At 45.2% G+C, this 57,671-nt stretch carries 52 protein-coding genes; 18 read left to right on the top strand and 34 right to left on the bottom strand.

All coding sequences use genetic code 11. The annotated features are described in order from the left end of the window. Nucleotides 1-105 precede the first annotated feature (105 nt). Genes AC1DP6_RS12610 through AC1DP6_RS12625 form a run of 4 tightly spaced genes read left to right on the top strand, consistent with a single transcriptional unit; the run spans nt 106 to nt 6,960 of the window. Nucleotides 106-3,162 (top strand): SusC/RagA family TonB-linked outer membrane protein, encoded by a 3,057-nt coding sequence (locus AC1DP6_RS12610; RefSeq protein WP_477055138.1) that lies wholly within the window; start codon nt 106-108, stop codon nt 3,160-3,162. Nucleotides 3,163-3,173: 11 nt separating this feature from the next. Then, nucleotides 3,174-4,499, top strand: a complete 1,326-nt coding sequence (locus AC1DP6_RS12615) for a RagB/SusD family nutrient uptake outer membrane protein (protein WP_477055139.1) — start codon at nt 3,174-3,176, stop codon at nt 4,497-4,499. A gap of 33 nt (nt 4,500-4,532) precedes the next feature. Further along, entirely contained in the window at nt 4,533-5,768 is a 1,236-nt protein-coding gene (locus AC1DP6_RS12620; RefSeq protein ID WP_477055140.1) for a TlpA family protein disulfide reductase, read from the top strand. Between the two features lie 16 nt (nt 5,769-5,784). Continuing rightward, nucleotides 5,785-6,960 carry a redoxin family protein gene (locus AC1DP6_RS12625; protein WP_477055141.1) on the top strand — a complete coding sequence of 392 codons (1,176 nt, stop codon included), beginning with the start codon at nt 5,785-5,787 and terminating at the stop codon, nt 6,958-6,960. Nucleotides 6,961-7,027: 67 nt separating this feature from the next. On the opposite strand, the gene AC1DP6_RS12630 is transcribed toward AC1DP6_RS12625, so the two are convergent. Next, nucleotides 7,028-9,049 carry a hypothetical protein gene (locus tag AC1DP6_RS12630; RefSeq protein ID WP_477055142.1) on the bottom strand — a complete coding sequence of 674 codons (2,022 nt, stop codon included), beginning with the start codon at nt 9,047-9,049 and terminating at the stop codon, nt 7,028-7,030. Between the two features lie 192 nt (nt 9,050-9,241). On the opposite strand from AC1DP6_RS12630, the gene AC1DP6_RS12635 reads away from it, so the two are divergent. Further along, on the top strand, nt 9,242-9,658 hold the full coding sequence (locus tag AC1DP6_RS12635; protein ID WP_477055143.1) for a hypothetical protein: 417 nt from the start codon (nt 9,242-9,244) through the stop codon (nt 9,656-9,658). Nucleotides 9,659-9,826: 168 nt separating this feature from the next. Here the strand turns inward: AC1DP6_RS12635 and AC1DP6_RS12640 are convergent, their stop codons facing one another. From AC1DP6_RS12640 to AC1DP6_RS12660, 5 genes are all read right to left on the bottom strand, one after another. Next, entirely contained in the window at nt 9,827-10,960 is a 1,134-nt protein-coding gene (locus tag AC1DP6_RS12640) for a family 20 glycosylhydrolase (protein ID WP_477055144.1), read from the bottom strand. 2 nt (nt 10,961-10,962) lie between these two features. Further along, on the bottom strand, nt 10,963-12,243 hold the full coding sequence (locus AC1DP6_RS12645) for an IPT/TIG domain-containing protein (protein WP_477055145.1): 1,281 nt from the start codon (nt 12,241-12,243) through the stop codon (nt 10,963-10,965). Nucleotides 12,244-12,274: 31 nt separating this feature from the next. Continuing rightward, nucleotides 12,275-13,927, bottom strand: coding sequence for a RagB/SusD family nutrient uptake outer membrane protein (locus AC1DP6_RS12650; RefSeq protein ID WP_477055146.1), 1,653 nt, complete (start codon nt 13,925-13,927; stop codon nt 12,275-12,277). Nucleotides 13,928-13,948: 21 nt separating this feature from the next. Further along, nucleotides 13,949-17,209 (bottom strand): SusC/RagA family TonB-linked outer membrane protein, encoded by a 3,261-nt coding sequence (locus AC1DP6_RS12655; RefSeq protein WP_477055147.1) that lies wholly within the window; start codon nt 17,207-17,209, stop codon nt 13,949-13,951. A gap of 263 nt (nt 17,210-17,472) precedes the next feature. After that, nucleotides 17,473-18,489: a FecR family protein gene (locus tag AC1DP6_RS12660; RefSeq protein ID WP_477055148.1), complete on the bottom strand. Its 1,017-nt coding sequence runs from the start codon at nt 18,487-18,489 to the stop codon at nt 17,473-17,475. Nucleotides 18,490-18,650: 161 nt separating this feature from the next. Between AC1DP6_RS12660 and AC1DP6_RS12665 the strand changes: the two genes are divergently transcribed. After that, nucleotides 18,651-19,229, top strand: a complete 579-nt coding sequence (locus AC1DP6_RS12665) for an RNA polymerase sigma factor (RefSeq protein ID WP_477055149.1) — start codon at nt 18,651-18,653, stop codon at nt 19,227-19,229. A 50-nt stretch (nt 19,230-19,279) separates the two neighbouring features. Here the strand turns inward: AC1DP6_RS12665 and AC1DP6_RS12670 are convergent, their stop codons facing one another. From AC1DP6_RS12670 to AC1DP6_RS12705, 8 genes are all read right to left on the bottom strand, one after another. Continuing rightward, the gene (locus AC1DP6_RS12670; protein ID WP_477055150.1) at nt 19,280-20,152 is read right to left on the bottom strand and encodes an EamA family transporter; all 873 of its coding nucleotides are present in this window, start codon (nt 20,150-20,152) and stop codon (nt 19,280-19,282) included. A gap of 305 nt (nt 20,153-20,457) precedes the next feature. Beyond that, nucleotides 20,458-21,315, bottom strand: coding sequence for a hypothetical protein (locus AC1DP6_RS12675; protein WP_477055151.1), 858 nt, complete (start codon nt 21,313-21,315; stop codon nt 20,458-20,460). A gap of 141 nt (nt 21,316-21,456) precedes the next feature. Next, nucleotides 21,457-22,392 (bottom strand): NADP-dependent oxidoreductase, encoded by a 936-nt coding sequence (locus AC1DP6_RS12680; RefSeq protein ID WP_477055152.1) that lies wholly within the window; start codon nt 22,390-22,392, stop codon nt 21,457-21,459. Nucleotides 22,393-22,468: 76 nt separating this feature from the next. After that, on the bottom strand, nt 22,469-22,813 hold the full coding sequence (locus AC1DP6_RS12685; RefSeq protein ID WP_477025465.1) for a nuclear transport factor 2 family protein: 345 nt from the start codon (nt 22,811-22,813) through the stop codon (nt 22,469-22,471). 188 nt (nt 22,814-23,001) lie between these two features. Beyond that, nucleotides 23,002-24,228 carry a PepSY-associated TM helix domain-containing protein gene (locus AC1DP6_RS12690; RefSeq protein WP_477055153.1) on the bottom strand — a complete coding sequence of 409 codons (1,227 nt, stop codon included), beginning with the start codon at nt 24,226-24,228 and terminating at the stop codon, nt 23,002-23,004. 22 nt (nt 24,229-24,250) lie between these two features. Beyond that, the gene (locus tag AC1DP6_RS12695; protein ID WP_477055154.1) at nt 24,251-25,441 is read right to left on the bottom strand and encodes a DUF4374 domain-containing protein; all 1,191 of its coding nucleotides are present in this window, start codon (nt 25,439-25,441) and stop codon (nt 24,251-24,253) included. An 81-nt stretch (nt 25,442-25,522) separates the two neighbouring features. After that, nucleotides 25,523-27,895, bottom strand: a complete 2,373-nt coding sequence (locus AC1DP6_RS12700; RefSeq protein ID WP_477055155.1) for a TonB-dependent receptor — start codon at nt 27,893-27,895, stop codon at nt 25,523-25,525. A 353-nt stretch (nt 27,896-28,248) separates the two neighbouring features. Then, nucleotides 28,249-29,604: a TlpA family protein disulfide reductase gene (locus AC1DP6_RS12705; RefSeq protein ID WP_477055156.1), complete on the bottom strand. Its 1,356-nt coding sequence runs from the start codon at nt 29,602-29,604 to the stop codon at nt 28,249-28,251. A 213-nt stretch (nt 29,605-29,817) separates the two neighbouring features. On the opposite strand from AC1DP6_RS12705, the gene AC1DP6_RS12710 reads away from it, so the two are divergent. Next, nucleotides 29,818-31,536 carry an ATP-binding response regulator gene (locus AC1DP6_RS12710; protein ID WP_477055157.1) on the top strand — a complete coding sequence of 573 codons (1,719 nt, stop codon included), beginning with the start codon at nt 29,818-29,820 and terminating at the stop codon, nt 31,534-31,536. Nucleotides 31,537-31,542: 6 nt separating this feature from the next. On the opposite strand, the gene AC1DP6_RS12715 is transcribed toward AC1DP6_RS12710, so the two are convergent. The 3 genes from AC1DP6_RS12715 to uvrA all read right to left on the bottom strand — a co-directional run bounded on the left by AC1DP6_RS12715 (nt 31,543) and on the right by uvrA (nt 35,800). After that, nucleotides 31,543-32,400 carry a hypothetical protein gene (locus tag AC1DP6_RS12715; protein ID WP_477055158.1) on the bottom strand — a complete coding sequence of 286 codons (858 nt, stop codon included), beginning with the start codon at nt 32,398-32,400 and terminating at the stop codon, nt 31,543-31,545. Between the two features lie 29 nt (nt 32,401-32,429). Next, complete coding sequence (locus AC1DP6_RS12720; protein WP_477055159.1) at nt 32,430-33,155, bottom strand: metallophosphoesterase family protein; 726 nt, start codon at nt 33,153-33,155, stop codon at nt 32,430-32,432. Between the two features lie 107 nt (nt 33,156-33,262). Beyond that, on the bottom strand, nt 33,263-35,800 hold the full coding sequence (gene uvrA, locus AC1DP6_RS12725; protein WP_477055160.1) for an excinuclease ABC subunit UvrA: 2,538 nt from the start codon (nt 35,798-35,800) through the stop codon (nt 33,263-33,265). 122 nt (nt 35,801-35,922) lie between these two features. Here uvrA and AC1DP6_RS12730 point away from each other — a divergent pair, with 122 nt between their 5' ends. Together AC1DP6_RS12730 and AC1DP6_RS12735 are read left to right on the top strand one after the other, a co-directional pair. Next, complete coding sequence (locus AC1DP6_RS12730) at nt 35,923-36,636, top strand: 2OG-Fe(II) oxygenase (protein ID WP_477055161.1); 714 nt, start codon at nt 35,923-35,925, stop codon at nt 36,634-36,636. 9 nt (nt 36,637-36,645) lie between these two features. Next, nucleotides 36,646-36,900 carry an Ada metal-binding domain-containing protein gene (locus AC1DP6_RS12735; protein WP_477055162.1) on the top strand — a complete coding sequence of 85 codons (255 nt, stop codon included), beginning with the start codon at nt 36,646-36,648 and terminating at the stop codon, nt 36,898-36,900. Here AC1DP6_RS12735 and AC1DP6_RS12740 read toward each other — a convergent pair. Continuing rightward, nucleotides 36,880-37,302: a secondary thiamine-phosphate synthase enzyme YjbQ gene (locus tag AC1DP6_RS12740; protein WP_441574323.1), complete on the bottom strand. Its 423-nt coding sequence runs from the start codon at nt 37,300-37,302 to the stop codon at nt 36,880-36,882. The two genes, AC1DP6_RS12735 and AC1DP6_RS12740, sit on opposite strands and share 21 nt — an antisense overlap. 33 nt (nt 37,303-37,335) lie before the next feature. After that, on the bottom strand, nt 37,336-38,607 hold the full coding sequence (locus tag AC1DP6_RS12745; protein WP_477055163.1) for a PQQ-dependent sugar dehydrogenase: 1,272 nt from the start codon (nt 38,605-38,607) through the stop codon (nt 37,336-37,338). Nucleotides 38,608-38,795: 188 nt separating this feature from the next. Here AC1DP6_RS12745 and AC1DP6_RS12750 point away from each other — a divergent pair, with 188 nt between their 5' ends. Next, nucleotides 38,796-39,227: a response regulator gene (locus AC1DP6_RS12750; RefSeq protein WP_477055164.1), complete on the top strand. Its 432-nt coding sequence runs from the start codon at nt 38,796-38,798 to the stop codon at nt 39,225-39,227. A gap of 2 nt (nt 39,228-39,229) precedes the next feature. Here AC1DP6_RS12750 and AC1DP6_RS12755 read toward each other — a convergent pair whose 3' ends face one another. Next, nucleotides 39,230-40,213: a GlxA family transcriptional regulator gene (locus AC1DP6_RS12755; RefSeq protein WP_477055165.1), complete on the bottom strand. Its 984-nt coding sequence runs from the start codon at nt 40,211-40,213 to the stop codon at nt 39,230-39,232. Nucleotides 40,214-40,342: 129 nt separating this feature from the next. Between AC1DP6_RS12755 and AC1DP6_RS12760 the strand changes: the two genes are divergently transcribed. Beyond that, complete coding sequence (locus tag AC1DP6_RS12760; protein WP_477055166.1) at nt 40,343-40,741, top strand: DoxX family protein; 399 nt, start codon at nt 40,343-40,345, stop codon at nt 40,739-40,741. Nucleotides 40,742-40,743: 2 nt separating this feature from the next. Here AC1DP6_RS12760 and AC1DP6_RS12765 read toward each other — a convergent pair whose 3' ends face one another. The 5 genes from AC1DP6_RS12765 to AC1DP6_RS12785 form a co-directional block, all read right to left on the bottom strand. Then, a complete protein-coding gene (locus AC1DP6_RS12765) occupies nt 40,744-41,424 on the bottom strand; it encodes a class I SAM-dependent methyltransferase (RefSeq protein WP_477055167.1) in 681 nt (226 codons plus the stop codon). A 131-nt stretch (nt 41,425-41,555) separates the two neighbouring features. Beyond that, the gene (locus tag AC1DP6_RS12770; protein WP_477055168.1) at nt 41,556-42,821 is read right to left on the bottom strand and encodes an MFS transporter; all 1,266 of its coding nucleotides are present in this window, start codon (nt 42,819-42,821) and stop codon (nt 41,556-41,558) included. Between the two features lie 30 nt (nt 42,822-42,851). Further along, nucleotides 42,852-43,100: a hypothetical protein gene (locus AC1DP6_RS12775; protein ID WP_477025447.1), complete on the bottom strand. Its 249-nt coding sequence runs from the start codon at nt 43,098-43,100 to the stop codon at nt 42,852-42,854. A gap of 24 nt (nt 43,101-43,124) precedes the next feature. Beyond that, nucleotides 43,125-43,715 carry a TetR/AcrR family transcriptional regulator gene (locus AC1DP6_RS12780; protein ID WP_477055169.1) on the bottom strand — a complete coding sequence of 197 codons (591 nt, stop codon included), beginning with the start codon at nt 43,713-43,715 and terminating at the stop codon, nt 43,125-43,127. Nucleotides 43,716-43,878: 163 nt separating this feature from the next. Beyond that, entirely contained in the window at nt 43,879-44,655 is a 777-nt protein-coding gene (locus AC1DP6_RS12785; RefSeq protein ID WP_477055170.1) for an SDR family oxidoreductase, read from the bottom strand. 154 nt (nt 44,656-44,809) lie between these two features. On the opposite strand from AC1DP6_RS12785, the gene AC1DP6_RS12790 reads away from it, so the two are divergent. Further along, complete coding sequence (locus AC1DP6_RS12790) at nt 44,810-45,178, top strand: winged helix-turn-helix transcriptional regulator (RefSeq protein ID WP_441574333.1); 369 nt, start codon at nt 44,810-44,812, stop codon at nt 45,176-45,178. 13 nt (nt 45,179-45,191) lie between these two features. Here AC1DP6_RS12790 and AC1DP6_RS12795 read toward each other — a convergent pair whose 3' ends face one another. Both AC1DP6_RS12795 and AC1DP6_RS12800 read right to left on the bottom strand, forming a co-directional pair. Beyond that, entirely contained in the window at nt 45,192-45,965 is a 774-nt protein-coding gene (locus AC1DP6_RS12795) for an AraC family transcriptional regulator (protein WP_477055171.1), read from the bottom strand. Nucleotides 45,966-46,091: 126 nt separating this feature from the next. Then, the gene (locus tag AC1DP6_RS12800) at nt 46,092-46,958 is read right to left on the bottom strand and encodes an NAD(P)-dependent oxidoreductase (RefSeq protein WP_477055172.1); all 867 of its coding nucleotides are present in this window, start codon (nt 46,956-46,958) and stop codon (nt 46,092-46,094) included. Nucleotides 46,959-47,145: 187 nt separating this feature from the next. Between AC1DP6_RS12800 and AC1DP6_RS12805 the strand changes: the two genes are divergently transcribed. Beyond that, complete coding sequence (locus tag AC1DP6_RS12805; protein WP_477055173.1) at nt 47,146-47,517, top strand: winged helix-turn-helix transcriptional regulator; 372 nt, start codon at nt 47,146-47,148, stop codon at nt 47,515-47,517. Nucleotides 47,518-47,539: 22 nt separating this feature from the next. On the opposite strand, the gene nudK is transcribed toward AC1DP6_RS12805, so the two are convergent. Next, entirely contained in the window at nt 47,540-48,118 is a 579-nt protein-coding gene (gene nudK / locus AC1DP6_RS12810) for a GDP-mannose pyrophosphatase NudK (RefSeq protein ID WP_477055174.1), read from the bottom strand. A 58-nt stretch (nt 48,119-48,176) separates the two neighbouring features. Between nudK and AC1DP6_RS12815 the strand changes: the two genes are divergently transcribed. The 4 genes from AC1DP6_RS12815 to AC1DP6_RS12830 all read left to right on the top strand — a co-directional run bounded on the left by AC1DP6_RS12815 (nt 48,177) and on the right by AC1DP6_RS12830 (nt 50,886). After that, nucleotides 48,177-48,923 (top strand): DeoR/GlpR family DNA-binding transcription regulator, encoded by a 747-nt coding sequence (locus tag AC1DP6_RS12815; RefSeq protein ID WP_477055175.1) that lies wholly within the window; start codon nt 48,177-48,179, stop codon nt 48,921-48,923. A 42-nt stretch (nt 48,924-48,965) separates the two neighbouring features. Next, nucleotides 48,966-49,535, top strand: coding sequence for a Crp/Fnr family transcriptional regulator (locus AC1DP6_RS12820; RefSeq protein WP_477055176.1), 570 nt, complete (start codon nt 48,966-48,968; stop codon nt 49,533-49,535). A 126-nt stretch (nt 49,536-49,661) separates the two neighbouring features. Then, nucleotides 49,662-50,051 carry a RidA family protein gene (locus tag AC1DP6_RS12825; protein WP_477055177.1) on the top strand — a complete coding sequence of 130 codons (390 nt, stop codon included), beginning with the start codon at nt 49,662-49,664 and terminating at the stop codon, nt 50,049-50,051. Nucleotides 50,052-50,196: 145 nt separating this feature from the next. Next, entirely contained in the window at nt 50,197-50,886 is a 690-nt protein-coding gene (locus AC1DP6_RS12830) for a DUF4272 domain-containing protein (RefSeq protein ID WP_477055178.1), read from the top strand. A gap of 13 nt (nt 50,887-50,899) precedes the next feature. Here AC1DP6_RS12830 and AC1DP6_RS12835 read toward each other — a convergent pair whose 3' ends face one another. Continuing rightward, on the bottom strand, nt 50,900-51,064 hold the full coding sequence (locus AC1DP6_RS12835) for a hypothetical protein (protein ID WP_477055179.1): 165 nt from the start codon (nt 51,062-51,064) through the stop codon (nt 50,900-50,902). A gap of 16 nt (nt 51,065-51,080) precedes the next feature. On the opposite strand from AC1DP6_RS12835, the gene AC1DP6_RS12840 reads away from it, so the two are divergent. After that, nucleotides 51,081-51,389, top strand: coding sequence for a hypothetical protein (locus AC1DP6_RS12840; protein ID WP_477055180.1), 309 nt, complete (start codon nt 51,081-51,083; stop codon nt 51,387-51,389). On the opposite strand, the gene AC1DP6_RS12845 is transcribed toward AC1DP6_RS12840, so the two are convergent. The 5 genes from AC1DP6_RS12845 to AC1DP6_RS12865 all read right to left on the bottom strand — a co-directional run bounded on the left by AC1DP6_RS12845 (nt 51,356) and on the right by AC1DP6_RS12865 (nt 57,594). Next, nucleotides 51,356-52,153, bottom strand: a complete 798-nt coding sequence (locus AC1DP6_RS12845; protein ID WP_477055181.1) for an alpha/beta hydrolase — start codon at nt 52,151-52,153, stop codon at nt 51,356-51,358. The genes AC1DP6_RS12840 and AC1DP6_RS12845 overlap by 34 nt on opposite strands. Nucleotides 52,154-52,218: 65 nt before the next feature. Beyond that, nucleotides 52,219-53,142: a hypothetical protein gene (locus AC1DP6_RS12850; protein ID WP_477055182.1), complete on the bottom strand. Its 924-nt coding sequence runs from the start codon at nt 53,140-53,142 to the stop codon at nt 52,219-52,221. 326 nt (nt 53,143-53,468) lie between these two features. Next, nucleotides 53,469-55,421, bottom strand: coding sequence for a penicillin-binding protein 2 (mrdA, locus tag AC1DP6_RS12855; protein ID WP_477055183.1), 1,953 nt, complete (start codon nt 55,419-55,421; stop codon nt 53,469-53,471). Nucleotides 55,422-55,527: 106 nt separating this feature from the next. Beyond that, complete coding sequence (locus AC1DP6_RS12860; RefSeq protein ID WP_477055184.1) at nt 55,528-56,415, bottom strand: hypothetical protein; 888 nt, start codon at nt 56,413-56,415, stop codon at nt 55,528-55,530. A 63-nt stretch (nt 56,416-56,478) separates the two neighbouring features. After that, nucleotides 56,479-57,594: a glycoside hydrolase family 76 protein gene (locus tag AC1DP6_RS12865; protein ID WP_477055185.1), complete on the bottom strand. Its 1,116-nt coding sequence runs from the start codon at nt 57,592-57,594 to the stop codon at nt 56,479-56,481. Nucleotides 57,595-57,671: the final 77 nt, after the last annotated feature.

Below are 57,671 nucleotides of genomic sequence, written 5' to 3' on the forward strand. Positions count from 1 at the left end.
ACCGGGTACGTCCATTATCCGGAAGAAGTTATTAGGGGATAAGTACTTTGGATTTTCATTTTTGTTCGGGACAGTTCATATATCGTAAAATCAACCAACTATTGTATGAGAAAGTCATGTTTATTTATCCTCCTATGCATGTCCGGCATCTCCGCCTATGCACAGCAGGTTTTAAAGGGAACCGTGAAAGATGCGGTATCCCACCAGCCAGTTCCGGGAGCTACCGTAAAAGTAATAGGAGCTGCCAAAGGAGCTACGACCAATGACAAAGGGGAATTTGAGCTCAACGTGCCAGCCAACGCACAACTGCAGATTACCTCTATTGGCTTTGAAAATGTGGTAATAGCCGCCAGTCTGATCAAAGCGGGACCAATCATGATGCGCATCAAGGCCATCAGTCTGACCGATGCCGTAGTAGTGGGTTATGGCACCCTGCAAAAATCAAATGTCACTACCGCCATTTCTACGGTAAAAGCTGATGCCTTATCCCCGGAGAAAAACATTGCCAGCGATTTTGGAAAAGCGCTGACAGGCAGAGTAGCCGGTGTATTTGTGGCGTCCAAAGACGGAGGTCCCGGCGGCACACCTAATATCCTTATCCGTGGCGCACAATCGATCAACGCGACCAGTACCAATCCCCTCATTGTAATCGACGGACTGATTGTTGAAGGCAATACGATCTCTATTAATAACATTAATCCGCAGGATATTGAATCCATTGAAGTCCTGAAAGATGCGGCATCAGCGGCTATATATGGCGCCAGGGGATCTACCGGTGTAATCATTGTTACTACTAAAAAAGGAAAGATGAACACCAGGCCTGCTTTAAATATTAACATGTATACCGGGATCAACAATGTACCTACCTCCCGGCATATGCTCAATACAGAACAGTATACTTCTGCTTTTAACGACGCCCGTAATAACCGCATAAGCGATATTGATGCACAACTGGCCGACCCGGGCAGCCTTACCCCTGCTAAAATCAGTCAGTTGAAAAATGAAAAAAACACGCTGCAAAGTCAGTTGAATGGGTTGCAGATGGCCGACCGCAGCACCGACTGGCTGGATCGTATCAAAAATAAAAACGCGCCTGTCAATAATATTCAAGCCAGCATGAGCGGCGGCGGTGATAAAAACAATTATTACATGTCACTCGGCCGGTATACCGAAGCAGCTACCATGGGCACCGGCAACTTCGAAAGATACACCGGCCGCCTGGATCTCACCCAGCAAGTCAACAACTGGTTGAAAGTAAACGGTAACATCAACATTACCCAGTCTGTCAGAAAAAATATCAGCAGCCCGTTAGTCACTGCTTTCAACGCCAGGCCTGACACCCCGGAAGACCCTGTACTCAATCCCGATGGATCACTGGGCTATTATGTAGGTCAGCAACAGCATCCGCTGGGAGTAATGATGGATAATAATAACAAAGATAAAAACAACGTATACCTCGGTAGTTTATCTGCAGATGTGAAACTGTTGAACGAATTATCCTTCCGTTCCTCTTTTAACGCTACCAAATTCAATGATCTCGCTACCACCTTCTACCCTGCTTCGGGCTACCTCGGTGCTTTTAACAAGGGTACCTTCAAAAATCTGGGGGTAGATAATTTCTCCTATAACTTCGATAACTACTTCACCTATACGAAAAGAGTCAGCCGACTGGGTATCAACGCTACCCTGGGGTATACCTTCTATAGCAACGAACTGAATAGCTTCGGCTATGATCTCAACGGCTTCCCTAAAATTGATGGTATTACCGGCGCCGCCGCTGGTGCCGCTTACGGCAGTACTTTCAATATTGGCAGCTACAATGTCAACAATAAAGAAGTATCCGACGCCTATTTCCTGCGTACCGGCTTTGACTGGGAAGGTAAATACCTGCTCAATGCCTCTATCCGCCGCGATGGTTCATCCAAGTTAAATGCCGATAACCGCTACAGTTGGTTCCCTTCCATTTCCGGTGGCTGGGATATCGCCCGCGAAAACTTCCTCGCCAACAACAGATTCATCAACCAGTTGAAACTCCGCAGCAGCTATGGTATCAGCGGCAACATCCGCCCGCTGGGATACTTTGATGCGCAAAACCTGCTCACAGCTACTTCTTATATGGGTAATTCCGCCCTGCAGCTTGGCACCACTATCGGTAATCCCAACATACGCTGGGAACGTACCAAACAAGTGGATGCAGGTATTGACGTTGCCCTGCTCAACAACAGGCTCACCTTCACGGCAGACTACTACAATAAAACCACCGATGGCTTAATGAGTAGTAATAACATTTCATATATCTATGGCGCTGCCAGTATTCCGGACAACATCGGCAGCATCCGCAACTATGGCGTAGACCTGGAACTGGYCCTCAGCAGCCGCCCCGGCACCGCCTTCTCGTGGAAAGTGGAAACCAATATGAACATCAACAGGAACTTATTGGTGTCATTAAAAGATTCTCTCACTACTTATGGTGCTTTCGTTTTTGGAGGTCCTATGACCAAAGCCAAAGTAGGACAATCACTCGGCTCTGTGCAGGTATATGAATCCATGGGCGTAGATCCGCAAACAGGCGACATGATCTATAAAGACCAGAATAAAGACGGTAAATGGGACAGCAATGATATGATCACCGTTCCTGTGGCATTGCCCAAATTCACCGGCGGTACCAATATCACCCTGTCTTACAAAAACTTTACGGTATCCGCTTTATTTAACTATGTGGTAGGCAACAAAGTATATGACTTCTATGAACAAACATTACGCAACTATGATATCGACTATTACGGTGTAATGCCTAACAAATTTGACATCATTAACAACCGCTGGAAACAAAAAGGAGATATTACGGATGTACCCAGAGCCATTGTAGGTCCACATGGCGCCAGCCAAACCAGCGACTGGAACTACAGGCCATCTACTCAATTTGTATATGACGCCTCCTATGTTCGTTTGCGTAACCTTTCCGTAAGCTATGAACTAACATCCTCCCTGCTGGATAAAGTGAAAGTTAAACGGGCACGCATTTACGCATCTGCACAAAATGTATTCACGATCACCAAATATATTGGATTTGATCCTGAAGCAGCCAGCAACACCGGCATTGTAAGTTCCAACACGCCTAATCCACGTGCGGCTGTTATTGGTATAGATCTTTCATTTTAATCCGCCAACACATGAAACAACATACTTTATTACATATCGCGGCTACCATCACCATCGGCTTATCTGCCTGCAGTAAGCAACTGGATGAAGTAGACCCTAATACCAGGATTGCTTTCTCTCAACTCAACAAAAACAACCTGCCCCTGGTGATCAATGGTGCCAAACTGGCCCTCACCAATAACAATGCATTTTACCTGTACTACGGATTGCAGGATGTTATGAGCGATGACTTTCAATCCCTGACTTTTCCTACCTATGAAGCAAACAACATTGCTTCCAATGATAACTCACTGGTAACGGCTTATAAACAGCCTTACCAATGCATCGCCAACGCCAATATGGCGATACAATATGCACAGCAGTTTTCCGGCGACAGCAGTATCAGCGCCACACTGGGCGAAGCCTACCTGTTACGTGCCTTTTCATACATGCTGCTCTCTGAATACTTCGGCGATGTAGTCATCATAAAAGGAGAGGAAGATCCGAAAAGTCGTCCTCCACGTAACCCGATAGCAGAAGTAAACCAGTTGATTGAAGCAGACCTTAAAAATGCCATCGATCAGTTACCGGCTTATACAAGCGCAGTGAGTGGTTCCAAACAGGGAGCACAATTATTACTCGCCAGATTTTATCTGAACCGGGGCAGAAACGATGAGGCACTAACCATGGCCAACGCTGTAATCAGCTCCGGCAAATTAAGCCTGCAATCCAATTTCGGAGATATTTTCAAGTCAACAGTGAACAGTCCCGAAGCCGTATATAAGATCAACGAAACCAGCACCAGTACATTTTATGGCATGCCGGCTTTATTCGGACAAGGCGGCAGCGGACAGGCCGGCAATGGCAATACATGGGCCGACAGCAACCTGGTGAAATCATATGAGCCAACAGATATCCGCCGCAGCTATTTCATTCGTACCAAAGGCGGTTCGATAGTAGATACGGTATACTTCCTGAGTAAATTCCCATCAGAGCTTACACCTTCGTATGTGGTATGCCGTTATAGTGAAGCTTTCCTGATTGTTGCTGAAGCAAATGCCCGTAAGGGAACTGTAGACGTGACTACTTACAATCAGCTGCGCACAGCCCGGAAAGCCAGTACAGTAAGCAATACAGACTTTGCTACACCTGCCGCTTTTCTCGCTGTCATTGAACAGGAAAGAAGAAGAGAATTCATAGGCGAAAGATTAAGATGGAGCGATATGCAGCGTTTTGGTAAAATGACCAACTGGCTGCAATCATTCGGGCAACCTGTTACACATGTACTGATGCCGATACCATCAAGGGAATTTTTCATTAATCCTGACCTGGCGCAAAACGCCGATTACAGTAAATAAAAACGGAAATCAATTATATTTAAACTAATAACGATGAAGAAAACAGTTTTAAAATTTTGCGCACCGCTGATGCTATTAGCAGCCCCCGCAGCCCTGATGGCACAACAAAACAAAATAGTGAAAGCCGTTACCGTAACCGGTAGCGTTGAATTCACCGACCCAAAACAGGAAGTCAATAAAGTATTTCTGTCGAAAGATAACCTGAAAGGAAAAGCAGAAGTAGTAGATTCCTGCGTGGTAGGCAAAGACAATACCTTTTCTTTTAAAATCAAACAAGACCATCAGGGCATCTATATCATCAATGCTATGAACTGGGACCGTGCTACCTTTTGGAGCGATGCAGATGTAAAAGTAGCCATGAGAGGATATGACACCGCCAGGTATAAGGTTAAAATACCACATTACAATTATGTAGACGGATCCTACGACAATAATTTCATCAATCTACGCGAACTGAACAACGAATTTAATTACCGCCGCATGGTAGATGAATACAATATGGAATATTATTCCAAAAAAGCAACGGATACTACCTGGTACGCCTATATGAAAAATACGAAGAAGTATAACCCGTTGAGCGAAGATTATAAAATGCGGGAGGAAGTACTCGTAAAGGCGTATGCAGATCGTCCGGTAATGGTGTATGCCATCCGTGGTATGGCAGGCACAGAAGCAGGCGAAAAATACGACAAGGCCATGAAGATGCTGGACCTGCTGATCGCCCGGTATCCCTGGTTAACAGAAGCCAAACAATTAAAGGAAACCATTATCACCAATAAGGCACAGGCCATGCGTTTGAAAAGCGGTCAGCCTATGCCATCCGTACAATATCCTGATGCCAACGGTAAACTGGCAGGACTGGAAAAATACAAAGGCAAATACCTGCTGGTGGATTTCTGGGCTAGCTGGTGTGGTCCATGCAGACAAGCCATTCCTAAAGTAAAGGAACTGTATGCCAGCTATAAAGACAAAGGATTTGAGGTAGTAAGCATTTCTATTGACACCGATAAAAATGCCTGGAAAAAAGCGATGAAAGAAGAAGACATGCCCTGGGAACAAATGTTGAGTGATAACAAAGACAAAACAATGGAACAGTTCCAGTTCTCTGGTATCCCTACCATGTATCTCGTGGATAGCGAGGGTAAAATCATGGAGCGCTTTACCGGATACAGCGATGAAGCAGCCGCTAAAATAAAGGAAAGTCTGAATAAAGGTACCAAGGCAGCACCAGCTAAACCGGCAGCATCCATTCCAATGACCAGTTTCTAAAGATCATACACCAACCATGAAAAAACACATCCTGATGATGGCCGGCAGCTTGCTGCTGGCCTCTTTTCACCCGGCAACCGCACAAAAGAGTTACAAGATAACGGCAAACATCAAGGGGCAGGGCGACTATCGCCTGAGCTTATCTTACGTAACGGCAGAAGGGCATAAAATGGATACGGTGATCGCCCGCAACGGCGATGAATTCACTTTTTCCGGCAATGTTAATGAACCCGTGATCGCCACTTTTGCTTCCCGTCATCCGGGATCCAGATTTGAATTCGTCAAAGGAGGCATGTTCATGCCTGCACCTAACCTGGAAATCATCCTCTCTGATAAAACAAACGTACAGATTTCCGGGAATGCCGATGAACTATTCAAAGCCACGGTAAAAGGAGACAAAGCCAACGAAGAACTCAATGCACTCCGGCAAAAAGAAATGCCACTGGTAGCACAAGCGTGGGAACTGCGCAAAAAAACAGCAGGTCTGCGTAAACCGGAAGACAGTACCGCCAAAAAAGCGGTGCTGGCAGAAATGAATGCCACCAACGAACAACTTACCGCGCTGCACAAAAAATTTGTGACAGATCATCCGAATTCATTTGTAAGCGTAATGCTGATGGCCAGAATGCAAAGTGATTACGAAGCGACAGCCTACGAACAGGCATTTAATAAATTGGGAAATACTTATAAAAACACCTATCTGGGTAAATACCTGGCTTCCCGGATATCCGGCGCTAAAGCCACCAGCGAAGGTGCTGCTGCGATTAATTTCACCAAAAAAGATAACCACGGAGAGTCGTTCACGTTATCTTCCCTCAAAGGAAAATATGTGTTACTCGACTTCTGGGGTAGCTGGTGCGGTCCATGCAGGGCGAGCCATCCTCACCTGAAGGAAGTATATGCCAGGTACAAAGACAAAGGCCTGGAAATTGTAGGCATTGCAGATGAAAAATCCAGTAATCTGAATGACGCAAAAGCGGCATGGCTAAAAGCTATACAGGATGATGGCATCAACTGGATCCAGGTGCTTAACAACTACGACAAAGCCACCACCGACCTGGCCATGTCCTATGGCATTACCGGCTTTCCTACCAAAATACTGCTGGATAAAAACGGTAAAGTATTATTCAAATTAGTAGGTGACGGCGGTGACGAACTGGATCAGAAATTAAAGGCCACACTGGGCTTATAAAAAACAGGGTGTACCAGATCACCGGTACACCCTTTTATCGTAAGCCCCCTCAGGCATTACCGTTATGTTATTTCACCGGCTTCRACTCCAGCACTTTCACCTGCAATGGCGCCAGTTCTATCGTGATGCTGGCTTCACTATCCATCGCTCCGGCTTTCACGTCTTCTATCACATTAAAAGCGGCAAACTTAGCCTTATAGTCCGCCGGCAATTCTAATACCTCTTTCAAACGGAACGTAATTTTTTGCGGTGCTGCAGATGGATTCCTCCAGGTAAGCGTGCCTTCTTTATGATTCCATGCCGCAAAGCCATACACTTCTTCCTTACCGGGATCACCGCCTATCCAGTGTATATCGGATAAAACATCGCGGTGCCTCTCAGACCACTTCATGCCTTTAGCCAGTACATTCCAGGCGGCAGTACTCATCAGGTGCGGATTAATATACAATTCCTGCATACCGGTACCGTTACCGAAAAACTCCCAGATGTCTTCCGCCAGGCCCGCATCATTGTTGTCAAAAGATGCCCCCAACCCATTTTCATTATTCACTACAATACCATGATACATCAGTGCATTGAGCGGATATAAGCGGGAACGTTGCACCACATTTTTATATACTTCCGCATCGCGGTAGTTGATCCATTGTTGTCTTTTAGTACCCACACCCTGTAAGCCCATATCTTCACCAGCGCGCCAGATGGCATCGCCATAATTGAGCCAGTAAGGAGAAGGCCAGGTACCTACCGTGAGGTTAAAAAACAGATCGGATTTTATTTTACGCAGATCTGTGATCACACGTAAAAAAGATTCCACATCCCTGGCATACTTCTCTCCTGCCCCGGCAGCGCCATTGCCGGCACCTACCCCATCAAATTTAAAACTGATCACACCCTGATTTTTTACAAATCCTTCCGTGAGCTTTTTAAAATAGTCGAAGTAGTGCGGATCAGCCAGGCTTAAACCGTTATCATTCGGTGTAAATGGCAACTGCAACGTTTTAATGCTGGCCAGGCGACTGATCTTTTCCTGATCATAACCACCCCAGGGTGATACCCATACTCCCATGGCCGATTGGTACTGACGTGCCAGCGCATCCATCTTCTTAAAACCATTGGGCAACTTACTGCTGAAATACCAAAGTCTATTATAATCATCCCAGCCACTATCCCATAAAAAGGCGCTAATCTTTGCTTTGCGCTTTACTACCAGGCTGTCGCCAAACATTTTAATCCGGTCCATGGCATTGGCCTCCGTAATTTCCCGGCCATCGTACCCTACATCATACCAGGAGTTATAATGTGGGAAAACACGATAAGGTACTGCCCTTACTTTTTCGAGGTAAGATAGAAAACCCCGGCGAAGTTGCTCCGCAGGCGTAATACCCCAGGCTACGCTGACGTCAAAGCCGTTACCCGAACGCAGTGTGGCAGATGCGGCCACGCCACTTCTGGTAGCAGTAGCACTCACCTCATTCTGCGCCATAGGGTGTTCCAGGGCAAAAAACAGGTTACCTGCCAATATCGGAGAGCCATCTACAACACCGGAAAGCACGGGTTGATACACAGCAGGAATATTGACCAGCGATAAATCCGTAATTGCATGCTTCGGATCCACGATATGAAAATGTTGCTGGATAAAGTTACAATCATCGTGCAGCGAAATACGCCAGGTGATCGTGATACCGTGTGCTTTATTGGTGAGCCCGAAAATCAGCTGCTTTCCCGGCAGGCAGTCAATTAACTTCACCGCATCCGGTACCACTGCAATAACGCCCGCATCGCGGGCGCTGATCGTAAAATCAGATGGCAGCAACACCGTGCCATCGTTTAATTTCAATGCAAATAAACTATTCTTATCAAAATCTATTGCTTTAGACAACAGCTTATCCCGGAAGGTAACATGACCAGACTGCTCACCTATCGACCCGAAGTTTACCTCCAGCACATCATTCTCTAACACGTATTTGCCGGGTAAAACGGTTGCTTTAGCGGGAGCTTTACCTGCATAAAATACCTGCGCGGGCAACGATTGCTGTATAGTTAGCAAAAAGAGTACGATCAGTATCCTACCGGTGAAAATGTTTTTCATAGAACGTCTGTTGAACAGAGGATAATGTTAGCTGATTTTAGTGAAAAATACTGACACAAACGATTGCGTGAATTAACCGGCAATAACCGGTTTTTAGTATAATTGTCCTGATACACCACTGCATTTGTCGCTTTCACCCCGTATACTCAAAATATATCCTTGGTACATTTACAGTACATTAAACCGTCTGCCATGGAACCATATACTTTAGAACGCGATGTGGAGGTATTTTATGTGAAAGCCTCCTCTTTTCCGCAAGGCATTAAACCCGCCTTTGAAAAGCTGGCTGCTTTACTGCCCGATATACAGGGCAGAAAACTATACGGTATCTCCCGGCYGGAAGGTGGCATTGAAATCATTTACAGGGCAGCTGTAGCCGCTCAATCACCCGGAGAGGGCGCAACCTATGGTCTCGATAGTTTTATTATCAGGAAGGGGGTTTATACGAGCGAAATCCTGTTGAATTATGAACAGGACCTGCCCAAAGTCAGCCAGACATTTGACAAGTTGCTGCAAACACCCGGTCTGGATCCCCAGGGCTGCTGCGTGGAAGACTATCTCAATGAAAAAGATGTACGCTGTATGGTGCCGTTAACTTTTAGCCATTAGCTTTTAGCTTTTAGCTTTTAGTAAATGCAGCGCAGATGATGTAATGTAAACCTGCGCAGCATTTGCTAAAAGTGTTTAGCGTATTTTTCCTCTTTTAATGACGATGGCGGGAGTAAAAAGGTGCTGAGTACACACCCAGCACCTGTATAGGATTAGAATAGTTGATATTTATAATTTCTCTTTCTTCCTGATTTCTGCAAACAATGCTTTAAACGTAGCTACATTATCCTGTGTGCCTTTGCGCACGCCTTTGCGGTTATAATACCCGTCAATAAACTCTTTTGTATTCACCCACATGGTTTCAAACACGCCGGGCATTCGTTCCGATAAGGTGCGTGAAAACTCCGCCATCAGCGCATTTTTGCGGGCGGCGTAAACCTGGTCCAGCTGTGCCAGCGCCACGGATGTTTTAGCACAGGCAGATGGCAGCACCTGGAATCCTTTGATCGCAAAGTAACCAGGCGTAGGTGGCGCATCTTCATACTTCCAGTCACAGATCATAATATCTTTCGGTATCATATCTATCGCCCTGGCGGTATTATTCATGCTCGCCTGCCAGGCCAGCAGGTTCGTTTCTTTTCCATCTATCAGGCGATCGCTCCACATCCACATCTGGCATTTTTTTTCCTTGAGATGTTGATGCAACGCATTTACATAGCCCGCAAACAGTTCCGCCGGATCTTTACCACCACAACGCGGACATTTATTATACCCGATGATCCAGGCTTCGTCCAAACCTACGTGAAAAGCATCGGCCCCACACACATCGATCAGTTCATCCATCAAAGGAAAAATGACTTTGAACAAATCCGGATGCAAAGGACAAAGACATTTGCTATAGAAGTCAAACATTCCACCATCTTTCCATGGCACCGGCGGATTATAATCCGGTGATTCATCGAACTGCGGATACTTTTTCAACAACGGCCCTATTTCCGTTTGCTCCGACTGATGTGCCAGCAGGTTCATGGTCGGAATAAACCGGATACCCGCTTCCTTACAGGCTTTCACAATCTGTTTCAGATCGGATTCCGAAATAGCATTCCGTTCTGCCAGTTCCGGATCAGATTTAAACTGGTATACATACTCAATCCTCAACGCCAGCGTATTCACCCCTTCTGCTACCAATGCTTCTTTGATGAAGCGACACAGCAATGGCACGTCCTGCGAAGCCGGTACACTAAGCAGCAGTCCTTTTACCGGAAGTACATTCCATTTAAACGGAGCCGGTTGCTGCGATTGAGCCATCACCGGCAGCCACAACAGCCACAAAACGGGCAGGATATGTTTTAATCTTTTCATTTTTACTCAGTGGTTACTTTACGGATACGATTATTGTTTCTGTCCAGCACATATACAACCCCGTTTTTGTCGATGGTAACACCAGTAGGTGCACTAAACATCGCGGCAGCGCCGGCGCCATCTGCAAATCCTGCGGTGCTGCCACCAATATACGTAGTCACATTCCACGTATTGGCGCTGATCATACGGATACATTGATTGCTGTTTACCACCGAACCATCTGAGGTGCCATTACCAGCTACATACAAATTGTTGGCGGCATCAACAGCAATCCCCCAGGGATAGTCGAAACGGGAAGCTGTGCCGGTGCCATTTACCAGGCCGGTTTGATTAGCAGTACCACCAACAATGGTCGGCGCCCAGGTGTCTGCTGCGAATTTTTTGATCACGGAACTCCCATTCTCTGTCACAAATAAATTGCCTTTATCATCTACGGCTACATCAGCGGGATAACTGAGGTCCTTGATAATCTCTTTGGCATCGCCTGCTGGTGTTACCTGGAAAATGCTGCCGGCAGCGCGGGCATTGGCGTAGTACATCGTTCCATTGCGTTTATCAATACCAATGCCCCAGGCTTCTCCCCACGCTATCAGTGATGTGGTACCATCCGGTGTAATTTTGCGGATGGTCCAGTCGGCCGGATCTGCCACGATTACATTGCCATCTTTATCTGTAACAATATCCAGTGGAAGAGAGAACTGCGCAGTGTTTCCTTTACCTTCCACATAGCCGCCGGCACCATTGCCTGCCAGTGTTGTCACCGTTCCATCAGGCGCTATTTTCCGTACACGATGATTGTCAGCATCTGCGACATATAAATTGCCATCGGCATCTACATCCATACCGCATCTTTTACCAAAATTAAAAGAGGAGAAAATGCCTTTGCCATCAGAAAAACCAGCTACACCATTACCTGCAACCGTACTTACTTTGTAGGAAGATATATATCCGAAGTCTTTGGTGGAGGTAGTCGTTTTCCCATTAATAGTCACTGTGATTTTACCACTACCCGCTTTTTCTGGTATCACGATCAGGATATGATCGCTGATAACCCCTTCTATCAATGCTTTCCTGCCGTTCACAGTTACACTTACACCAGTGGTATCTGTACTGAAATTGCTGCCGTAAATTAATACTYCCGTGCCCGCGGCACCTGTTTCCGGTGTAAATTTATCAATCACCACCGGGGCATTGTTGTCGTGTACAAAGCCCTTGTCTTTTTTACAGGCAGCGGCCGTGCATAACAGCATCACTATCTGCAAACGATATAATATAGTTTTCATCTGTTATTTTTTTAGTGAGACAGTTACGTTATTACCAACCCGGATTTTGTGTAAAGCCAGGGTTCTGACTGCTGACCTTATCCATTTCGCTTTGCGGAATAGGCAACCAGTAATTCCTGGCAGCATCAAACACTCTTTTCTCAATTACCGGATACGAATACGTAACGTTACCGCTACCGGAAAGAGCTACGCCGTGTACCTCTTTGTTATCCACTTGTGCAGCTATTTTCCAGCGGCGTACATCCCAGAAACGATGATCTTCCAGTGCCAGTTCTATTCTCCTTTCGTGACGGATCTTTGCACGCAGCGACGCCTGGTCACCACCACTGATAGATGGCATACCTACCCTGCCACGAATGGCATTGAGCGCATTGTATACATCCGCACCAGGACCTGCTGCTTCATTCTGCGCCTCTGCATAATTGAGATACAGTTCTGCAGTTCTGATCAACACCCATTTGCGATCGGTACCACCGGAGCCGGAAAATAAATCTACCGAAGGGAGCAGGTATTTACGTGGCCAGTAGTTGGTCGCTATCTGCCCGGAGCGTGGTGCATCAGCACCGTTAGGATCCAGTACTTTTCCTTTCCAGCTGCAACCAGGATATAAAATGGTAGCATAAAAGCGCGGATCCCTGCCTTCATAAGGTCTTTGCGCGCTGTAGCCGGAAGCAGGATCAGTAATGGGCAAACCCGTAGTCTTCATTTCATAGTCATCTACCAGCTCCTGTAAAGGTGTAATGTTTCCATAGCCATTGGCACTGCGGGGATTCATCTCCCGATCTATGCCGCCATCACCAAAAGCACCGGGCGCACCGCGACTCCAGATCACTTCTTTATTAAAATACTGTGTGAAAATATCGCTGTAGTTATCATACAACGTATAGCCGTTCATGACAGCAGTATCCAATGCAGCCCTGCAGGCTACCGCAGCTTCCTGCCAGCGGCCGGATTCATTACCAGGATTAAACAACGGGCTTGCATAAAACAAACGTACCCGTCCTTCCAGCGCCATGGCAATCATTTTAGAACCACGCCCCCAGTTAGAAGGGCGATCGTTATACGTTACCGGCAATAATGCAGCGGCTTCTTTCAGATCACTCAGGATACTGGCCGTCACTTCCGGAATGCTATTGCGCTTAAAGTAAATGCCGGATGGATCGTCGAATGGATTTTTTTCACTCAGCAACAACGGCACGCCACCCCAGGCACGCATCAGTTCAAAATAATAGTATCCGCGCAGTAACAACACTTCTCCTCTCAACCGGCTGCGACGTTGCGGATAGTTAGGGTCCTGTGGTATCATATCATAGTTGGTGAGGAATTTATTACAGGCGCGGATTTTTCCATAGAAACTGGTCCACAGGTCGGCCATTGGAAAATTAGCCGGACTCATAGATCCTGTATTGAAATTACCTGCGTCCGGATAGGAGGCAGAGTTATCACTCGCCTGGTTGGTTTCATCGGTAGCACTGCTCAAGCCCCATCCCGAACCGGGTTTAAACATATTAGGCAAACTCTGATAAATGGTATTTACAAAGCCCTCCGCATTTTCAATATTTGAAAATACTTCCTTTTCGGTGATCAGGTCACTGGGCTTTCTGTCGAGAAAATTTTTCCCGCAAGCAGTTACACACATCATCAGTACTGCCGTAATCCCTGTTTTTATTAAAGTATTTTTCATCATTATAATTTATCCCCGTGATTAAAGATTGATGGTAATACCAGCGTTAAACACCCGCATAATCGGATAAGGCTGCCAGCCCCAGCGGCCACCGGTATTGGATTCAGGATCTATGCCCAGGTCTTTTACATTATCCCAGGTGATCAGGTTCATGCCATTTACATAAATGCGGGCACTCTTTATCTTCACTCTTTTCAACAAATGAGCGGGCAAGCGGTAACCTATTTCTGCATTCTTCAATTTGATGTAATCTGTTTTCCTGATCCAGTAAGAAGAGCTGATAAAGTTGTTGGACATATTGCYTTCAGATAAATGCAGGGCCGGGAAAGTGGCATTGGCGGCATTCTCCGGTGTCCACCTACCCTCATGTATCGGACGATAGCTTTCCCGATAGTTGGCCGTCAGCTGTGAAGAAAAAATCTGGCGGCCACCAGCTGCACCCTGGAACAGTACACTCACATCTATCCCTTTATAGTCCATCCCGAAGGTGGCACCAAAGTAATTGGTAGGCACATTCAGCATAGGAAGCATCACCCGGTCTGCTTCATCTATTTTATTATCCCCGTTGATATCCTTGTATTTGACATCTCCCGGTATCAGCGGAGCAAATGTTTGTTTAGGGCTTTTATTGATTTCATCCTGACTCTGGAACAGTCCTTCCGCAATATATCCCAGGTCATAGCCAATCGGATGTCCTACCTTACTCTGGTATGGATAGGCCAACTTAGGTTCATCCTGTTCAAGGATTTTATTCTTTACGTACTGGTAGTTTACTTTTGCAAAAACACCTACCGGCCCTACATTAGTGTTCATGTTCAGTTCCGCTTCTATTCCCCTGTTCTGAATGCGGCCCATATTCCTGTTCAGCGAGGCGGTAATACCCATATATCCGGGAATAGTGCCGGCAGCTACCAGGATATCTTTACGCAGTTCATTAAAAAGATCTACTGAAAACTTCAGCTTATCTTTCATAAAGCCTGTCTCTATACCCAGGTTTGTTTTGGCCGCCTTCTCCCAGGTGATTGCAGTGTTACCCACCCTGTTTTCATAATATCCACCGGTACCGGAAGCCACACTACCAAAGGTAAATCCGCCACCACGGGCATAATCAGACACATATAACCAACGTTCTCCACCTACCTGATCATTACCCACATAACCATGAGAGAAACGCATTTTCAGGAAGCTGAATAACGATTGATCTTTCATGAAATTTTCATTGCTCAGCACCCAGGCAGCAGATAAGGCCGGGAAAAATCCATATCGTTTGCCGGGAGGAAAGTTTTCAGATCCATTGTAACCTGCATTGAATTCGAGGTAATACTTTGTGGCATAATTGTAAGCGATGCGGCCAACGAAGCCTTCATATACCCTTGGCAGATTACCTGACTGAGAGCGGTAGTTACGGTTAAAGAGGAACAATCCACTGAAAGCATGTTTCCCGAAATCCCGGTCATACATCAGTTTCAGATCATAGTAGTAATACCTTTCTCCGCTGGAAGCGCCGGAACGCTGTAAGCTGGTAGCCTTACGGTGTTGGGTATACGTACCTTCCCCACCGGGTACTGATTTATAGCGATAGGAATCAAATTCCTGATCCAGTGCAAAGTTGATATCCCCGTAGTTTTCAAAAGTAAAGAGTCCTTTTACTTTCAGACCTGGGGTAATGAAATCCAGTTTGCGGGTAAGTGCCACGCTGCCATTGGTACTATGCCAGTATGCATCCAGATAACCATTCCGGGTAATCAGGCCATATGGATTGTAGAAGTCTTCCCGCAATGTGCCGGATGCAATGCTGCCATTGGGATTCAGCCGGGGAGTAAGCCGGTTGGTCATCTGCGAAAGCACCACGAAGAAAAATTCATTGCTGCCCCTGTCGCCGGAAGGACTTGTTCTATTCTCCAGCCGCGAAGCCAGGTCCACCTGCAGGTCGGTATTTTTATCCAGCGTAATATCTACGTTGGAGCGGAAGTTGAAACGGTCGTATTTATACTTGACGCCGTAAATATTTTCATTAGCACGGTTGTAGATGGGCTCCTGCCGCAGGTAAGAGCCGGAAACAAAATATTTCACATATTTGGATCCTCCTCCGATATTAATATTAAGGGTTTTCTGAGGTGAATTTTTCCGGATCATTTCACTGTACCAATCTGTGTTGGGATAATCATACGGCTTCAGTCCTGTTTTATAATATTCCAGTTCCTGATCCGTGAACACCGCAGGCATGCCATCATTTTTAGCCGCTTCATTTTCCAGTACACCAGACTCATAGGAGCTCAGGAAGCGGGGGAAATTAGTAGGCTGCTGCAACGCATACTGCATGTTTACCTGGATATTGGGAGGACCATCTTTACCACGTTTGGTGGTGACCAACACAATACCATTCGCTCCCTGAATACCGTATAATGCAGTAGAAGAAGCATCTTTCAGGATAGACACTGATTCTATTTCATTAGGGTCCAGCTGACCAATGTTAGCGTCTCCCCTCGGTAAACCATCAATAACCACGAGTGGATTGGTAGCACCAGTGGTGCTGATACCACGGATGAACAACTGCGCATCGTCACTGCCGGGTCTGCCGGAATGCTGGGCTGTGATCAAACCGGGTAGTCGTCCTGCCAGGGCATTAGACAAATTGGCTACCGGGCTTTGTTTGAGTTCTTTGGTTTGTATACTGGATACCGCACCGGTAATACTTTGCCGGGTTTGCTTTTGTCCGTACCCCAATACCACTACTTCGTTCAAACCAGCCTCGGAGGGTTTCAGCCTGATGACAGGTAGTTGTGTATTGCCTTTTACCGGTACTTCTTTCGGCTCATATCCCAGGTAGGAAATGAGCAGTATGCCGTTTTCAGGGACCGTTATTTTAAAGTTGCCGTCTACATCTGTAGCGGTTCCTTTGCTGGTACCTTTCAACTGAATGCTGACCCCGGGCAGTTCCTGGCCATTTTCTGCCATTACCTTACCTGTTACCGTTATGTCGGCCGCGCTCTCGGAAATAGCTACCAGTCCTCCTTCCAGCATTTTGTAGCGGAAGCTTTTGGCCAACACCTTATCCAGGATCTCTGGCAGCGTAGCTTCTTTGAAATCGACATCCACCTTTTCATCTTTCGGAAAGGTTTTGTAATTGTACAGGAAGCGGTATTCGCTCTTGGTTTCTACCCACTCCAGCAGCTTATGCAAAGCTATCTGCCGGCTGTTAAGCGAAAACCTGCTTTGTGAATGCACATCAGCACGTACCTGTAGCATGAAAACAGTAATCAGGATGAGGCAAAGCTTCATACACAAGAATATTTTTCTCACTAAATAGTTGGAAAGGGCTGTTTTTAAACACAGCGTTTTTTTCATACATTTGAATTGAACGTTAGACATTTGAAACAATGAAAATCCCGCACGGACTACTTGTTTCGTTCCATGTTTGACATTTAAAGGGAAGTGTGGCGACACTTCCCTTCTTCTTTAGCGGAAGGCGTGTGGTTATACAGGTTCCGGTGGAACCGGGACAAAATTTTTCATCGTGTTACTGTTTTTTATGATCTGGTTGACTAATGATGTATGTAAACGGTATCCCCTTTTATGGTATAATTGAAATCTGCTGTTACCTGCAATGCAGTTAATGCTTCTGTGACGGTTTCCTTTTTAAAAGTTCCTTTAAACCTGTAGTCGGTCGGGAAGGTGTCTGTTAAGATGATTTTGCGATTGTACCAACGGCTCATCAGTCGCACCAGCTCGGGAAATGACTTATCTTTAAACTCCAGCCTGTCATCCATCCACACGAGTTCACTCACCTTCTGACTGCTGACATTCGGTGTCACTTTTTCCACGATGAGGAGTACATCTCCCCAGTCAACGATGCGGCCATTCACCGCCATTCCACTGGTTACCTGGGTTTTCTTTCTGAGGATAGCTTTTTCACCCGGCGCCAGCACCAGGCTGTTGCCATTGCGGCTAACGGCCACATGACCTTCTACCAGCGTGGTTTCTATGCTCCCGTCTCCTTCATATGCTTTTACATTAAACCGGGTACCCAGCACCTGCACATTCAGATCAGCGGTATGGATTACAAAAGGATGCTGGTCTTTTTTAGCGACTTCGAAAAAAGCTTCTCCTTCCAGGTACACTTCCCGGTGGCCACTACTAATGTTGGCAGGGTAAGTCAGGTGACTACTTACATTGAGCCATACCTGGGTGCCGTCTTCCAGCAATACCTTTTTCCGGACACCTTCTTTGGTATCCAGCGCCAACTGCCGGTCTGCACGGGGTAGCAACATCCATATACCGGCGCCTGCCAACAGCAGCACTGCCGCCGCCGCTACCTGCCACCAACGTTGTTTTATTTTAGCCACTGCCGCCGCGGCCGGCTCCTGCCATTCCCCCTCCTTCTTTAAACGATCGGTGATATCGTTATACATCTGGAGCAGGTCCGGCGGTGCATCACCACTGTCCGGCGTTTGAACTGCCCGGTAGTTTTCGTACCATGATTCCAGGGCCGTCCGTTCGTCTTCCGTACAATGCCCCTGCAGGTATTTTTCCAATAGCCCTATCAGTTGTTGATCACTCATTATTTTGGTTGTCTGCAGATATAGACACGGCACTTTATCCCAACCCTACCCCCTGCGCAAAATTTATTTTTCGTCCATTGTTGATGGAACCACCCATTTTTTTATATCTTATGCACTTTATGGCAGCCGGACACCTAACGATACCGGCATAAGTGGTAAGAATGACGGAGTATATTGCATTACAGGATGAACAATTGATAGCATTACTGGCAAACAATGACAACAAGGCTTTTGAAACCTTGTACCAGCGCCATGCTGCTGCACTATATCATCATGCATACAAAAAATTTCCCGTGCCTCACCTGCTGGAAGATATGTTGCAGGACATTTTTACTACGCTCTATAAAAAACGTGCTACGCTCACGGGCATAAAAAATTTCAGCGCCTATCTTCACGGCGCCCTGCGCAACCGGATACTCAATGAGCTCAGGAATTCGCTGCTGCATCAGCAACATCATCAACATCTCCCGATAGAAAAAATAGCAGAAACAGATAATACCTACGACTATAAACTGCTGGAAAAAAGATTTGCCCTCGCACTCGATAAATTAACGGAGCGCAGCCGGGAAGTGTTTTTACTCAGTCGCCGCGATCATCTCTCCAATAAAGAAATTGCAGCACGCTTAGGCATTTCTGTGAAAGCAGTGGAGAAACATATGGGGAAGTCTTTACAGGTAATGCGCAACGAATTCAAAGACTATGGTCTCCTGGTGGCGCTCTCTATAATTTTCTATCAGTAAAAAGGGCCGGCCCAAACAGTCTCCCTGTTTCAGCCAGCCCCATATTTTATCTATCGCCGGAAATTAGGCGCATTTAACAACAGCATCGATAGTAGCATCAACGCTACGCCCACCCATTGCCAGCCATTTACCGGTTCTTTCAGTATCATATGCGAGCATACAATGGCTACCGGCAATTCGGCCGTCATAATCACGGCACTGATACCAGCGCCCACTTTGGGAATCCCCTTTGCAAATAATAACGGCGGGATGATGGTGCCGAACAATCCCAGGAACAGTGCCCACTTCAACAGGCCCAGATCAAAATGTGTACTGGCGATCAGTGGGGCTGCATTCACCAGCAGGATGCCCATGGTGGATCCCGTCATAATCACCGCACTTTTTTGCAGTGGATGCAACTGCTTTCCTACCCTGCTGTTGGCCACCACATAAATGGCGTACAAAAAGGCGGAAGCACCGGCATAGAGCAATCCTTTCAGCGATACCGGCTGCGTACCGCCTGTAGCCAGTCCGCTGCCCAGCCAGGTACCCGTAAGAATTAATGCCGTCGTAATCAGCTGTAATAAAGAAGGCTTCTTGCCAAACAAACACCATTCCAGCAACAATCCCATCCAGGTAAACTGCATCAGTATCACAATGGCCACCGAAGCCGGAATATATGCCACAGACACGTAATACACGAAGCTGGTAAATCCGATACTGCCCCCGGTTAACAGCAACCAACCCCATTCCCGCGCGCTCAGGGCGGCTTTATTTTTCTGATACATCCATAACAGGATCCACAATACCACCATACCGGTGAAGGCTTGTGTACCGGAGATTTCAGCGGCAGTATAGCCTTCGCGATAAGCCAATTTTACAAAAGTAGAGAGTATACCGAAGCTGCACGCCCCGGCGAAAACCATTAATATATACCTGGTCATTATTTTCGTTTGTGTAGAAAAAGAATAAAGAGAAACGTAGGTGCACGAAAAAATAACCAGGTCAACAGACTTAGACAGATACAATGATTCAGCTGATTCCTGCAACAGGAACAGCGGCTAAGAAGAAGAAATGCTGGTTATTTTGCCTGCAAAACAACAACAGCTGGAGGAGGTGTACTGGAATATATGCGGTGCATGTGAGTTATATTATGGTTACAAGGTAGAAATATTTTTTTAAATACTCCTATACGGCATAAAAAAACGCCACCGCTTTTACAACGGTGGCGCATCATCCTTAAAAAATATTACTCAGGTAATTTTGCGTGCATCAACCTGCCTTCTGTTATCACCGAGGTATCCGCATCCGCTTTGGACCATACTTTACCGGAAAAAATGGCGTCGAATGTTTTATCGCCTATGGCGGTAATCGTAAATTCAATGGTAGAACCGGAACCAGGGGCAGTCCCATTGGCATCTACCTCGGTGCCATAATCTTTGTTACCATAATAGAACTTAAAGTAAGGCATCTTTATTTTCTGTCCCACAAATAAAGCGGGTTGTGATAATCCAGATTTTACTCTCAGCGCATTGTAACAAGAGAAAGCATAACTTTTATCTGCCTTTTGATACAACATAGACGTGACATAACTGAAGTCACTGTAATTAATCACATAATGATTAGCCTTAAAATACACGGTGGTAGCCAACTCCATGCAATTTATTTTATCATAGTGGGAAGAGAAAACATACTTTTTATCCGGGCTTTGAATGGATAATACCTTTTCATCCACATCAAAATTACCTGTTGGGCCGATATAATATTCAAACAGGTTTATATTACCTATTCCGGAAGGATTATCACGTATCAGGTTTTTATAACCGGCAGGTATAGTCGCCGTAATAACAGTGTCCGGTAGCCCTCCTGTTCGGGGTACCTGTACTTTAAAAGTAATGTCTGCGTCAATAACACCGTTGTAGATGGCACTTAAATAATGACCACTGTTACGGGCGCCTTTATCGACCTGGTTAATTTGTATTTCTACAGGTATTTTCTCGTTGGAATTAAGGCTATTATTTCTGCCTTTGGTGTCTTTTGCATCTTTTTTACATCCCATAGCCAATAGCAACAGGGATGACAGCATGAAGAAATTGAGGGTACGCATGGTTATAATAATAAGTGATTAAATCATAAGCAGCGTAAATGTAAAAGGTTCAGGGTATTCAGCAAGTCAAAAAATATATCAAGATAAATTAAAAACAACCGCGCTGCTGTCAGAGCAACTACCACAGCGCAGGTTGTCATTTTATAACAATATAATTACTTTACCAACGGTTCTTCCGGATTCAATCTGCAAATGTGCAGCAGCCATTTCTTCGAAGCCGAATATCCTGGAAACATGGGAAATCAACTGTCCTTGTTGTAAAAGATCCGCGAGTTTCGCCATATCTGCGCCACTGGATTTTACGGCCACAGGATAGCCATGGCAGCCCACTGCTTCCGCTTTTTCTGTAACGGCTTCTTTCAGACCGGAAGGCAGACTTACAATAGTAGCACCTTCTTTCATGACCAGCAACGAGCGATCAATGTTTTCACCGCCAAGCGTATCTACTACAAAATCAATATCTTTTGTGTGCTCTTCCAGTTGCCGGGTAGTATAGTCAATATGTTCATCAGCTCCCAAACCCAGTACCATGGATTTGTTGGCAGAAGAAGAAGTACCGATGACATATGCGCCCCAATGTTTAGCCAATTGCACGGCATAGTGTCCTACGCCACCGGCAGCTGCGTGTACCAATACTTTTTGTCCGGGTAAAATAGGCGTATAATACGTCATGCCCTGCCATGCAGTGAGTGCTGCCAGTGTAGCCGCGGCGGCGGCTTCATGCGAAATGTTGGCTGGCTTCAATACCAGGTGTTCAGCAGGAGCAGCTACATACTCGGCATACCCTCTGCCATGGCCCGGGAAATTGACCATCCCGAATACTTCATCATCTACCTTAAACAGAGGAGAAGCAGAAGCGGTGACGACACCGGAAATATCCCATCCCAATATCAGCGGATATTCATCTTTCAATCGTGCCCACTGTCCTTTACCAATGCGCGTTTTTACGTCTACCGGGTTAATACTGATGGCTTTTACTTTCACCAGCACTTCTCCTGCGGCAATAACAGGCAACGGTAGTTCAACGATCTGTAAATGATCCACGCTGCCAGGTTCCTTCAAAATAATAGCTTTCATTGTGCTCAATTTTAAAACAAATGTAACGCTGGCAAGCGGCTATTACCTGTATATTTATACGAAAATTCTGTACATTTCAGAGGAATGGTCTCGGATCGAAAATAACTTTCAGTGAACTCACCCTTCCCCCATCCAGGTGGTACCATGCGCAACCAAAAATGGTTTTACCGTCCATCGTCAGATCATAAAACAGACATACGTCTTCCTGGTCCACAAACACCTTCTGTACGGCATATTTCAGCTTCATCTTTTTCATATCATCGAAGTAGGCAGTGGCGCCCTGTCTTGATCCCATCACGCCTTCAAAAGTCATTTCCTCGTTGGCAAAACGCTTTGCTGCATCGAAATCTTCTTCATTGATGGCCTGTATCAGTGAAAGTACCACTTTCGCATTATCAGATACCTGGTTTATCTTTTCCATAATGAGCTATTTTTTATGATAACCGCGAAAAAATCATACCGTTATTTTTCTGCCGGATTCACCTGTTTCAGGGTACAAAATTCCGCAATAAGGGCATGCTACGGCGCATTTGTTACTCATTTCCGCATAAAAAAAGAGGCACATCCGCAGATGCACCCCTTCTCTTCAAATCTACGACAGATTATCTTTTATACGCTGGCAGTCTGCGCCACCTTTTTTGCAGCCGCCGGTGTTTTTTTCTTTCTTCCTTTGCCCCACCAGATAATAAACCCGGTAATGGGCAAAGTGGCGCCGATTAAGCTGGTAAAAAATGCCATGAACTTTCCGGGCAAACCAAGTATGCTGCCCACATGGATATCGTAGTTCATGCGTCTCAGTTTACCGGCAAAATCAGCTTCCTGATAAGACTGTTCATATAGTTTGTTGCCCGTAAGCGGCTCCAGTGTATGCTGATCATACAGGTAACGCTGATTGTTATAATACTGCCCCCGGGAAGGATATACAATCACGCTGATCGCCGCCTGTGCTTTGGTTGTATCCGGGAATCCCAGGTAAAAACCAGCTGCCTCCGGATGTTTGCCAACTACTGTTTTCCAGGAGATGTCCATCTTTTGCCCCAGGTTATCAAAATGCTTTTTCCCTGCCTGCAAAGAATCTGATTTCAACTCTACAAATTCAGGCATGGTTTTCCCGCCCGATGTTGCCCAGTACAGGCCTTTGCTCCACCATTCCAGTCCGTATACCATACCGGTAACGCCTATAGCAAAAAGCAGGAGCAGGGCATAAAATCCAAGTACATTATGCAGGTCATAGTTGATCCTTTTGGTACTTGCGCCCCATTTTATTTTAAAACTTTGATTACGGGTACTTTTATTCCATTTTTTAGGCCACCATAACACCAACCCGCTTATCAGCGTAATCACGCAGATAAGGGTGCTGTAATTGATAATAGGACGTCCTATTTTGTAAGGCAGCCAAAGAAAACGATGCCCGTTCAATACCCAGCGAAAAAAGCTGACATCCCCTTCTTTGCGGTCTACCTTGCTGATGACTGCTCCGGTATAAGGATTCAGTTTCAGGGTAGACCCACCCCGACGCCCGCCGATATTAGCTTCTACGGCCTTCCCTTCTTTGTATAATACATAGCCCACCTGTTTACCGGGATACACTTTATTCGCTACCGCCATGATCTGCGAAGGAGCAATCAATGCCTGCGATTGTACCGGAATATTGGTCTCCGGTTCCGTCAGGCTGGTAATTTCTTCATTGAATACATAGATGCAGCTGGTAATACAAATGATGACTACAATAATACCCGACACAAGGCCCAGCCACAAATGCAGCCAGGCAGATATGCGATAAAACAGTGACCGGGAATTGGATTTCTTCCCAGCTACTTTTTTTGAATTACTCATATTTTTCTACTTAAACGGGTTATTAATATTCCACTTTTGTAATCGCCGTAATCTTACCACCGTTCACTGTCAAACCACGTGTAGCCGTAGCCATAGCTATGTCTATTTTATAAACCCAACTTCCATTCGCCGTATTTAAACCGATATAACCGGTTTTGCCATCTTCAGAAGTGGTATTATTATTATAGGTGGCAGAAGTACTGGTAATCGCCGCCGGCGCACCTGTTATCCAGGTAAACGTTTTCTTTTCCACATCTGCCAGGGCCATTTTCAGATTGCCTTTCACTGCCCTGGCATCTTCATACATCATCAGTAAAAATTGATGGTGCCCCAGGTAAGCCTGTGAAGCAATATGATGACCACCGGATATTTCCTGCACATTGAAAAAATAGTTTTGATCAAATTCGGTGGTCCCTTTCAATATCCTCACAATAGCCGAAGGCCTGGTGGTGGTTACTTTCCCACTATTTGTTGCAGCCGCCTGTGAAAAACCATATACATCCCCCTCTTCAGTAACGCCTAATCCATCAGTGAAATAGGCTCCTAAGTAGCTGGTCCGGTTATCCCTGATTACTTTTTCCAGCTTCAGGTCGGGGTAAGAAAATACAGCCACCCAACTACTATCGGGATACGCCGTACCAAATGCGTCACTGCAGCATCCTTTGATACTCATGTAAGGAGCATATACCTTTTCTCCTACCTGGGTAGCCCAGGTGAAATGCGCCCTTTCCCCGTTTGCAGCCAGTTGCACAATATTTATATTGCCACGCCCCACAATCCTTGATTTCATGGCATCAATACGATACGTGCTGGCCACTTCATTGCCACTCCGCGGTACTTTTATGAGTAATAGCTCGTCGTTTACTTTAACAAATACCTGTACGGTTTCTGTCTGAAACTCTGTTGTTTTCACCATTTTACCGCTGGTAGTAAAGCGATAGGTAGTCACCGCTCCCGGGTTGCCCTGTCCATACAGGAGACTGAAAAATCTCCCCTTATGCGTCAGGTAGTAGCGGTAAGAGCCATCCTGCTCCATACCATTGCCTGCAGTGGTAATAGTACCGCCACCCAGACTATCCGTTGTCAGTAAAACATCCGCAATACCGCTGGTACCTATGGGTGTTGCTGTTATTACATATTTTGCCAGCCCCTGGAATTTTCCTTCTATAAAAGACTCATCCATCGTATCTTCTTTATCACATGATATTCCCATAAAAATGATACTGCAAAACAGGAATAAAAGCTTACTTATTTTTTTCATCACTATCCTTATTGAAATTGAAATGATTGATATTTATTTACTGATAAAGTACCGCAGCTTGGCATAAAATGCACGACCTGGTTTCTGTAAGGTGAAATTGTCATACAGTTTGTTATCCACCAGGTTTTTACACTCTACAGATACATTATACCGGCCATTAACCAGGCTATACACCATGTTTACGTCCTGGGAAAACTGTCTTGGAATTCCTAACTTCTCTTCTGCCTGGCTGGGCCAGGAGAGATAATATCCGTGCACATACAACAGGTTATAACCCAGCGTAAGTGTATTGCCTTTTTTCAATACATTTCTAAAGAAGAGAGACGCATCTGCATTACCAAAAAGAAAAGGCATATTAGGGATACGATCTCTGTACAGCGGACTTACATTCTTTTGTCCGTCTTCATACTCCGTATTGTTACGCAGGTTCTGGTAGGTCATGTTCACCCCGGCAGTAAATAGTTGTTTGAAAGAATATCTTACCTCTCCGTCTATTCCCATATTGGTCACTTTAGCCAGGTTACCATTTGTTTGCCTGGTCTGGTTAGGATTCAGCATAGGACGGATAAAGTCGCTGGCATCGCGGTACAGGAAATTAGCATCAAAGAGAAAACGGTGATCACCTTTAATATTCAACTGATAATTTACCCCGAAATTGAAATTGTTGCTGCTCTCAGGTTTCAGGTCTGTATTACCTTCCAGGTTGATCATATCACCATACAGTTCTTCCGTTTCAGGCAAACGATAACTTTTTTCATAAGAGGTTTTCAGTTGTAACACCGGCAGGATAAAGTAGGTGGTAGCCAAACCGTATCCCTGCTTACTAAATTTCGACTCCTGATTTCTATAGGCTACATCCCCCCAGTTACCACTTGGATTGTAGCTTTGCGAGAAGCTGTTGCGTTGTGAATAATTTTTCACAAATACGGAAGTATTCCACCTGGCATTGTAATCAAATTTATATCCCAGACCCAATACGTTCTTATTTACTTTTTTTGGTTGATCATACTTCTCATCCTGTGGAAATAATTCATCCTTTCCTTTGCGGCTGAAAGTACTGTATACATCATTGATGATAAAGGAATGGTGGTCATCTAAACGATAGCTCAGATTGGCGGTACCCAATCCATTGTTGTTACTGAATTTATACATGCTCCGTTCCCTTTCGGCACCATTATTAGGCACATGTTGCTTAAACCAGTTGTAGCGACGGTTTACCGTATCAATATTTTGTTCATGTCCCAGGTTATAGTTACCTGTCAGGCTAAAGTCCAATCCCTTTACAAAGATGTCTTTTACCTGGTATTTCACACTGGGCATCAGGATATCGCCTTTGCGGTGCCAGTCGCCAAATACACTGACCATTCTTGCGCCGGATTGTATTTCCGCGTAGTTCTGTCCCATGGTGATACCGAATAATAATTTATCGGCGTATTTCTTTCCCACTACCCCCACATTGGCAATGATAGTTTCATTATGATAAGTATCATGGAATCTTCTTACCCATTGACGGGGATAATATTCACCGGTAAGCAGATCGGCTACATTCACGCGTACACGATAATTGTTATCGGAGTAATTCTGGAAGGCATTTATCTGCACCGTAAAACCTGATTTGGCGGTATAACCTGCATTCAGGGTAGAGCGGTGTGTGTTAAAGGAGCCAAAGGAATAAGAAGCATCTACATAACTGCGTTTGCTATTACTGGTAACGATATTAATAGCGCCACCCAAAGCATCTGATCCCAGCCAGATAGGCACTACACCTTTGTATACCTCTACTCTTTCTGCCAGGTTGATAGGAATATTATTCAGCTGGAAAGAAGAACCAAAGTTATCCATAGGTACTCCATCCAGGAAAAACTTCACCTGCCGTCCGGTAAAACCATTCAGGGAGAAATTCATCCTGGAACCTAAGCCACCATCTTCGCGGACGCGGATGCCAGATACACGATCCAGTGCATGTGAGAGATCCAGGGTGGAGTTGTATAATTTCTTCGCATCAATGGCCGTTACGTTAAAGGCCTGCCGGTTTACTTCCTGGCTGGTAGAGCGACCTATCACGGATACGGTATTTATTTCACTGACAGCTAATGTCATGGTAAGTTGTAGTATTTTTTCTTCTCCTGCCTTCAGGTCCAGTGTCTGATCGGCTTTCTTAAATCCTACTGCAGAAATACTGAGGATATGTTTACCAGGATTCACTTTCTGTATGCGGAAAAATCCATCTACATTAGAGATAGCGTTGGCGTTATTGTTATGCAGTTTCACGGAAGCACCGGGAACAGGTGTACCGGCAGCATCTTTCAGATAACCACTAATGGTAGCCGTACTAACTGACTGGGCATAAGTAAAAAGGACAAGGGATAGCAATATGCTTGTCAGCAAAAGTTTTCTGATATACATTTTTAAACAGCTTTTTTTAAGTCTCCGGCAGGTATTGGCAATAGTTGATCAGGCGGCGTTTCCGCAACATCCGCTACTGGTTTCCTGTCTCATTTTAGTTCCGCAGTATGTGTATGAAAAGTATATCCTGGCAGCATGGTTCCAGGCGTTCACATACAGTATTGATTATAGGTATTGAATTTCTTTTGCAAAAGTACCCGAAAATTTAACAAACCATTTTCGACATCGGGAATTTTTAGGTTGCTGAATTTTTCCGCATTGCGTCAGGATTAAATTTCGGTTATGCGTATACGTTAGTAAGGGTTCGTCGTGGGCAAGACGAACCCTTATCATGATCCCTTGGTTATAAGTAGCTACAGCGCCAATTTCAGTGCTGCCGCTACCCTGTCAGTAGTTCCTGGCATAGCAATAATTTCTTTGGTTTTATTAAGAATAAAATAGGTGGGATATCCATGAATCACCAGCTTATCCAGGTAATTGCCTTCCCTGCCATTATACAGCGTCACCCATTGTGACATTCGCTGTTGTTTGTCCAGGAACGTTGTCATCTTTTCAAGTGTTTCATCTACTGCGATACTCACGATGGTCAGTTTTCCCTTACATTGCTCCATCCAGTCTGGAAAATTTCTCATACCTGCAATACAACCCGGACACCAGGAGCCCCAGAAGTCCACCAGGATGAGATCTGATCGAATATCTGCAAAGGATACGAGTGCTCCTTTTTCATTCTTTAATGACAAAATCGGAAATGGATCTCCCAATTTAATTTGATTATTGCGCAATATCACTTTTTTAAGTGCTTCCTTCGCATGCATATCTTTTAATACGGGTAATACCTTTGTCTGGATACCATCCGCGTACTTTTTCTTTTCCGCCGGTGCTTCCCCTGATCCGTATAACTGGCTGCAACCTGCCACTATAGCCCAGTCACGGAGGCAGTCATTTTTAAAATATCCAGCCTCCTGTACCACCCGATCCAAACTGCCCTCCTCATTGCGGAGTTGATACCTGCGATCCCTTAAATAATTTATTCTGGCACCAAGATATGCCTCCAACGTTTTCATATAAAATGGATTCCAGGTCCGGAGATCTACGTTATTGAAATAATTATTCTCGAAACCGGTTAATAAATTATTTTCCACCGGAATAAAAGTGATAAAGGACAATTTATAAACCGCCGCCATATAATGAATAAGATCATTGTATACGGGCTGCTGGTGAACCAGGTATTTCGCTTCCATGCGTCCAAATATCTTCAACATCGAATCAGCTGATAATTGACATTTGTACCTCCCGCTGCTACTATCTATAAATAAAGAAAGCCAGTTTTTCTCCAGATCCCTCAGCAGGTCTCCTAACTTTTCATTCACCGGAATACCTTTGATGTCTTTTACCACGAGCCCGTCCGCTAACTCATTAACAACATATTCTCCACCCTGCAATACATATATGTTAAGCGACTTGTTCTCTACCTGCAACTTTACCAAAGGAGCAAAGGCATCACTGATGCTTACCTGGAAATTTCCCATGGTATCTGTTTGCACCTGCGCAGCGGGAATAGCGGGGCCACTGAAATAATCGGCGTACCCAAATACAGTCAGCCATTTCTTCGGTGAGGTTTTAATCTGTCCCTTTATCACAACGGAAGCCTGTAATGCAGTACCAATAATGATTACAAAGATAAACAGGTATAAAAAAAGAACTTTCATGTATACTTTTTATTTCCGATATGAATGTACTGTTTATAACCCGGCTAAAAATGTGCGTTACTTGTTAAAATCTTCACCCGATAACTTTAAACTTCTCGCAAAACAACTATGTTGTTAACAAAGAATTTACACTTGATAATCTGCATTCTTCTACCTTGAATGCAAACAGGAAGGAAAACCTGCCCCTCTTTTGAATTTGAAAACCTGGAAACTATGAAAATAACCAATGTAATACCCAGGATGACCAGTCAGGATGCTGAAGCAAATGAAACGACCGGACGGATTATAAAGATTGTCAATTCTCTGGCCCTTGGTGCCAGTCTGCTTGCTTTTGTACTGGGCTGTTTACTCTATTATATGACCGGCTATAAAAGTATATTATATCCGGCCATGCTGGAAAGCGCCTTGTTTCTTTCCATATTGCTGATCACCCGGCACAGCCGGCCGGAATACGGGCAGCAGTTGATGTTCTTTTTACACAGTGTATCTATCTGGTACTTTGGCATCGTACTGGGACCAGCAGCACAGATCTACCTGTTTGCCCCGTTCCTTGCGTTTTGTGTATTCCTGGTATTTCACCGCCCACTGGCACAAATCATTGTATTAACCAGCAGCGCAGGCATGTTGCTGTTAATAGAAATGAATTACCGGCAAGGACTTATTACACCGCTGCCGCTGAATAAGGAAACCGAAGCGGGTCTTCGCTGGCTTGTCATTGCAGCCGCCACTTTCCTGAATGGCACTGCCCTCTATTATTTTACCAGGGAAAGCAGGTTTCAGAATAAGCAATTACAGCTTTTGGTGAATCAACTTGATAAAGCCAATCAGGCAATGAGAATATACGTGCGGGAAACCACCCACGAAATCAGATCTCCGCTGAATGTAGTCAACAGTATTCTGCAGAACTACATTGAAACAGCGGATAGGGGGAAACGAACCGTCCAGGTGGGAATAGCCCACCTGGAAGCGGTTCACTTTGCCTGCCAGGATATGCAGCTCGTGATGAGCAATGCCCTTGGCTGGTCAAAGATTGAGGCAGGGAAAGATGAGATCAGCAAATCGCCGTTCCTGTTCACCGACTGGATACTGCAACTCTGCGACACCTATGAATACCTCGCCAAAAGAAGATCTGTACATATTAATATTGCCTTCAGCGATAACCTGCCCGAATATATTCTGGCAGATAAATCAAAACTGCGTACCATCATCGTTAACTTACTCAGCAATGCTATCAAGTTTACTACTTTCCGCTCCATCATTACGGTGAGTGCCACTATGAAAAATAACCAGCTCGTTTTTTCTGTTACCGACCAGGGAGCAGGCATTTCAACAGAGAAAAAAGAACACATCTTTGATCCGTATGTCAGTGAACTCGGGCAACAAACAGAGTCCAGTGGGCTGGGACTACCCATCGCACGTCATATGGCACGCATGATGGGAGGTGATCTGTTTGTCAGTGACAACACCGATGGCGGCGGCAGCATCTTCACCCTCCACATGCCGGTAGAAGCCATTCCGCCACCACCTACCGCGAATGCGATCATCGATTATTCTCTCTTAAGTGGTTTAAAAGTACTGGTAGTGGATGACGATCATCTCAATCATCTCGCCTTCTCCCTCGCTTTGAAACGCATGGGCATAGAAGTGATCCTCGCTGATTCAGGTCCGCAAGGCTTCACCAAAGCCCGTCTCCATGAACCAGATGCCATTTTAATGGATATGATTATGCCGCATGTCAGCGGTATAGAAATGCTGGCACAATTTAAAGCCGACAGAACACTGCGGCAAATTCCGTTCATCCTGGTATCCGGCAATTGTTATAGTGAAGTACGGGAAGAAGTAATTGCTTCCGGCGCAGATGGCTTTTTAAGTAAACCTGTAAATATTGAACAACTATATAACATACTGAAAGAGCTCGTGGTGATGGCATAGCCATCATCACACTGCTTTCAAACGCCAGGTGGACCTGATTCTGCCAGCCCCCCGCATCTTTTGCAACTGCGCTTCCGTCAGTTTTTCCAGCAGATGTGGCAACGCTGTCAGCCGGCTACGGTCCCTCTCCGCCTCTTTGTCTATCTCAAATCCCATCTTTTTAAAAAATGCTTCGGCCACCTCAAAACTGTCAAACATGTTTTCATGAATCCTGTGCTGCGCATAAAAGGCATTCCACTCTTCCCCACGATCAACACCCGATTTTGTATGGTCCCATTTCACATAAATATCAGCCGTAATCCAATAGCCACCACGCTGCGTCAATACCCGGTGAATGATACGACACAACTGTTCTTTTTCTGATTCATCCAGGTACATCAACAGCCCCTCATTCACAATCACTATTTCACCCGCCGGAAAACGACTCACCCTTTCTTCAAATTGCGCTTCATCTAATGCATTCAAAGGCAACAACTCCAATGCACTCACCACGGATGCGCCGGACAACGCCGCCACAAATTCTTTTTTAATCGCCACCACTTCCGGTAAGTCTGTATCAATATAATGATAACCCGGCTGCTTCGTGGCTTCCAGTCCCCGGAAAGAAAAACCCGACGATAACTCCAGTATATTTTTAATAGACAAATCCGCCAGTAGCTGGTCAATACTCCAGTAACGGTCTTCGAAATGCAATACCCGCCCCCAAAAGGAAACGTCTTTATTGCTAAGGTCCGGCTGATAGGGCTGCGGTGCTATCATCAGCTCCGCAGCCTCCTTTACAAAAGGAATTTGGGTGATCCCTTTCAACAGTAATAATGATTTGGCAGTAGGGCTGATGGTGCTGTAATCGCGGGAGGTTTCCATACGTATTATTTTATACGTAAAGATACCAGCTATTCTTCACCGGCTAAAAAATCAGCATAAAAATCCGGAATCGGACTGCTACGGATACCGGCAATGGTGTCGGCAATCGGATAAGCTACTTTCCGGATCACCGGTGTCAGCTTCTCTCCGGCGATCGTTAGCTGCAGGTAAGCTGCCAGCCGGTCTTTCTCTTTTGATCTTCCCACGGCGCCTGTATTCATCACCATCTTACCGGCCGGTTCCAGTTGCCGTATATACGACAAATGGGTATGCCCCGTAATCAGTATATCTGCCCGGTGTTCGTCCAGCATATTTAACAGGTCTTTTTCTGCATGCTGTTCATATAAATATTCATCATTGCTCCTGGTGCTGCCATGTACCAACAACAAAGTAGCAGATGGAAAACTCAGTCGTATAAAACGGGGCAGATCGGTCAGGAAAGCCTTGTTATCCGGTGTAATGGTATCTTTCGTATAATTAATGGCGGTAAGCCTCGCGTCCTGCTCTACTTTACTATGCTTGCTGAGAGGTAACACCGGATGATTAAAAGCAATGCGCTCATCATGATTGCCCATGATCACTGGTATCTGCCGGCACCGGATCAGCGCTATTACTTCATTATGCCAGGGCGCCGCATCTGTTAAATCCCCCAAACAATATACCTGGTCTGCCCCAAAGGCATGAATGTCTTCCAATACCGCCTGCAATGCCGGCAGGTTGCCGTGAATATCACTGATGATAGCTATCTTCAACATGCTGATGATTCTTTGATCTTGTGCAACGTTACATATTAATTCAGGCGCAACATATTTATTGCGAAAGAAAAAGTAAAAAACACAACTATTTCATTAAATAATACCATTTACTTTTTACCTATAAATGCGGCCAGGTAAGGGGCTGTTTTACTATTAGGTACTGTTGCTATTTTTTCGGGTGGCCCTGCAGCTATTATCTTTCCACCTTCATCGCCGGCACCCGGACCAATATCAATTACCCAGTCGCTGCCCGCGACTACCCGCATTTCATGTTCTACCACCACTACGGTGTTGCCGGCATCTACCAGTCCATTCAGTTGTGTAATTAATTTTTCTGCATCGGCCGGATGCAAACCGGTAGTAGGCTCGTCCAGTATATACAGCGTATTCCCTTTGCCGATGCGCTGCAGTTCTGTTGCCAGCTTAATACGCTGCGCTTCTCCGCCGGAAAGTTCTGTGGCGGGTTGTCCTAACCGCAGATAGCCCAGCCCCACTTCATGCAATACTTCCAGTGATCGCTGCAGGGAGGCATCTGTGGTGAAAAAGTCTTTTGCTTCGTCGACCGTCATGCCGAGTACTTCTGCGATATTTTTATCCTGCCAGGTGACTTCCAGCGTTTTTGCATTATAACGAGCACCATGACAGGTAGGACAAGGGGCATATACGCTGGGCAGAAAAAGCAGTTCCACCATCACGGATCCTTCGCCCTGGCAGGTTTCACATCGCCCTTTTGCCACATTAAAAGAAAAGCGTCCGGCATCGTACTTCCGGGCTTTAGCCATTTTGGTAGCGGCAAACAATTTACGCACCTGGTCAAATAAACCGGTATAAGTAGCCAGGTTAGAACGTGGAGTACGACCTATCGGTTTCTGATCTACCTGTACCAATCGTTTAATATTTTCCATGCCACCTGTAATGCGGCCACCCAGCGTAACAGGCCGCGATTGTTCGAGCTCCTCTCCTTCTTCCGCTGCCGGTGCTTCATAACCCAGATAGGTGGCCACCAGCTCTACCAGCACCTGGCTCACCAGGCTGGATTTACCGGAGCCAGATATACCTGTTACGGTAGTAAATACACCTAATGGAAACGCAGCATCCAACGACACCAGGTTGTTACGGGTAACGCCGGCCAATGTCAGCCAACCCTTCGGTTCACGGGGCTTGCGGGTAATTTTTTTTTCCCGGGAGAAGAGATAATGACGGGTACTGGAAGCTACCACGTGCTCCAAACCGGCAGGTTCACCACTGTATAATATATGTCCGCCTTGTTCACCTGCAGCAGGGCCTACATCCACAATCCATTCCGCATGACGGATCACATCCAGGTCATGTTCTACCACAAACAGCGAGTTGCCCGCCGCTTTTAGTTTATCCATGGCCGTTAGTAGGGCTGCTGTATCAGCAGGATGCAATCCGGCAGAGGGCTCATCGAGTACATACACTACGCCGAACAGATTAGATCTTACCTGTGTAGCCAGTCGTAACCGCTGTAACTCGCCCGGAGAAAGACTGGGAGAACTACGCTCCAGCAGCAGGTAACCTAAACCCAGATCCAGTAAAATAGACAATCGTGCTGCCAGATCCTGCGCAATACGCTGCGCCACAATAATACGCTCCGGGTGCAACCCTTTTGCCACAAAGGCCTCGGAAGATCCGCAGGCATAACGTTCCATTAAAGCCGCGAGCTTTTTCAGCGGCAACCTGGACATTTCTGCAATGTCCAGTCCATCAAATTTCACCGACAGCGCTTTTCTGCCCAAACGCTTGCCATCGCATTCCGGGCATTCCCTACTGATCATATATTGCGACACCCGCTTTTTCATAGCAGCACTTTCTGTGTTGGCAAAAGTGTGCATCACATATCTTTTCGCACCGGAGAAGGTACCCATGTAACTGGGTTCCATCTTGCGTTTCAGGGCATCTTTAGTTTCTTCAGGTGTAAAGCCGGCATATACCGGTACTACTGGCTGCTCTTCTGTAAACAGGACCCAGTCACGCACTTTCTTTGGCAGCTCGCGCCATGGCTTATCTACATCATAGCCGAGGGTAACGAGTATATCCCGGAGATTTTGTCCGTACCAGGCAGTAGGCCATGCGGCCACTGCACGTTCCCGGATGGTCAGTGAATCATCCGGCACCATAGAGGCTTCTGTGGCATCGTAAATACGACCGAGACCATGACATACGGGACAAGCGCCCGCAGGGGTATTGGGAGAAAAGAATTCTGAATCCATTTGTTCCTGGTGAGGCGGATATACACCTGCCCGGGAATACAACATGCGCAGCAAATTAGATAAGGTCGTTACGCTGCCTACAGATGAACGGGTAGTAGGTGCGCCCCGCTGCTGTTGCAATGCTACTGCGGGCGGCAAACCATCTATTTCATCGACTACCGGTACCGGCATTTGGTGAAATAACCTCCGCGCATAGGGCGACACTGACTCCAGGTAACGGCGCTGTGCCTCTGCATACAGGGTCCCAAATGCCAGTGATGATTTACCTGAACCGGAAACGCCGGTAAATACCACCAGCGCATTTCGGGGAATGCTGAGCGTTACATTTTTCAGGTTGTGTTCACGTGCACCACGCACATGTACAAAACCGGTATCACCAGTCGCTGTAGGGGTTTGATCTTGTTTTCGCATGCCCGGTTGCCACAAAAACTATGCCCCGCGACCAGTTGGCGTATCCTCACAACACCGCAAGATCCGGGTTTTCTGTGGTAGTACTCCGTGCTAATTTTACACTTCAATACAAATTGTATCAGATGGAAAATATCACTAACCGTCTGTTGTCGCACAACTGGCAGCACACAACGGATCAATTACTGGAACAGGGCTACGCCCTCGTAGAAAACGCGCTGACCAAAACGGAATGTAAGGCACTCATCAGCGCCTACAATGCTGATAATACCTATCGTAAAACCATTGTGATGGAACGTTACCGTTTCGGCAAAGGAGAATATAAATACTTTCAATATCCGCTACCAGACATCATTACCAGCATCCGTGAAACAGTATATCCTTTCATTGCGCCCGTAGCTAATAAATGGATGGAAGTATTGAACATCGATAAAAAATTCCCGGCTACACATACGGAACTAAAACAATACTGCCATGATAATGGCCAGACCAAACCCACTATCCTCATATTGAAATACGGGAAGGATGGATTTAATACACTTCACCAGGATTTGTATGGAGACATTTATTTTCCGATGCAGGTAGTGTTATTTTTAAATGAGCCGGAAGAAGATTACACGGGTGGTGAATTTGTACTCACCGAACAAATCCCCAGGGCGCAATCCAAAGCAAATGTACTCAAGCCTAAACGGGGAGATATGTTAATATTCACCACCAACTTCCGTCCCGTGAAAGGTAGTAAAGGCTATTACCGGGTAAATATGAAACATGGGGTAAGTCCGGTCCATAGCGGCAACCGGCATACGTTAGGGATTATTTTTCATGATGCACTGAGTTAAAATAAAGCGATGTTTTATCACGAAAAACTAACTCCCCTATCACTGAGGCGGCTCATTCACCGCGGTGGAATTAAGCTGGGCGGAAATCAATCACTCCACATATATGGTACCCTTTCCTGTGCATCCGGCAGACGAATGAAAACGGCTAACCGTGTTTTCTTTGCAGATGAAGCCGAAGCGAAGGAAAATGGGTACCGCCCTTGCGGGCATTGTATGCGGGCGGCATACAAAGCATGGAAAGCATCACTCTCCCCACGCCGTTAGCATCAAATTACGCGGTCCTCCGTAGTTACGGTGTTCGCATAAATATACACCCTGCCAGGTGCCCAGTGCCAGACGACCATTGCGAATAGGGATCATCACAGCATTACCCAGCAATGCTGCTTTCAGGTGAGCCGGCATATCATCTGACCCTTCATCATCATGTAAATATTCCGGATCATTCTCCGGTACTGTTTTGTTGAAGTACATTTCAAAGTCCAGTCTTACCGTAGGATCTGCATTTTCATTAATGGTGAGTCCTGCAGACGTATGCTGAATGAATACCTGTAACATACCTGTTTTTATTTCGGCGAGTTGTGGAAACCCCTGCACGAGTTCCGCGGTGATAATATGAAATCCTCTCTTTCGTTGATGCAGTTGTATAGGCTGCTGGAATATTTTCATGCCGGTTGTTTAAGAGGTTGCAAGATAATAATTTCATGGCTGACCATACACCACACGCCAGATCCGGTTGGTTTTATCATCTGTTAACAACAGTGCGCCATCTTTCGTTTGGAGCAATCCTACGGGACGTCCCCGCACCACTGAATTCCTGGCATCTTTCACAAAGCCGGTTAAAAAGTCTTCCGGCTTACCTGCAGGCTTGCCGTTCGCAAAAGGTACAAACAGCACCTTATAACCAGATATGGGTTTCCTGTTCCAGGAGCCATGCTGAGCGATAAACGCACCATGGTGATATCGTTGCGGGAATTTATCTCCTGTATAAAACAACAGCCCTAAAGAAGCAGTATGCGCCCCCAACGGAACATCCGGGATAATAGCATTACTCAGGGATACAGGTGCAGGCTCTTTTACTCTGGGGTCAGGATGTGATCCGTAATAAGACCATGGCCACCCGTAAAAACCACCTTCCTGTACGCTGGTGAGATAATCAGGTACCAGGTTGTCGCCTAATTTATCTCTTTCATTCACCGCCACCCATAAGGTGGAAGATCCCGGCGCCCAGCCCATCCCTACGGGGTTTCTCAAACCTGACGCGTATATGCGCAAACCGGTGCCATCGGGATTTATTTCAAGGATGCCGGCCCTTAATTTTTCATTCCCGATACCTTTCTCTGCATGGTCAGTTCCTGATCCCACAGCAATGTATATTTTAGTTTGTTCTTTATTGGCGATGAGGTTACGGGTCCAGTGCCGGTTTACTTTACCTGCCGGCAAGTCCAGTATTTTTTCCGGCGTACCGGTGAGCTTTGTACTGCCTGTTTCATATGTGTATCGTAATAAGGCGTTGGTGTTGGCCACATAAAAATATTGCCCGATTAAGAGCATACCGAATGGCTGTTCTAAACCTTCGAGGAAGGTGCTGCGAAATTCAGGGATACCATCGTGGTTCGCATCCCTTAACAGGGTAATACGGTCCACACTATGTTTCATACTGTTGGATTTGTTGGCGCCCACTATAGTGGCGCCTATCTTCGTCAGAAAAGTATGATTACTGTTGGAGGAGGCGACCAGTATATCACCATTGGGCAACTCATACATCCACCGGGGATTGTCAAAACCAGCGGCATATAAGGTAACGCGAAAGCCTGCCGGCGCCACGGGAGCTTCCCCTTCCTCCCATCCTTTTACATGGCTGTAATTCATATGCGATTTGGTCGCGTACGGCTGTGGCAGAAGAGCCGTATCCTGCGCAGCGAGCGCCTGCGTAATATATAATAAAAACAGTGATAACAGTTCTTTCTTCATGGGGTAAATTTTCAAGGTAATCACTATACCATCACAATATTTACGCCATGAGCACCTGCCTAACGAAGTCTGCTGTACGCATTACAAAATATTTAATTCGAACGGTCACACATTTTTCTTTATCTTCATATTTGCCCACCGCTATAGTAACAATGAGAATGGAAATCCATAATGTTTAAATTTTAACCATGATGAAGCCGCAACAAATAATGATCATAGACGATGATGCAGATGACAGGAACTTCTTCCAGGAAGCTATCAATAATATTTCACCTGTTATAGAAACACATATTTGTGATAGTGGAATTCAGGCGCTCGCATTGTTCCAGGAAAACAAAATCACCACACCTGATTTTATTTTCCTCGACTTTAATATGCCACTGATGAATGGGAGAGAATGCCTGGTAGAATTGAAAAAAATACTGCAACACAAGATTACCAATATTATTATACTCAGTACTTCTGATATGAAGGAAGATATGGAAGATGCGCTGCGTTTGGGAGCTAAGCTGTTCCTGACCAAGCCCAACACTTTCCAGGAGCTTTGCAGTATGCTGAAAGGTGTACTCGAAGGCAGCTGGCAGAAGTTATTCTCTCATCCTGCCAGCTCAGATATGTAAGTTTATGCTTTAACAGCTCCTTTATTATATTTATTCCTATACTCGAGTGGTGACAAACCCGTTGTCTTTTTGAAAATCGTCCGGAAAGCCTTTGTATCAGAATATCCCACCTCCCACATAATTTCGTTGATATTTTTCCGACTGCTTTCAAAACTTTTTTTCGCTACTTCCACTTTTACCCGTTGGATGTATTCAGATACGGTATTGCTGGTGGCTTTTTTAAATCGTCTTTCGAGACTCCTGCGGCCAACGGCAAACATAGAAGACAACTGTTCTACTGTTATCTTCTCCATGAAGTTCTGTTCTATAAATTCCTGCGCCTGTTTCACTGATTCATCCTGATGTTCCCGCTGTCCTTTGAATATGGTAAAGCAGGACTGACTGTCCCTGTCTATTTCTATTTCAAAATATTTGGAAGCCAGAATGGCCATATCTCTGTCTGTATATTTCTCTATCAGGTATATCAGGAGATTCCAGAAAGAATTAGCTCCACCACTGGAATAAATGCCAAATTCATCTGTGATGATTTTTTCAGAAACCAGTTCTATTTGTGGAAACATGGCCCTGAACTCTGCTGCCGCCAGCCAGTGTGTAGAACAACGCCTGCCATCTAACAAACCGGTAGAAGCCAGTAAGAAGGCGCCTACGCAAAGACTAGCCACTTCTGCACCGGCCTTATGTTGCTGTACAATCCAGGGATAGAAGTCCTTATTCTGTGCAATGACTTCCTCCCGCTCTCCGTTTACCGCAGGAATAATGATCAGGTCTGCTTTGTGATCCTCTGTAATCAGTGCATCGGGAGTTACCCTGAAAAGCCGGTCATATACCTGTGCTTCTTTTGTGAGCCCTATCAGCTTTACATTGAATAAGGCAGGTCTTCCCAGGCTTTCCAGGAAGTCATTCGCTTTCGTAAAAGCAACAAAAGATCCTTCAATGCAGCTGAGTGCAACGGCGCCTTTGGGAACGAGAATAGATATCTGCTTCATATACCAAATCTAAGATAAAAGATTGTCGGAATCAACCCTTTTTAAGTCGTTTATACCCCCATCATGAATTTAATAGGTAGTGTACTTTTGAATTGTACCATCATATCAACATTAAACCCTTATAAAAATATGAAAAAGACAAAAATTATCTACTGGATCTTTACCGGCATATTGTCGGCCTTAATTGTCCTGGGAGCAGTACCTGATCTGATCAGCATACCGGAAGCGCAAACCATGTTTAAACACTTAGGCTATCCGATGTATCTGTTGCCATTCCTGGGACTGGCAAAAATAATGGGCATCATTGCCATTCTTATCCCCGGCTACCCAAAACTCAAAGAATGGGCGTATGCCGGTCTTTTCTTTGATCTCACCGGTGCGATGTATTCCAGCTTCTCTGTTGGCGACCCGGCTTCACAATGGGCGCCGATTCTGATAGGATATGTCCTGATTTTCGGTTCTTATATTTTCTATCATAAGCTGGCTGCAGCCAAAGATAAAGTCAGCAGCCAATTGAATGTAGCATAAAGTTACAGGGGTAAATTATAATAAGAATTAACGGCGCCCTGCCCGGTGTAGTTGGGTCCTGCCTGATCATCCRCACCGAGATATAGAAGGCCGGTGCTAAAGACCAGTGGGCCGGTGCGACTGATGATCCGGGTGCGACTATTATACTGGATGCCCTGTTCCTTCAATAATTTCTTCAATAAAATATCCTTGGGCAGCATTATATTTTGTGCATCGAGATGAGCAACAAAATATCCGTTTGTAGTTAACGCACTACACGCCATGGCGATTACTTTTAACTTATCGCCCAGGTAATGCAACCCATGTGAACAGGTGATGAGGTCATAAGATTTATCCGGTTGCCAGTCCACTACAGACGTCACTTCGAATGTGAGTCTTACGCGGTTTTCCGCTTCCGGTGGAAAGGTATCCAGTAAATCAATTCCCTTTAATTGTACTTGTTGTTGTAATCCTTTTCGGGCTAAATCGATATAAGTTTGAACCAAGGCAAAGCCGCTGCCACAACATAAATCCAACCACGTGGCAGCACCGTTTTCCCGTATTTTTTGTTCCAGAAAACGGGCAGGAATAAATTTAAATTCCTTTTCATAGCTGTTAATACCGCTGGCATTCCGGTCGCGGTTCATACTGGAATTAGCGACTACTGCAGACCATATCAGGTCTTTTTCAGGGAGTAAAGGCATAAGTAATTTGGGTGTGTAACAAGATACGCATTGGCCTTGTAAATAGCAATCATTAGCAGCTTATTTTATTCCCAAAAACATGAAAGGACTACCGTTTATGCGGTAGTCCTTTCATTGGATTAAACATCGGATTAAACTTCAGTTGGAACGGGCATATTTACTACGGCCGCACCACGTGCAAGCTTAGCTTTTACCAGTTTACTTACACGATATACCAATAAAATACAGGGAATCGTTAGCCCTATAATTACCCAACCCAATGTATCATAATGTTCCAGCGGACTGAATTTATCTTTCTGAGATACAATCATGCCGGCAATTACGGCTGCAATACCGCCTGCTACCTGTTGCAGGGAAGAGTTGACACTCATGAATGCACCTCTGTCGGCCAGATCGGGGATACCTGTGGTCAGTGCGGTGAAAGGAATCATACGCCCCATGATACCACCCATCATCAATACGTTTAAGGTCATGATGATCCAGAGTGGTTGTGGAGTAAGATGAGTGTAGATCAGCACAATCACCATCATGTATACGGCAGCGACAGTGTAAAGTAAAAATTTATCTATCTTATCACTCAACTTGCCGAGAAGCGGCATAATGAACAGGGCGCCTACTCCCGATACCATAAATAACAAAGGTAATTGCTGTTGCGTGATATGCAGATTATTGATAGCGAAAGCACTCCCAAAGGGCATCATCATAAAACCACCAATAGACATCAGCGCAGTAGCGGTGAAGCCTATACGATAATCTCTTTTCGCCACGGTGTGCAACAGATGCTTATAGGCACTTTTGTCCCGTTGTACGGCCAGATGTGCTATAATAGGTTCCAGTTTGATACTGATCAGTAGCAACACTATCAAAGCCATGCCGGCCACCAGGAAGAAAGGTGCTTCCCAACCCCATGCATTAGCAAGATATAAGCCAATGGGAATCCCCAGTACCTGGCTGGCACCGAAGGCCATTTGTACAAAGCCCATCACACGGCCACGTTGGGAGAGGTCAAAAAGATCGGTGATAATAGCCAGAGAAATAGAACCTATCACACCACCGAATAAACCCGTTACAATCCTTGCTGCCACCATAGTGTAGTAGGTGTTGGCCAGGCCGCAACAAAGCGTACCGATAATAAAGCCTACGTAAAAAAATACCAGTAATTTTTTACGGTCAAAACGATCTGCAAAACCAGCGGTCAGCAACCCGGAGATACCGGCGCTGAAAGCATAGGCAGATACAATAAAACCAAACTGGTTAGGTTTTATACTCATAGATTTCATGAGCATATCTCCTAATGGCGACATCACCATAAAATCCAGTATGACGGTAAACTGCGTGAGTGCCAATAGGGCAACCACCAGTTTCTGATGAGACGAAAAAGTAGCTGTTTGTTTCATGTAAAGGATATTGACGGATAAAGAAAGTGATTAGTCTTCCAGCTCTGCACATTCATACGCGCTGGCATGCACCAGTGCTATGATGTTATCTGTTGCCGGTTCAGCAGCTACGACTCTGAGTACGCAATCCACATCTTCCAGGTCCACGGTCCATTTCTCGATAAACGGCTGCCGATCCAGTACCTGCGCCACTTTTGAGCGGTCTTCCACTGTTGCGATATTCGTTTTGAAAACAAGAATATGTTGTGCTGTATTCATCTTATATAAGCAAGCGCTCATTTATTAATTTGACAAAAAAAATAGCTATTTCGATAAGCCTTTTATCACGCAGTCGAATGTTTCTTTCATGATCTTTTCGGAGAACTTAAATTTACGGCCGCCAAGACTTTGACCTTCGTTATGAAATTTTATCAGGGAATAGAGTGGCGCAAATGCTACTGACCAATATACTTCCAGGGGCATGCGCTCTATTTCGCCACGGGTTACCGCATTCTCCACATAATCACCCATGTTTCGCTGAAACTCATCGGTAATAGTTTCCAACATTTTTTCCTTGTAGGCAGAGTTGCGTAGCTGGTCAAAAAAAGCGGCAGATTTATGGTTATCTAATGCATACTCCGCCCGATTTTTCCACTGACACCAAAGACCATCTTTAAATGACATTTCCGGGCTAAATCCCTTCAGCGTTGCACGGGTCATCTTAATGCCTTCTTCAATGCTGATACTGGTGAGCAGGTCTTCTTTATCTTTATAGTAGATGTAAATAGTAGCCGGAGATACACCCGCTGCTTTTGCCAGGCGATTGATCCCGAAATTCTCCAGTCCATCCTTCGCCACCATCTCAATGGCGGAATCCCGAATGGCCTGCTGTTTATTTTCATCTCTGTATCTCATCCGRCACAAATATAAGTGAGCATTTGCTCATTTAAAAATATTTTATGCTTTTTTTTGAAAAATTACCGGCTCCATACAAAATTATGTCTGTAGGGAACCGGCTTAAAAGTGAGGCTGAGTAAGCGTAAGTGGCTTTAAGTGGCTTAGTCAGCCTTACTTTTTTTTAGTGAGACAGGTCCGGCGGCGTGAGCTTTTTGGAAAGACCGCCATCTACAGTGATTTCTTCCCCGGTGGTGAACGTAGCATCAAAGGCCAGGAACAACACCGCTTTTGCGACCTCTTCTGCCCTCCCATTCCGTTTCAGGGGAGTCACCTCATCTCCAAGCTTTTCAAATGCCAGCAGATCTTCTTTTGAGGCGCCGGAAACGCCCATAGTAGGCGTGTGTATGAAACCCGGACTTACTGCATTCACCCGGATGCTGCGGGGCAACAGTTCAGCCGCAAACCCTTTTACAAATGATGCCAGCGCTGCCTTCGCGCCGGCATATACGCTCATCCCTGCATAGCCCGACTGATTGGCAATAGAAGTAGTCAATACAATAGCACCATGATCTTTGATCAAAGGCGCCAGTCGCTGTAAGGTGAAGAACGCCCCTTTGGTGTTGATGGCAAACGTTTTGTCATAGGTAGCTTCTGTTACCAGGTCAAAAGGCTCCAGCATCGAAAAACCGGCATTGATAAAAAGGAAATCAATTTGTCCCAACTTCTCTTCTACTATGCGTTTCAGCGCGTCAATGTCATGCAGACTACTGGTATCGGATTTCACGATGTGTACTGCCGGACCCAACTCCAGCTGCGCGGCTTCGAAGTTCTTTGGATTGTTACCTGTGAGCAATACTTCTGCTCCTCCTGCTATCAGCATTTTCACTGTAGCCATTCCCATTCCATGTGTACCGCCTGTCACTACTACCTTTTTCCCGGTATAATTGGTTGTCGTCATATACTTGTTTTTTTGATAAATAATACCGCAAAGTGACGCAGWTCCGGGGAACAGAACAATAACGGATATTATCTTCCTATACGGAAAATTTTATCCCTATGCCCACTATTCACGGAATAAGGATAATTTTGTCCTTATTAAAAAGCAGATAGGTATGTATGAAAAAAAAATCCCAAAAAGTTTTGCATGTGGCATGGCGATTATCATGGAAATTATTGGTGGCAAGTGGAAATCTTACCTGGTGTATCTTATTAACAAAGGCGTAAAAAGACCCAGTGAACTGCAGCGTGCCATGCCCAGCGCCAGCAGACGGGTATTGGATTTGCAGCTGCGGGAATTGGAATTCCATGGTATTGTTCAGCGTACTATATTTCATGAATTACCGCCTAAAGTAGAATATTCACTCACCGCGTTTGGCGAATCTTTATTACCGGTAGTAGATGCGATGGATAAATGGGGAGAGGATTACCAGGATGTTTTTGAACAGCTCATGGCGAAGAAACTGGAGGCTACAGCGGTATAATAGCAGCATAGCATTACCACCATGTTTCATTCTTAAAAAATGCCTGTGGTGTTTGCCCTGTAAATGCTTTAAAGTCTTTAATAAAATGCGCCTGATCAAAATACCCGGCATTATAAGCGGCTTCCGTCAAACTCTCTGCTTCAGAATAATGGTCCAGCAGATGTCTTAATCTCACAATGGCTGAAAACTGCTTGGGTGTACTGCCTACGCTACGCCGGAACCTTTTTTCAAATGCATCCTGGCTGATGAATAAGTCCGCCGCCAGCGACTTTATCTTTATATTTCCGTTGGTATCTTTCATCTGCTGTACAGCATGACTCACCAGCAAATCAGGCGATTGTGTTCTTAATTCGGCTAACAGGAACGCCTCTACGATTGCTATCCGTTGCTGATCATCTGTGGCTTCACTCAAGCGCTCCTCCACTTCCCTGATTTTATGCACACGAATCACATCATCCAGTGGTTGTTGTGCTTCAAACAATTCGTGTAATGGCGTTTTAAAAAAAGCAGTAGCGCCACCTTCCTGGAATACCACCAACAGATTAGCCGTATTGGGTTCATATTTCAGCAGACGAGCCGATTTTCTAAGTCCGCTTAACGCTGCTTCCGGCAGTTGATTCGTCAACGTTTGGGTGATATGGCTCACGGCACCTTTCACCCGGAAACTCATGACAACAGACGTATCCGGTAATGTTGTATTCTCCATCCCTTCGCTGCTTTCAATAAGAAGAAAAGCTTTGACAAAAGGCCGGAGAACAGCAATCGGAAGATGACGTTCCATTTTCATATCACACGAGATTTCGCCTGTGAAGATAAACAAAATTTAGCCTTACAGTCAGCTGCATTATTTCCATTGGCTGCCCGCCTGCGGTGTGAAAATAATGCAGCTGACTGTAAGACTAAAGCTTGTTAACTATCGCATGGCTTTTATCAATGCGCCCAATTGCTCCTCTCCATATCCTGCCTTTATTCCTTTGTTCATCAACTGCTGGAGGAAGTTGGGCACCTCCGAAGTGATACCCGCTTCCTGTGCCTGTTTTATCATTAAATCCATCGATACGATACAGGTTTTCAGGGCGCTTTGAGGATGGCCATAATCGTTGTTGGTGATTACAACTCCTTCATGTCTTACCATTTCTCCCAACACAGGCGCGATCAGGTTGATCATATTACCCAATTCATTCACAGGCAGTTTCTCCGATTCAAAAATCCTGGCGCCCTGCAGGAAGCCGGCGATCAATCCGAACAAACTGGATAGTATGGACAGATCCCATGCTGCTGCAGCTCCCACAGCGTCTCCCATATACATACTGTTTCCGCCCAGCACTTTGAGTATCGCTTCTCCACGTTCATAGGCGACCTTACTTCCTGCTATAAAAATGGGGGTATCTGCTTTACCTATTTGTCTTGGTGTAGCCAGCAAAGCACCATCCAGATAATCGGCGCCATGAGAAACAGCCCACGTTTCCGCATTCCTGGCATCCTGCGGTGTGCCGGTGGTGAGTTCCAGCAGTAGCCGGCCACGCAGGTTTGCTCCGACTGTTTCCAGCACGCTGCGGGTGACCTCATAACTATTCAAACAGGTGATAACAACGGGGCTTGCCTGCACGGCTGCTGCTGCATCCGCGGCAAATACCGCCCCATCCTGCAGCAGGGACGCTGCTTTTTCCGCTGTACGATTCCATGCCGTTACCTTATATCCATTATCCAGTAAGGTACGTGCCAATACAAATCCCATGGGGCCCAAACCTATCACAGAGACGTTTTTATCTACGTTCATAGTATTCATTTTAAATGTTTACAATGACGCAAATCTCACCACAATAGCGGCCGCTAACAATATGGGAAAAAAGATTCGGGCATGGAAAAATTTTTCACTATCCTACTGTGGCGACTTTGCGGGGAGGCAGTCTGCCCAGGGATATCTGCTTCTTTAAAAAAGCTATCTTCATCACAAATATCAACGCATGTACGAGAAAAAAATACCAGAGAACCTGGACTGTGGCATCAGTGTATGTATGAAAGTAATGGGAGGTAAATGGAAAGCCTGGATCATTGAATCTATCCACGATGGCATCAGGCGGCCCAGTGAAATTCACCGGCAAATGGAAACTGAAGGCGCCAGTTTGCGCGTCATTACTATGCACCTGAAGGAGCTGGAAGACCTGGGCGTACTCTATAAAAAGATATATCCCGGTACGCCGTTAAAAGTAGAATACTATCTCACAGAAGTAGGTATGAGTACGCTGCCGCTGATCAATGCCATGTCGCAATGGGGCAAAGAAAAGAAACCCTACCTGATCGCGGGCGCACGTACTGCTTATCTGGCGGCTAATTAAAACACGATCGCTTATAATTTCGTTAGCCGCACAGGTTATTGATGGCTGCGTACTGCAGCAGCATAATGGTTTTCCCATCCTTTATTTCCCCTGTCCGGATCATATCCATAGCTGTTGTAAAGGGTAATTCCAGTACTTCAATGTTCTCCTGCTCTTCTTCTAGTCCGCCGCCGGCATGTACCTGCTGGTCTTTGGAATAGGCGGCCGCGAAAAAATATAATATCTCAGTTACAGAGCCCGGTGACATATACGCTTCAAATACCTTGCGCACATCAGTTATATTATAACCCGTTTCCTCCATGGTTTCCCGGCGTATACATGCTTCCGGATTATCCTGGTCCAGCAACCCTGCACAACACTCTATCATCATACCAGTGTCGTTGCCATTTATATAAGTAGGCATGCGGAACTGCCGGGTGAGTATTACGGTTTTATTTTCTTTATTATATAATAAGATGGTAGCCCCATTACCCCTGTCGTATGCTTCGCGCTCCTGCCGTACTACTATCCCATCATTTCCCTTCGCTTCATAGCTGATCTTTTTCAGTACATACCAGTTGTCAGACAGGATTGTTGTTTCGAGGATCTTTATCTCTTTCATATTAAATTGATCGTTTTTGATCGTTTTTGTTTATTTTTGATCAAGTTAAAGATTTAAAATGAATTTCCAGTTAAGAAAGCAAAAAATTCTGGCGCAACTATCCGCACAGGGCGAGGTAGATACCAAAGCCCTGGCGCAATCGCTGGGTATTTCGGAGATCACCATCCGCAGAGACCTGAACCAGCTATCGGATCATGGCCTGCTCTATCGTACCCATGGCGGCGCTATCCCCGTAACACAGCCGGAAATGCCACACCGGTTTATTAATAAGGCTGCTGTCAACCAGGCCGCGAAAGATAAAATCTGCAGCAAAGCTGCTGCACAAATCAATGATGGCGATATTATCTTCATGGACTGTGGTAGCACCGTTTTCCGCTTATGCCAGTTCATTAAAGGCAAAAGGATCAAAGTCATCACCAACTCCATGCCTGTAATCAGCGAGCTGCAAAACAGCCAGGTATCCCTGAACATCATTGGCGGCGAATATGATGCAGAGCGACAAGCCATTCATGGCAGCATGGCCATAGAACATATCCAAAGATACCAGGCAGGTAAAGCTTTTATTGGTGTAGATGGCATATCCGCGCAGGGATTATTTGCGCACAGCGAAAAGGAAGCAGCTATTGCCCTCGCATTGGCCGCACAAAGCACACAAACCTACCTGCTATGTGACGCCGGTAAAATAGATAAGCCTTCCTACTTAAGGTTTGCCCCACTGGAAATGGTGTACGCCATTGTAACGGATGCTGATCCGGCGGAGTTGAAATATTGTAAGAAGAAAGGTGTGAAAGTAATGGGTGTGTAGGACGCGTTTAAAAATGGATGAACCGCTAAAAAAAATAAATACATGCAGGAGCTACTACGAAAACATATAGAAAAAATAGTCCCGCTCACAGATGAGGAATTTGCGTTTGTAGCGGCTCATTTCACCATTGAAAAATATAAAAAAAGAGATTTTCTTATACAGGAAGGTGAAAGCGTAAAGTATACTTATTTTGTAGTCTCGGGCCTGTTAATGCTCATATATAACGACGATTCGGGGAAGCAGCATATTGTTTCATTTGCCATGGAAGACTGGTGGGAAACTGATTTCCTCGCTTTTTACACCCAAACTAAAGCCACTATGTCTTTACAATGCCTGGAAGACACCGACGTGTTCTGTCTTTCGCTACCAGACTATCAAAACTTATGTGCAGGTCTCCAAAAGATGGAGCATTTTTTTCTTAAAAAAGCAAACGGTGGCCATATTGGATCACAGCAACGCATTTTGTCTTTCCTGACCTCCAATGCAAAAGAACGTTACGAACAACTTCTGAAACGATATCCTTCCCTGTCTCAAAGAGTACCTAAAACACTTCTGGCTTCCTACCTGGGCATTTCGCGTGAAACCCTCAGCCGAATTTGGCGTTCGGCTTAACGTTGTTTCCATCGGTTTGTAATTGTGATATTTGTCACACAAAAGATGCCCTATTATGCCTCACCTTTGCCATGTACAATTTATTAATTGTTGTCTCTGCAGTGGCACAAACAAAAAAGCAAACCAATGGAAAAAAAAGTAATTAATCCGTGGAAATGGCAGGATGAGCGTAGCTATGTGCAGGCTGTTGAAGTAAAACAAACAACAGGTACCCTCTATTGTGCAGGACAGGCGGCAGTACACCCAGACGGGCGTTCCAGTACCGATGACATGCAAACCCAGTTAACACTGGCCCTGCAAAACCTGGAACAGGTGATCAGCGAAGCCGGGTACGAATGCAGCGGCATCGTGCGGTTAAACGTCTATACCACTTCATCAGCAGAATTTTTTACCTGCTTTGATCTTTTTCAGGATTGGATAGCAAAGCATAGTGTTAAACAGGCGCTTACGTTGTTCGAAGTGAAAAGTCTTTTTGAAACATTAAAAGTTGAATTTGAAGCGACTGTTGTGAAATAATTATTAAACGTATTAGAAGACAAAGGCCTGGTATTGTACCAGGCCTTTGGTATTTTTTGAACTAGAATACGCTAAGAAAAAAGACATGAAGGTGATTGCTGCATAGGAATACAAGTAGTATATTGCAACATATCCCTATATACTGATGACAATTGCAACACAAGAACTCCTTTCCCGAAAAGAAACGCTGGAAACACGACTCAAAAAGTTCATGATAGATATTGAAGTTACCCATCTTCCTTACCTGGATTATTCACACGAAGAATTTGCCACTGCAAACGAAGCAGGTAAACGGATGATCATTCTTTATGCTGTCGTGTACGTTGCCCAATCCGGCGCTCACGAAACGCAGAATGCCGCCAAGCTTATGAGCTGGCTCAAAGAAATAAACTTATGGGAAGATGTAAGCCAGAATGAAAAAGAGCTTTTTGAGGGAAGTTTAGCCGATGATCCAGACAGGTTATCTAAATTTTCCTGGAGAATAGAAGCTGCCTATATACTTGCCTGGGCTCTTGGAATCGTAAAAGAAAAGCCATCGCCAACTGGAGAACTTTCCCATGAGGAAGTAGATAGTTTTATGAATGCTGTTCCCAGATTACTAAAAGATCCTACTGCTTTTTTGAATGGTCTGGTACTGATTGATAAAACGGACATATACCTGGAGAATATTTTCAACGAACTCGGCACCGCCCATCTCCGGGATTTATATTTCAGTGGAAAAGAGAATATTGCCAAACTACATAGCACGGCTATATTGGAAAGACATAGAGCACTTAACTGGTTACGAAGATTTTCGAGCATTACAGACTGGGATGATACAGATACTTCCACCTGAGATAATGCTTTCACTATATAACAGCAATACCTGGATACCGGTCCGACACCATCTTTTTAAACACATTAAAATCAGCACTCTCGTACCGGTACTCCTCTTTATAGTTGTCCTTATCCATCACATCATTTCCATCAAAAAGAAAAGCGTACAACTTAAACAATTCATCCCTGTAACTCATTGGTGAAACTTATTTAATGCCCGGTGACATTAGTATGGGCTGTGTGCAAGGCATCTTTGAGCCAAATGAATATTACATCTTCTCTGTTCAAAAGACTGTACATAAACTTAACAATCATCAAGAGACACACCACCTTAGCTGGCAGCAATTAAAATTAAGTATACAACTGGAAAATGGATACTTTCTTCATCCTGCAGGAGGTTGCGTGATCAACGACCTGGAAGCGCTACCGGATGAACCCATCTCCATCGATATCATGGGACTTGATCACTACATTATCACCGATTATTTCTATTCCAATATCCGCCCCAATGCCGCTTTATAATCCGGGTTCTCCGTCATCCCGTTATGTCCCTGCCCGTGTAGCGTTATGAGCGTATCCGCAGGCTTCAAACAAGCTTTCAGCTTCACTGCAGATGACTCATAATAAATCACCTCATCCTGATCTCCATGAAAAATAGTGATCGGTGCAGTAGTAGCCTGTACATATTTGTAAGTAGAAAAAGGATATTTTAAGATAAAAGAAGGTAGAAAAGGATACTGATGGTTCGCCATATCCGTCATGCTGTAATAAGGTGCCTGCAATATAAGTCGTTGTGGATGGTTTGCAGCCGCCAGTTTCGCAGCAGTGCCGGTACCAACAGAATAGCCCAGGATGGTAATTTTATTTTCCGGGTAAATTCTCTTCATACTATCATATACTGTCTGTGCATCTTCATAAAACTGTGTTTCACTTTTAATGTTGCCGCCGCTTTTTCCATAGCCCCGGTAATCAAAAATAAACACGTCATATCGTAAACGTGTATACGTAGCCGCTACTTCTCCCCAGGTATCGAGGGCGCCGGCATTGCCATGCAGATAAAAAATCAATCCTTTGGCGGAATCTCTTTTAAACAACAACCCATGCAGCAAAATGCCGTCATTCATACGGATCTGCTGCTCTTCAAAAGGCTGATGAAAGTGAAAGCTATAGTCTGCCGGTAACTTCTTAGGAAAAAAAAGTAAATGCTCCTGGATGAAGTATACAAGTATGCACACCGCTACATAGAGCAATAATAATATACCGGCTATTTTCCAGATGATCTTCATCGTACTAATATACACAACAAAGCCGTTCCAACAGAGTGGAACGGCCTTATTATTAACAAACTATTTTATAAACTTCCTATCAATGCGGTATTGCTATAATCACACTGACTGCAACCATCTACAGTACCCAATGCGCCATCGGTGCCTCTGCAGGAAGTGTAGTTCCAGTAAGCGCGGTCGCGATAAAGCGGACCACTACCAGGGCTTCCCCAGCTACCGTTGAAATTGAACTGGGTAATATTACATGACATCTCCACCAGGTTGTTACCGGTAATGGCTTCATCTTTAGTACCATTAGGATTCCGGTAATCGCCCCAGTAGCTGCAGGAATAACCGGGGAAGCTGATCGTATTTCTGAAATGATAGCTGCCGTGGGCAATCTTGCCTACAAATACCTGTATCTGGTTATTTGATATTACATTAGATGCTTTCTTGGTATACCAACCGGCATGTTGAAAATAAGTAACCGTGATTGCCTGCTGGGTAGACCGGTTAAATTGGACCACTACATGCTCCAGGTCATAATCATGACCACCCAAGTTACTAAAGCAATTCTCCTGACGCTTATACAGCCACCAGTAATCCACAAATATTCTGTTGGCGTCATTGGGACTTACCTGTACTTCATAGTAAGTTGGAAATAGCAAACTACGGGGCGGGGTGTTATTGGTCAGCACCAGTGTACCACCGCAAACGATGCTCGCCGGACTGGTACTAATCCACACATCTTCTACAGAGGTAGGATAATCAGGCGCCGCCTGGTCGAATTTTAATAACGGTGCAAACTGTACGGCCCATGCGCTGGCATTGGCACCGGTAATTTTATTGCTGCTTTCATTACAGTTACAAGCCAGCGCAGAAGTAGCAGCAGCTGACACCTGCAATGGCTTACCGGTTAGGGAATCCAGGTCACCATTGGCCTGTTTACTACATTGTGTAAATAAGAGCGCAATGCTGCCGCTCAATAAAAACAGGAGGAGTTTTTTCATGTGAGGTGAATTTTAAAGTAACAAATATGAATAGCCTGGGTTCTGCATCGGGTTAAGATCTGGTACTCGCTCTCTTCATGAAACCGGAAACAGTTGCTCATTTACATAATCATCGTCATAGCAGCGTGGACCTGCTTCTTTACGGATTACAACACAAAGTAAAGATGTTATATGAACTCAATATTATTAAACGGTTTCTTGCTATAAAGGCGGGTAAGCGCAACCTGATAGTAATTATTCATGGTTAATAATAACGTGGAATAAATAAAAATACAATGGGCCTTCCACGTATGGAAGGCCCTAATAAGTTACATCAAAAATTTTGATTAATGAAAATATTGCTTCAGCATCTCTGCTGCGGTTAATGCACCTGTAGTGGTATTTAAAGAGTCGATCTTCGATAACTCCAGCTTGGCAGCTGAAATGGTTGTTGTTTCCAGCATATGTTTCATTGTCAGCATTTTTGCTACAGGCAGGGAATCCCACAGGTACTTTTCCATCATCAGGTTGGCAATAGGTACTGCAAAGGTGGAACCCATACCGGCATTTTCCACAATCACTGCAATAGCAATCCGGGGATGATCTCTGGGGGCAAAGGCCACAAATACAGAATGGTCTTTGAGGTCTACTACTTTGCCATCTACGATGCCCCTGTTCTCTGCGGTGCCGGTTTTACCACATACGTCAATTCCGTCCATGTGAGCGCCCCTGCCGGTACCATGTTCTATTACATCTTCCATCCCAAAAATAACAGACCGGTATGCGGTATCAGATACGTTTGCTACCACATGCTTTTCCTTGTATTTTTTCAGCAGATCAGAATTATCCTGGTCAATCGACTCCACCAGGTGCGGTATATAATAGAAGCCCCTGTTGGCGATCATACACATCGCATTGGCCATCTGCAGCGGTGTTACCGCTACCTGCCCCTGCCCCATGCCTACATATAATTCAGAACAGGAATTCCAATTGCCGTTATAGAGCCGGTTCAACACGGTAGTATCAGCCACTATACCCGGGCTTTCACCCGGTATGTCAATACCCAGTTTATGCCCCAGTCCGAATTTAGACATGTACTCTTTCCATTTGGTATGTCCTTTTTTTACACCCCCCCATTTATTATTGTCTACTTCCATCCGGTACAGGTGCATAAAATAGGAATTGCAGGAATGCGCCATGGCAATACGCAGGTTGCTGGCATGACCAGCTTCACTGTGCATACAGTGAACAATATGTCCACAGGCGTTATAAGCCCCGCGGCAGGGATATCCGAAGTCGGGTGTAATCAGTCCCTCATCCAGTGCTACTATGGCCGTTAGTGGTTTCATGGAAGATCCTGGCTGATAGGTAGCCTGTATACCCCGGTTCAGGAACGGTTCTGTAGGATCCGTAAACAGCTTGCTGACATTTTTTGTACGGGAACTACCGGTGAGCAGATTAGGATCAAAAACAGGCCCGCTCACCATCGCCAGGATACCACCACTCTGCGGATCAATGGCTACGATGCTGCCTATCTTGTTGCGCATCAGTTGTTCTCCCAACACCTGCAATTCAATATCCAGTGACAGCCGCAGGTTTTTACCTGCAATAGCAGCGGTATCAAACACACCGTCCTCCAGTGATCCCTGGGGTCGGTTTAAATTGTCTTTTATAATATACTGTGTACCCCGTTGCCCCATTAATATCGACTCATACGTTTTCTCCAAACCAGTCAACCCTACATAGTCACCCGACTGGTAATCAGCATACCCTTTCATCTTCAGCATAGCCGGCGATATTTCACCGATATAGCCCAGTATATTGGCAGCCGCCTTATAAGGATAAGCACGTACCGGCCGTTGTACCAGCTCAAAGCCGGACTGGAACAGGTACATACTTTCCTGCAAACGACTGTAAGTGGAGGGAGACAATAACCCCGCGAAAACGGAAGGACGTACCCGCCCGTTTTTCTTCACGGCATCGGCTATACGCGATTTGAATTCTTCGGTCGTTATCTGTAGAATATTACAGAGGTAGGCCGTATCTATCTTCCTGACGGCAGCAGGTGTAACCACCAGGTCATACAAAATATCATTACTGAGAATACTCCGGTTTTGACGATCGAAAATGATGCCCCTGCTGGGATACACAATTTTCCGCGTGACAGCGTTGGCATCCGCCAACCGCACATACTTTTTATCGATTACCTGCAGGTAGAGCAACCTCGCAGCAAAAATTAAAACTAATCCTGTGATAATGAATATTACAACAAGTTTCCTGGGCTGATTATAAACGGACATGGTAAGTGATGGCGGGCATCTTTTAGAATTACAAAACTATTTCATAAAAACAGTTCTGTATAGAAAAATAGATGAGCGGCCATTACAAATGATGAGATCACCAACTTTACTTCCCTTCTTTTTTGAAGGTACCATTCACACCATCCCAACTGTATTTTGCGGCGTCTTTTGTCACAGTCATAATCGGTTCTCCTTTCTTATCCACTTTCTCTGTCGCTACTTCCTCCACCATATTCCAGAAGATCATATCAGGTTGCCCATTCTTTTCTGCCGGGAAAGTAAACGTTTCATCGTGATAAAAAGCTCCAGCATCACCTACGGTATATCTATCCGGCAATGGCACCAGGCGGCCACCGTTCATCCAGGCAAAGTAGTAAAAATTGGAAGGTACACCACAGGCTGCCCCGTTAAAGCCCAACGTGATAATGTTCTGTACGTTGGAAAGTCCCAGCCCGCTCATTATTTTAGACTCTGTAAAATTAGCATCTTCCCCGTCATATATGAGGCAGGAACTGGTAGCCATCAGCTTCCCGGCCTGCACCACTTTCAGCTTTACCAGGAACATCTTTGAAACAGTTTTAATACCATTGTCGATAACCGTTGAATCTACATGACGATCAATGGCATACACAAACTTAGTATCACCCCTGCGCATAGGTGCAAAAGATACTAATCCCTGCCAGAGGAATCCTTCTTTATCGATACCGTTCTTTTTATATTTTATCTCTAACCAGGGACCTTTAAGCCCTTTCAGGGTAAGCAGCTTATCAGTAATGGCGGTAACCGTAATATCATCACCGGTTAAAAGCGTGTCTATAGGAGGTTGTTTGGTATCCGCGCTGATACGCACAAAGGCAGTATCTGCAAAAATATAACGGGAGTCATTTACCTGTAAACTCCAGGTACGCATATCAGGCTCAGTTTCCTGGGCAAAAGCTACAGCCGTAATAAGGAAGGAGCAACAAACAAACGCAAAAAAAGCCATCGTTTTCATGAGGTATAAATAGATATTGAAACCCAAAAGTAACACTTTACCTCCTGAAAACGATGGTCCTTATCATTTTGCCGGAGGACAGATCTGCATCATATACACAGCACTGCTGGCCTCATAGGATTGCAGCACCCCCGTTACACAAGGCACCTTATAATTACGGTAAGTAAGTCCCCTCGTAACATCCCGGTTGCCCCAGGCGGCATTAATATTTTTCTGCATCCAGGGCAGGAACTGTGTTTGTTTAGCATCGGTAATCAGCAGCATTATGTACTCACCCAAAATAGCTTTCAATACTCCCTGCTCATTCCAATCACCTTCTGCCGGCATAATACCGTTTACATCGCTCATGGTTTTCTGCGTGTAAGTCGCCGCCAGATTGGCCTGGTCAAGATAGCTTTTCGTGCCGGTCACTGTATACAACATCACCGCTGCACCAATAAAGGTGCCCTGGTTATAGGTATAATCAGACCAACCTTTATTTCCATTGACATTGTTATCGGCAACCCTGCCGGTATTGGGATCAAACAGGTTATTCATACCCCAGTTGTACACGTCTTTCGCTTTCTGTAAATAGCTGTCATCACCAGTAATTTTATAGAGCGTCATGGCAGCTATGACGGTAGGAAAATTGATGCAGGAATTTTTTCCACTGTGATTAAAATCCCAGAACATGCCTCCCTTCACCGGATCATAGGAACCATCCCATACCCGTTTGAAACCGGACACAGAAAAATCCAGGTATTCTTTGGTACCGGTGAGCTGATGTGCCCTGGCCAGGGATATTACCCACCACATGATATCATCATAAATAAACCACTCCCGGGTGTTGTTCCAGTTGTATTTATCATAGTGGTTGTAACCACCTTCGTATATATCAGTAACCCGTTTAAGGTCTGCTGCATCCTTAGTACGCTTATATACATTCATCGCCATGTCCCAGTAGATAGCCTGGGTCCAGATAGCACCGATATCTTTCTTCTCTGTATTGGCGTAATACAGTTTATCATTGGTACTGTAGAAATACTGGTTAAACGTATTATAGGCGGTACTGGCATCTTTAATAGTAAAAGATACTCCCTGCACCGGCGCCGGGCCTACCGGATCTTCTTTTGTAGTGCTTTTGGAACAGTTGCTGTGCAATAACAGCGTAGCAAAAAGTATACAGGTAATCTTGCTCATATGATCGGGTTAAAGGAAGAATTACGAATTAGGAATTACGAATTACGGATTTGTGGGTAGATGGTAAACGCGGATAT

It is taken from the genome of Chitinophaga sp. 01L420 (assembly GCF_056399985.1).

Coding starts and splice junctions, on each gene's coding strand:
- AC1DP6_RS12615 (WP_477055139.1), top strand. CDS start 3,174: ATGAAACAACATACTTTATTACATATCGCGGCTACCATCACCATCGGC.
- AC1DP6_RS12620 (WP_477055140.1), top strand. CDS start 4,533: ATGAAGAAAACAGTTTTAAAATTTTGCGCACCGCTGATGCTATTAGCA.
- AC1DP6_RS12625 (WP_477055141.1), top strand. CDS start 5,785: ATGAAAAAACACATCCTGATGATGGCCGGCAGCTTGCTGCTGGCCTCT.
- AC1DP6_RS12640 (WP_477055144.1), bottom strand. CDS start 10,960: ATGAAAAGATTAAAACATATCCTGCCCGTTTTGTGGCTGTTGTGGCTG.
- AC1DP6_RS12650 (WP_477055146.1), bottom strand. CDS start 13,927: ATGAAAAATACTTTAATAAAAACAGGGATTACGGCAGTACTGATGATG.
- AC1DP6_RS12660 (WP_477055148.1), bottom strand. CDS start 18,489: ATGAGTGATCAACAACTGATAGGGCTATTGGAAAAATACCTGCAGGGG.
- AC1DP6_RS12665 (WP_477055149.1), top strand. CDS start 18,651: ATGACGGAGTATATTGCATTACAGGATGAACAATTGATAGCATTACTG.
- AC1DP6_RS12670 (WP_477055150.1), bottom strand. CDS start 20,152: ATGACCAGGTATATATTAATGGTTTTCGCCGGGGCGTGCAGCTTCGGT.
- AC1DP6_RS12675 (WP_477055151.1), bottom strand. CDS start 21,315: ATGCGTACCCTCAATTTCTTCATGCTGTCATCCCTGTTGCTATTGGCT.
- AC1DP6_RS12680 (WP_477055152.1), bottom strand. CDS start 22,392: ATGAAAGCTATTATTTTGAAGGAACCTGGCAGCGTGGATCATTTACAG.
- AC1DP6_RS12685 (WP_477025465.1), bottom strand. CDS start 22,813: ATGGAAAAGATAAACCAGGTATCTGATAATGCGAAAGTGGTACTTTCA.
- AC1DP6_RS12690 (WP_477055153.1), bottom strand. CDS start 24,228: ATGAGTAATTCAAAAAAAGTAGCTGGGAAGAAATCCAATTCCCGGTCA.
- AC1DP6_RS12695 (WP_477055154.1), bottom strand. CDS start 25,441: ATGGGAATATCATGTGATAAAGAAGATACGATGGATGAGTCTTTTATA.
- AC1DP6_RS12700 (WP_477055155.1), bottom strand. CDS start 27,895: ATGTATATCAGAAAACTTTTGCTGACAAGCATATTGCTATCCCTTGTC.
- AC1DP6_RS12705 (WP_477055156.1), bottom strand. CDS start 29,604: ATGAAAGTTCTTTTTTTATACCTGTTTATCTTTGTAATCATTATTGGT.
- AC1DP6_RS12710 (WP_477055157.1), top strand. CDS start 29,818: ATGAAAATAACCAATGTAATACCCAGGATGACCAGTCAGGATGCTGAA.
- AC1DP6_RS12715 (WP_477055158.1), bottom strand. CDS start 32,400: ATGGAAACCTCCCGCGATTACAGCACCATCAGCCCTACTGCCAAATCA.
- AC1DP6_RS12720 (WP_477055159.1), bottom strand. CDS start 33,155: ATGTTGAAGATAGCTATCATCAGTGATATTCACGGCAACCTGCCGGCA.
- uvrA (WP_477055160.1), bottom strand. CDS start 35,800: ATGCGAAAACAAGATCAAACCCCTACAGCGACTGGTGATACCGGTTTT.
- AC1DP6_RS12730 (WP_477055161.1), top strand. CDS start 35,923: ATGGAAAATATCACTAACCGTCTGTTGTCGCACAACTGGCAGCACACA.
- AC1DP6_RS12735 (WP_477055162.1), top strand. CDS start 36,646: ATGTTTTATCACGAAAAACTAACTCCCCTATCACTGAGGCGGCTCATT.
- AC1DP6_RS12740 (WP_441574323.1), bottom strand. CDS start 37,302: ATGAAAATATTCCAGCAGCCTATACAACTGCATCAACGAAAGAGAGGA.
- AC1DP6_RS12745 (WP_477055163.1), bottom strand. CDS start 38,607: ATGAAGAAAGAACTGTTATCACTGTTTTTATTATATATTACGCAGGCG.
- AC1DP6_RS12750 (WP_477055164.1), top strand. CDS start 38,796: ATGATGAAGCCGCAACAAATAATGATCATAGACGATGATGCAGATGAC.
- AC1DP6_RS12755 (WP_477055165.1), bottom strand. CDS start 40,213: ATGAAGCAGATATCTATTCTCGTTCCCAAAGGCGCCGTTGCACTCAGC.
- AC1DP6_RS12760 (WP_477055166.1), top strand. CDS start 40,343: ATGAAAAAGACAAAAATTATCTACTGGATCTTTACCGGCATATTGTCG.
- AC1DP6_RS12770 (WP_477055168.1), bottom strand. CDS start 42,821: ATGAAACAAACAGCTACTTTTTCGTCTCATCAGAAACTGGTGGTTGCC.
- AC1DP6_RS12775 (WP_477025447.1), bottom strand. CDS start 43,100: ATGAGCGCTTGCTTATATAAGATGAATACAGCACAACATATTCTTGTT.
- AC1DP6_RS12780 (WP_477055169.1), bottom strand. CDS start 43,715: ATGAGATACAGAGATGAAAATAAACAGCAGGCCATTCGGGATTCCGCC.
- AC1DP6_RS12785 (WP_477055170.1), bottom strand. CDS start 44,655: ATGACGACAACCAATTATACCGGGAAAAAGGTAGTAGTGACAGGCGGT.
- AC1DP6_RS12790 (WP_441574333.1), top strand. CDS start 44,810: ATGTATGAAAAAAAAATCCCAAAAAGTTTTGCATGTGGCATGGCGATT.
- AC1DP6_RS12795 (WP_477055171.1), bottom strand. CDS start 45,965: ATGAAAATGGAACGTCATCTTCCGATTGCTGTTCTCCGGCCTTTTGTC.
- AC1DP6_RS12800 (WP_477055172.1), bottom strand. CDS start 46,958: ATGAACGTAGATAAAAACGTCTCTGTGATAGGTTTGGGCCCCATGGGA.
- AC1DP6_RS12805 (WP_477055173.1), top strand. CDS start 47,146: ATGTACGAGAAAAAAATACCAGAGAACCTGGACTGTGGCATCAGTGTA.
- nudK (WP_477055174.1), bottom strand. CDS start 48,118: ATGAAAGAGATAAAGATCCTCGAAACAACAATCCTGTCTGACAACTGG.
- AC1DP6_RS12815 (WP_477055175.1), top strand. CDS start 48,177: ATGAATTTCCAGTTAAGAAAGCAAAAAATTCTGGCGCAACTATCCGCA.
- AC1DP6_RS12820 (WP_477055176.1), top strand. CDS start 48,966: ATGCAGGAGCTACTACGAAAACATATAGAAAAAATAGTCCCGCTCACA.
- AC1DP6_RS12825 (WP_477055177.1), top strand. CDS start 49,662: ATGGAAAAAAAAGTAATTAATCCGTGGAAATGGCAGGATGAGCGTAGC.
- AC1DP6_RS12830 (WP_477055178.1), top strand. CDS start 50,197: ATGACAATTGCAACACAAGAACTCCTTTCCCGAAAAGAAACGCTGGAA.
- AC1DP6_RS12835 (WP_477055179.1), bottom strand. CDS start 51,064: ATGAGTTACAGGGATGAATTGTTTAAGTTGTACGCTTTTCTTTTTGAT.
- AC1DP6_RS12840 (WP_477055180.1), top strand. CDS start 51,081: ATGCCCGGTGACATTAGTATGGGCTGTGTGCAAGGCATCTTTGAGCCA.
- AC1DP6_RS12845 (WP_477055181.1), bottom strand. CDS start 52,153: ATGAAGATCATCTGGAAAATAGCCGGTATATTATTATTGCTCTATGTA.
- AC1DP6_RS12850 (WP_477055182.1), bottom strand. CDS start 53,142: ATGAAAAAACTCCTCCTGTTTTTATTGAGCGGCAGCATTGCGCTCTTA.
- mrdA (WP_477055183.1), bottom strand. CDS start 55,421: ATGTCCGTTTATAATCAGCCCAGGAAACTTGTTGTAATATTCATTATC.
- AC1DP6_RS12860 (WP_477055184.1), bottom strand. CDS start 56,415: ATGAAAACGATGGCTTTTTTTGCGTTTGTTTGTTGCTCCTTCCTTATT.
- AC1DP6_RS12865 (WP_477055185.1), bottom strand. CDS start 57,594: ATGAGCAAGATTACCTGTATACTTTTTGCTACGCTGTTATTGCACAGC.